At 59.4% G+C, this 55,262-nt stretch carries 56 protein-coding genes, 1 tRNA gene and 1 pseudogene (1 of these 58 running past the window's edge); 33 read left to right on the top strand and 25 right to left on the bottom strand.

All coding sequences use genetic code 11. The annotated features are described in order from the left end of the window. Both B9Z49_RS11050 and B9Z49_RS11045 read left to right on the top strand, forming a co-directional pair. Positions 1-434 carry the 3' portion of a ClpXP protease specificity-enhancing factor gene (locus tag B9Z49_RS11050; protein ID WP_108353502.1) on the top strand. The gene continues 10 nt to the left of window position 1, outside the view, so 434 of the gene's 444 nt are visible here — the last part of the coding sequence; the start codon falls outside the window, past its left edge; it ends in the stop codon at positions 432-434. Between the two features lie 53 nt (positions 435-487). Beyond that, positions 488-563: transfer RNA gene (locus B9Z49_RS11045), tRNA-Thr, on the top strand. Between the two features lie 72 nt (positions 564-635). On the opposite strand, the gene B9Z49_RS11040 is transcribed toward B9Z49_RS11045, so the two are convergent. After that, positions 636-938, bottom strand: a complete 303-nt coding sequence (locus B9Z49_RS11040) for a DciA family protein (protein ID WP_108353501.1) — start codon at positions 936-938, stop codon at positions 636-638. A gap of 240 nt (positions 939-1,178) precedes the next feature. Here B9Z49_RS11040 and secA point away from each other — a divergent pair, with 240 nt between their 5' ends. From secA to B9Z49_RS11020, 4 genes are all read left to right on the top strand, one after another. Continuing rightward, positions 1,179-3,947, top strand: a complete 2,769-nt coding sequence (gene secA, locus B9Z49_RS11035; RefSeq protein WP_108353500.1) for a preprotein translocase subunit SecA — start codon at positions 1,179-1,181, stop codon at positions 3,945-3,947. A gap of 89 nt (positions 3,948-4,036) precedes the next feature. Further along, positions 4,037-5,266 (top strand): bifunctional glutamate N-acetyltransferase/amino-acid acetyltransferase ArgJ, encoded by a 1,230-nt coding sequence (gene argJ / locus B9Z49_RS11030; RefSeq protein ID WP_108353499.1) that lies wholly within the window; start codon positions 4,037-4,039, stop codon positions 5,264-5,266. Further along, positions 5,263-6,153 (top strand): ATP-binding protein, encoded by an 891-nt coding sequence (locus B9Z49_RS11025; RefSeq protein ID WP_108353498.1) that lies wholly within the window; start codon positions 5,263-5,265, stop codon positions 6,151-6,153. The genes argJ and B9Z49_RS11025 overlap by 4 nt, the downstream gene beginning before the upstream one ends. After that, entirely contained in the window at positions 6,150-6,644 is a 495-nt protein-coding gene (locus B9Z49_RS11020) for an NUDIX domain-containing protein (RefSeq protein WP_108353497.1), read from the top strand. The genes B9Z49_RS11025 and B9Z49_RS11020 overlap by 4 nt, the downstream gene beginning before the upstream one ends. 8 nt (positions 6,645-6,652) lie before the next feature. Here B9Z49_RS11020 and B9Z49_RS11015 read toward each other — a convergent pair whose 3' ends face one another. The 6 genes and pseudogenes from B9Z49_RS11015 to B9Z49_RS10990 all read right to left on the bottom strand — a co-directional run. Then, positions 6,653-6,868 carry a DNA gyrase inhibitor YacG gene (locus tag B9Z49_RS11015; protein ID WP_108353496.1) on the bottom strand — a complete coding sequence of 72 codons (216 nt, stop codon included), beginning with the start codon at positions 6,866-6,868 and terminating at the stop codon, positions 6,653-6,655. Beyond that, positions 6,865-7,620, bottom strand: a complete 756-nt coding sequence (gene zapD / locus B9Z49_RS11010; protein WP_108353626.1) for a cell division protein ZapD — start codon at positions 7,618-7,620, stop codon at positions 6,865-6,867. The genes B9Z49_RS11015 and zapD overlap by 4 nt, the downstream gene beginning before the upstream one ends. Before the next feature lie 22 nt (positions 7,621-7,642). Continuing rightward, positions 7,643-8,257 carry a dephospho-CoA kinase gene (coaE, locus tag B9Z49_RS11005; RefSeq protein WP_108353495.1) on the bottom strand — a complete coding sequence of 205 codons (615 nt, stop codon included), beginning with the start codon at positions 8,255-8,257 and terminating at the stop codon, positions 7,643-7,645. 6 nt (positions 8,258-8,263) lie between these two features. After that, the gene (locus B9Z49_RS11000) at positions 8,264-9,082 is read right to left on the bottom strand and encodes an A24 family peptidase (protein ID WP_108353494.1); all 819 of its coding nucleotides are present in this window, start codon (positions 9,080-9,082) and stop codon (positions 8,264-8,266) included. A 1-nt stretch (position 9,083) separates the two neighbouring features. Then, positions 9,084-10,298 (bottom strand): type II secretion system F family protein, encoded by a 1,215-nt coding sequence (locus B9Z49_RS10995; protein WP_108353493.1) that lies wholly within the window; start codon positions 10,296-10,298, stop codon positions 9,084-9,086. Beyond that, a pseudogene (locus B9Z49_RS10990) lies at positions 10,295-11,470 on the bottom strand (GspE/PulE family protein); the annotation flags it as partial. The pseudogene B9Z49_RS10990 and the gene B9Z49_RS10995, both read right to left, overlap by 4 nt. Before the next feature lie 185 nt (positions 11,471-11,655). Here B9Z49_RS10990 and B9Z49_RS10985 point away from each other — a divergent pair. Next, positions 11,656-12,606 (top strand): NAD(P)-dependent oxidoreductase, encoded by a 951-nt coding sequence (locus tag B9Z49_RS10985; RefSeq protein WP_255418894.1) that lies wholly within the window; start codon positions 11,656-11,658, stop codon positions 12,604-12,606. A 28-nt stretch (positions 12,607-12,634) separates the two neighbouring features. Here B9Z49_RS10985 and B9Z49_RS10980 read toward each other — a convergent pair whose 3' ends face one another. The 3 genes from B9Z49_RS10980 to B9Z49_RS10970 form a co-directional block, all read right to left on the bottom strand. Beyond that, a complete protein-coding gene (locus tag B9Z49_RS10980; RefSeq protein ID WP_108353490.1) occupies positions 12,635-13,630 on the bottom strand; it encodes a tripartite tricarboxylate transporter substrate binding protein in 996 nt (331 codons plus the stop codon). A 117-nt stretch (positions 13,631-13,747) separates the two neighbouring features. After that, the gene (locus B9Z49_RS10975) at positions 13,748-14,149 is read right to left on the bottom strand and encodes a surface-adhesin E family protein (protein WP_146188517.1); all 402 of its coding nucleotides are present in this window, start codon (positions 14,147-14,149) and stop codon (positions 13,748-13,750) included. A 24-nt stretch (positions 14,150-14,173) separates the two neighbouring features. Further along, positions 14,174-15,157 carry a polyprenyl synthetase family protein gene (locus tag B9Z49_RS10970; RefSeq protein WP_108353488.1) on the bottom strand — a complete coding sequence of 328 codons (984 nt, stop codon included), beginning with the start codon at positions 15,155-15,157 and terminating at the stop codon, positions 14,174-14,176. 211 nt (positions 15,158-15,368) lie between these two features. Here B9Z49_RS10970 and rplU point away from each other — a divergent pair, with 211 nt between their 5' ends. The 4 genes from rplU (at position 15,369) to proB (ending at position 18,377) form a co-directional block, all read left to right on the top strand. Beyond that, complete coding sequence (rplU, locus tag B9Z49_RS10965; protein WP_108353487.1) at positions 15,369-15,680, top strand: 50S ribosomal protein L21; 312 nt, start codon at positions 15,369-15,371, stop codon at positions 15,678-15,680. A gap of 12 nt (positions 15,681-15,692) precedes the next feature. Continuing rightward, positions 15,693-15,953: a 50S ribosomal protein L27 gene (gene rpmA, locus B9Z49_RS10960; RefSeq protein WP_019430604.1), complete on the top strand. Its 261-nt coding sequence runs from the start codon at positions 15,693-15,695 to the stop codon at positions 15,951-15,953. Between the two features lie 103 nt (positions 15,954-16,056). After that, on the top strand, positions 16,057-17,181 hold the full coding sequence (gene cgtA, locus B9Z49_RS10955; RefSeq protein WP_108353486.1) for an Obg family GTPase CgtA: 1,125 nt from the start codon (positions 16,057-16,059) through the stop codon (positions 17,179-17,181). Positions 17,182-17,240: 59 nt separating this feature from the next. Then, positions 17,241-18,377, top strand: a complete 1,137-nt coding sequence (proB, locus tag B9Z49_RS10950; RefSeq protein ID WP_108353485.1) for a glutamate 5-kinase — start codon at positions 17,241-17,243, stop codon at positions 18,375-18,377. 36 nt (positions 18,378-18,413) lie between these two features. Here proB and B9Z49_RS10945 read toward each other — a convergent pair whose 3' ends face one another. Beyond that, positions 18,414-19,028 carry an RNA pyrophosphohydrolase gene (locus tag B9Z49_RS10945; RefSeq protein WP_108353484.1) on the bottom strand — a complete coding sequence of 205 codons (615 nt, stop codon included), beginning with the start codon at positions 19,026-19,028 and terminating at the stop codon, positions 18,414-18,416. 101 nt (positions 19,029-19,129) lie between these two features. Between B9Z49_RS10945 and B9Z49_RS10940 the strand changes: the two genes are divergently transcribed. Further along, positions 19,130-20,875 carry a proline--tRNA ligase gene (locus B9Z49_RS10940; RefSeq protein ID WP_108353483.1) on the top strand — a complete coding sequence of 582 codons (1,746 nt, stop codon included), beginning with the start codon at positions 19,130-19,132 and terminating at the stop codon, positions 20,873-20,875. A gap of 17 nt (positions 20,876-20,892) precedes the next feature. Continuing rightward, positions 20,893-21,516 (top strand): lytic transglycosylase domain-containing protein, encoded by a 624-nt coding sequence (locus B9Z49_RS10935; RefSeq protein ID WP_108353482.1) that lies wholly within the window; start codon positions 20,893-20,895, stop codon positions 21,514-21,516. Positions 21,517-21,578: 62 nt separating this feature from the next. On the opposite strand, the gene grxD is transcribed toward B9Z49_RS10935, so the two are convergent. From grxD to hemA, 4 genes are all read right to left on the bottom strand, one after another. Continuing rightward, a complete protein-coding gene (grxD, locus tag B9Z49_RS10930; protein ID WP_108353481.1) occupies positions 21,579-21,902 on the bottom strand; it encodes a Grx4 family monothiol glutaredoxin in 324 nt (107 codons plus the stop codon). Positions 21,903-21,987: 85 nt separating this feature from the next. Continuing rightward, positions 21,988-22,827: a peptide chain release factor N(5)-glutamine methyltransferase gene (prmC, locus tag B9Z49_RS10925; RefSeq protein ID WP_108353480.1), complete on the bottom strand. Its 840-nt coding sequence runs from the start codon at positions 22,825-22,827 to the stop codon at positions 21,988-21,990. After that, positions 22,827-23,915, bottom strand: a complete 1,089-nt coding sequence (gene prfA / locus B9Z49_RS10920; RefSeq protein WP_108353479.1) for a peptide chain release factor 1 — start codon at positions 23,913-23,915, stop codon at positions 22,827-22,829. Before prfA ends, prmC begins: the two co-directional genes overlap by 1 nt. 195 nt (positions 23,916-24,110) lie before the next feature. After that, positions 24,111-25,382: a glutamyl-tRNA reductase gene (gene hemA, locus B9Z49_RS10915; protein ID WP_108353478.1), complete on the bottom strand. Its 1,272-nt coding sequence runs from the start codon at positions 25,380-25,382 to the stop codon at positions 24,111-24,113. 136 nt (positions 25,383-25,518) lie between these two features. On the opposite strand from hemA, the gene B9Z49_RS10910 reads away from it, so the two are divergent. Then, complete coding sequence (locus B9Z49_RS10910; protein WP_108353625.1) at positions 25,519-25,794, top strand: hypothetical protein; 276 nt, start codon at positions 25,519-25,521, stop codon at positions 25,792-25,794. Positions 25,795-25,842: 48 nt separating this feature from the next. Here the strand turns inward: B9Z49_RS10910 and ugpQ are convergent, their stop codons facing one another. The 5 genes from ugpQ to ugpB all read right to left on the bottom strand — a co-directional run bounded on the left by ugpQ (position 25,843) and on the right by ugpB (position 30,867). Beyond that, the gene (ugpQ, locus tag B9Z49_RS10905) at positions 25,843-26,598 is read right to left on the bottom strand and encodes a glycerophosphodiester phosphodiesterase (protein WP_108353477.1); all 756 of its coding nucleotides are present in this window, start codon (positions 26,596-26,598) and stop codon (positions 25,843-25,845) included. Next, positions 26,595-27,608: a sn-glycerol-3-phosphate ABC transporter ATP-binding protein UgpC gene (ugpC, locus tag B9Z49_RS10900; protein ID WP_108353476.1), complete on the bottom strand. Its 1,014-nt coding sequence runs from the start codon at positions 27,606-27,608 to the stop codon at positions 26,595-26,597. The genes ugpQ and ugpC overlap by 4 nt, the downstream gene beginning before the upstream one ends. 110 nt (positions 27,609-27,718) lie before the next feature. Beyond that, positions 27,719-28,573 carry a sn-glycerol-3-phosphate ABC transporter permease UgpE gene (gene ugpE / locus B9Z49_RS10895; RefSeq protein WP_108353475.1) on the bottom strand — a complete coding sequence of 285 codons (855 nt, stop codon included), beginning with the start codon at positions 28,571-28,573 and terminating at the stop codon, positions 27,719-27,721. Positions 28,574-28,582: 9 nt separating this feature from the next. Continuing rightward, entirely contained in the window at positions 28,583-29,464 is an 882-nt protein-coding gene (gene ugpA / locus B9Z49_RS10890) for a sn-glycerol-3-phosphate ABC transporter permease UgpA (protein ID WP_108353474.1), read from the bottom strand. Positions 29,465-29,562: 98 nt separating this feature from the next. Beyond that, positions 29,563-30,867: a sn-glycerol-3-phosphate ABC transporter substrate-binding protein UgpB gene (gene ugpB / locus B9Z49_RS10885; RefSeq protein WP_108353473.1), complete on the bottom strand. Its 1,305-nt coding sequence runs from the start codon at positions 30,865-30,867 to the stop codon at positions 29,563-29,565. A 279-nt stretch (positions 30,868-31,146) separates the two neighbouring features. Between ugpB and B9Z49_RS10880 the strand changes: the two genes are divergently transcribed. The 10 genes from B9Z49_RS10880 to aspS all read left to right on the top strand — a co-directional run bounded on the left by B9Z49_RS10880 (position 31,147) and on the right by aspS (position 43,965). Beyond that, entirely contained in the window at positions 31,147-35,025 is a 3,879-nt protein-coding gene (locus B9Z49_RS10880) for a DUF3683 domain-containing protein (protein ID WP_108353472.1), read from the top strand. A 41-nt stretch (positions 35,026-35,066) separates the two neighbouring features. Then, positions 35,067-35,486: a gamma-butyrobetaine hydroxylase-like domain-containing protein gene (locus B9Z49_RS10875; RefSeq protein ID WP_108353624.1), complete on the top strand. Its 420-nt coding sequence runs from the start codon at positions 35,067-35,069 to the stop codon at positions 35,484-35,486. 10 nt (positions 35,487-35,496) lie between these two features. Further along, complete coding sequence (gene ubiE, locus B9Z49_RS10870) at positions 35,497-36,228, top strand: bifunctional demethylmenaquinone methyltransferase/2-methoxy-6-polyprenyl-1,4-benzoquinol methylase UbiE (RefSeq protein ID WP_108353471.1); 732 nt, start codon at positions 35,497-35,499, stop codon at positions 36,226-36,228. A gap of 35 nt (positions 36,229-36,263) precedes the next feature. Beyond that, positions 36,264-37,271: a Tim44 domain-containing protein gene (locus tag B9Z49_RS10865; RefSeq protein ID WP_108353470.1), complete on the top strand. Its 1,008-nt coding sequence runs from the start codon at positions 36,264-36,266 to the stop codon at positions 37,269-37,271. A gap of 48 nt (positions 37,272-37,319) precedes the next feature. Further along, complete coding sequence (locus B9Z49_RS10860; RefSeq protein WP_108353469.1) at positions 37,320-37,880, top strand: hypothetical protein; 561 nt, start codon at positions 37,320-37,322, stop codon at positions 37,878-37,880. Next, the gene (ubiB, locus tag B9Z49_RS10855; protein ID WP_108353468.1) at positions 37,877-39,454 is read left to right on the top strand and encodes a ubiquinone biosynthesis regulatory protein kinase UbiB; all 1,578 of its coding nucleotides are present in this window, start codon (positions 37,877-37,879) and stop codon (positions 39,452-39,454) included. The genes B9Z49_RS10860 and ubiB overlap by 4 nt, the downstream gene beginning before the upstream one ends. Before the next feature lie 24 nt (positions 39,455-39,478). Continuing rightward, positions 39,479-40,954: a sodium:solute symporter family protein gene (locus B9Z49_RS10850; RefSeq protein ID WP_108353623.1), complete on the top strand. Its 1,476-nt coding sequence runs from the start codon at positions 39,479-39,481 to the stop codon at positions 40,952-40,954. Between the two features lie 113 nt (positions 40,955-41,067). Further along, complete coding sequence (locus tag B9Z49_RS10845) at positions 41,068-41,403, top strand: FmdB family zinc ribbon protein (protein ID WP_108353467.1); 336 nt, start codon at positions 41,068-41,070, stop codon at positions 41,401-41,403. A gap of 34 nt (positions 41,404-41,437) precedes the next feature. Further along, positions 41,438-42,103: a DUF502 domain-containing protein gene (locus B9Z49_RS10840; protein WP_108353466.1), complete on the top strand. Its 666-nt coding sequence runs from the start codon at positions 41,438-41,440 to the stop codon at positions 42,101-42,103. 47 nt (positions 42,104-42,150) lie between these two features. Beyond that, positions 42,151-43,965 (top strand): aspartate--tRNA ligase, encoded by a 1,815-nt coding sequence (gene aspS, locus B9Z49_RS10835; protein ID WP_108353465.1) that lies wholly within the window; start codon positions 42,151-42,153, stop codon positions 43,963-43,965. Between the two features lie 235 nt (positions 43,966-44,200). Here aspS and B9Z49_RS10830 read toward each other — a convergent pair whose 3' ends face one another. From B9Z49_RS10830 to B9Z49_RS10820, 3 genes are all read right to left on the bottom strand, one after another. Then, positions 44,201-44,653: an RNA-binding protein gene (locus B9Z49_RS10830; protein WP_108353464.1), complete on the bottom strand. Its 453-nt coding sequence runs from the start codon at positions 44,651-44,653 to the stop codon at positions 44,201-44,203. A 289-nt stretch (positions 44,654-44,942) separates the two neighbouring features. After that, complete coding sequence (locus tag B9Z49_RS10825) at positions 44,943-45,383, bottom strand: lytic transglycosylase domain-containing protein (protein ID WP_108353463.1); 441 nt, start codon at positions 45,381-45,383, stop codon at positions 44,943-44,945. Between the two features lie 161 nt (positions 45,384-45,544). Then, positions 45,545-46,156 carry an ATP-binding cassette domain-containing protein gene (locus tag B9Z49_RS10820; RefSeq protein WP_108353622.1) on the bottom strand — a complete coding sequence of 204 codons (612 nt, stop codon included), beginning with the start codon at positions 46,154-46,156 and terminating at the stop codon, positions 45,545-45,547. A gap of 263 nt (positions 46,157-46,419) precedes the next feature. Here B9Z49_RS10820 and B9Z49_RS10815 point away from each other — a divergent pair, with 263 nt between their 5' ends. The 9 genes from B9Z49_RS10815 (at position 46,420) to B9Z49_RS10775 (ending at position 54,350) form a co-directional block, all read left to right on the top strand. Then, positions 46,420-46,908, top strand: coding sequence for a molybdopterin-dependent oxidoreductase (locus B9Z49_RS10815; RefSeq protein WP_108353621.1), 489 nt, complete (start codon positions 46,420-46,422; stop codon positions 46,906-46,908). Continuing rightward, positions 46,908-48,797, top strand: a complete 1,890-nt coding sequence (locus B9Z49_RS10810; RefSeq protein WP_108353462.1) for a response regulator — start codon at positions 46,908-46,910, stop codon at positions 48,795-48,797. The genes B9Z49_RS10815 and B9Z49_RS10810 overlap by 1 nt, the downstream gene beginning before the upstream one ends. 90 nt (positions 48,798-48,887) lie before the next feature. Next, entirely contained in the window at positions 48,888-49,373 is a 486-nt protein-coding gene (gene nudB / locus B9Z49_RS10805) for a dihydroneopterin triphosphate diphosphatase (RefSeq protein WP_108353461.1), read from the top strand. Then, positions 49,370-50,125: an endonuclease/exonuclease/phosphatase family protein gene (locus B9Z49_RS10800; protein WP_108353460.1), complete on the top strand. Its 756-nt coding sequence runs from the start codon at positions 49,370-49,372 to the stop codon at positions 50,123-50,125. Before nudB ends, B9Z49_RS10800 begins: the two co-directional genes overlap by 4 nt. Before the next feature lie 2 nt (positions 50,126-50,127). Next, positions 50,128-51,354 carry a cardiolipin synthase ClsB gene (clsB, locus tag B9Z49_RS10795; protein WP_108353459.1) on the top strand — a complete coding sequence of 409 codons (1,227 nt, stop codon included), beginning with the start codon at positions 50,128-50,130 and terminating at the stop codon, positions 51,352-51,354. A 93-nt stretch (positions 51,355-51,447) separates the two neighbouring features. Beyond that, entirely contained in the window at positions 51,448-52,176 is a 729-nt protein-coding gene (gene folE / locus B9Z49_RS10790) for a GTP cyclohydrolase I (RefSeq protein WP_369913545.1), read from the top strand. 4 nt (positions 52,177-52,180) lie between these two features. Further along, the gene (locus B9Z49_RS10785) at positions 52,181-52,603 is read left to right on the top strand and encodes a BLUF domain-containing protein (protein WP_108353457.1); all 423 of its coding nucleotides are present in this window, start codon (positions 52,181-52,183) and stop codon (positions 52,601-52,603) included. Positions 52,604-52,645: 42 nt separating this feature from the next. Beyond that, complete coding sequence (locus tag B9Z49_RS10780; RefSeq protein WP_108353456.1) at positions 52,646-53,524, top strand: DMT family transporter; 879 nt, start codon at positions 52,646-52,648, stop codon at positions 53,522-53,524. 1 nt (position 53,525) lies between these two features. Continuing rightward, a complete protein-coding gene (locus B9Z49_RS10775; protein ID WP_199225039.1) occupies positions 53,526-54,350 on the top strand; it encodes a DUF429 domain-containing protein in 825 nt (274 codons plus the stop codon). Between the two features lie 81 nt (positions 54,351-54,431). Here B9Z49_RS10775 and B9Z49_RS10770 read toward each other — a convergent pair whose 3' ends face one another. Beyond that, complete coding sequence (locus tag B9Z49_RS10770; RefSeq protein ID WP_108353455.1) at positions 54,432-54,746, bottom strand: BrnA antitoxin family protein; 315 nt, start codon at positions 54,744-54,746, stop codon at positions 54,432-54,434. Continuing rightward, complete coding sequence (locus B9Z49_RS10765; RefSeq protein ID WP_108353454.1) at positions 54,733-55,029, bottom strand: BrnT family toxin; 297 nt, start codon at positions 55,027-55,029, stop codon at positions 54,733-54,735. Before B9Z49_RS10765 ends, B9Z49_RS10770 begins: the two co-directional genes overlap by 14 nt. Positions 55,030-55,262 lie beyond the last annotated feature (233 nt).

The following is a 55,262-nucleotide window of genomic DNA, read 5'->3' as shown; positions in this document are numbered from 1 at the left end:
ATACCGAACTGCCATCAACCAGGCCATACCTGATTCGCGCCTTGTACGACTGGTGTTCCGAAAACGGCTTCACACCCTATGTTGCGGTGAAGGTAGACAACTCGGTTCAAGTGCCGCGTGAGTATGTGCAAGGGGGCGAGATTGTGCTGAACGTCAGCATGGACGCCACCAGTTCATTGAAGCTGGGCAACGACTTCATCGAGTTCAAAGCCCGCTTTGGTGGCAAGCCGCGTGAAATCATGGTGCCTATCCACCGGGTCATGGCCATCTACGCCCGTGAAAATGGGCAGGGCATGGCTTTTCCTGTGAGTGATGAACAAGCGCCTCCTGCCGCTTTGTCCTCGATCGATAGCCCTTTGCTTGCAAGTGCCGACAGTGAAGACAAGCCCGCAGCACCCAGCCCCGGTAGACCCGCACTCAAGCGTATCAAATAAAAATTAAGGTCGTGTGCAAAGTCAGCCCTAGAGCACGTTAAAATTCAGCCCGTGCCGCTTTAGCTCAGTTGGTAGAGCACCCGCCTTGTAAGCGGTAGGTCGTCAGTTCGAATCCGACAAGCGGCACCAAAACTTCAGCCCTGACCCTTCAAAAGTCAGGGCTTTTTTGTGTTCCGAATTTGAAGCTAATACGGTGGGGCCTCAGCGGTTTTGCACCTTGATGCGGATCGAAGACACACCAAGACCTTGGACGTTGAGATGCTCTTGCAAGGCGGGCAGCAATTGACGCAGCTTGGCGGCCACGGCGTTCGAGCTCACCAGCAGACACCAGGCGCCATCTTCAATGGGGCCGGCTTGGATGCCGGCACGCAAAGGCGCAGGCAGCAAACTGCCAATGGCCTGCAGGCGATCGGACGAATCGCGCACCCGTCCCATCAGCAGCGAAAAGGTGGGGGACTCTTGGGCAGCTTGTTGCAGGGGAATGGCTTGGTGGCGTCTTTGCATGGCTTGTCTTTGGCCTCGATTATCTGGCAAGGCGTGAAGCCTCGGCACAGTGCCATGAAAAGGCTTTCGAGGAGGGCTGGTCAAGCGGCTAAAATCATCTGGTTATGCAGGTTGCCCTTGGGTGGCTTGTCGGGTTGATGGGGACTTTTGCCCTGCAAGCCCGGATTTCATGAAACTTTTAACCAGACAGGATAGACGGTCTGTTTTTCAGCCTCTGTGCTGAATGTGGATCTAATTGACATGGCCATCCCATTCCTCACCAAGATTTTCGGCAGTCGCAATGACCGCCTGCTCAAAACTTACCGCAAAACCGTCGAGCGTATCAACGCCATGGAGGCTGGACTCGAAAGCCTGAGCGACGATGAGCTGAGGGCCAAAACGCAAAGCTTCCGCGATCGTGCAGCCGCTGGTGAGAGCCTGGATGCCTTGTTGCCCGAGGCTTTTGCCGTGGTGCGTGAGGGCTCCAAGCGGGTCATGAAGATGCGCCACTTCGATGTGCAGCTTGCCGGTGGCATCGCCTTGCACAACGGCAAGATTGCCGAGATGGGTACGGGCGAGGGCAAAACCCTGACCTCGACGCTGCCGGCCTACCTCAACGCCATCGCAGGTAAGGGTGTGCATGTGGTCACGGTGAACGACTACTTGGCCAGCCGTGACGCCACATGGATGGGCAAGCTCTACAACTTCCTGGGGCTCAAGGTTGGCATTAATTTGCCTCAACTGCCGCGAGAAGACAAGCAAGCCGCTTACAACGCTGACATCACCTACGGCACGAACAACGAATACGGTTTCGATTACTTGCGCGACAACATGGTCTACGAAGCCCATGACCGTGTGCAGCGTCCGCTCAACTATGCCATCGTGGACGAGGTGGACTCGATCCTGATCGACGAGGCCCGTACGCCCTTGATCATCAGTGGGCAGGCGGAAGACCACACAGCCACTTACTTGGCTATGAACCAGGTCGTGCCGCTGCTCACCCGCCAGGAAGGCGAGGCCGACCCACGCACTGGCGAGGGCATCATCACACCCGGCGACTTCACGGTCGATGAAAAATCGCACCAAGTCTTCTTGACCGAAGATGGCCATGAAAAAGCCGAAGCTGTGCTCGCGCAAATGGGATTGATCCCAGCAGGCACGAGCCTGTACGACCCGGCCAACATCACGCTGATGCACCACTTGAGCGCTGCTTTGCGTTCTCGACACCTTTACCACCGCGATCAGCACTATGTGGTGCAGGACGGCGAGATCATCATCGTCGACGAATTCACCGGCCGTTTGATGACGGGCCGCCGCTGGAGTGATGGCTTGCATCAGGCGGTGGAAGCCAAAGAGGGCGTGCAAATCCAGGCCGAAAACCAGACGCTGGCCTCCATCACCTTCCAGAACTATTTCCGCTTGTACAACAAGATCGGTGGCATGACGGGCACGGCCGATACAGAGGCTTATGAGTTCCAGGAAATCTATGGCCTAGAGACCATGGTAATTCCGCCGCACCGCAAGAGCCAGCGCGAAGACCAGCTGGACCGGGTATACAAAACCTCGCAAGAGCGTTACACCGCGGCCATTGCGGACATCCGAGAATGCTTCGAGCGAGGCCAGCCGGTGCTGGTGGGCACCACTTCGATTGAAAACTCGGAGCTGATTGCGCAACTGCTAACACAGCAAAAGCTGCCTCACCAGGTGCTCAACGCCAAACAGCACGCACGCGAGGCGGACATCGTGGCCCAGGCCGGACGACCCGGCATGATCACGATTGCCACCAACATGGCCGGTCGTGGCACGGACATCGTGCTCGGCGGAAACATTGAAAAAGACGTTCAGGCCATTGAAGAAGATGCGAGCCTGCCAGAGGCGGCCCGCCATGAAAAAGTGGCCCAGCTGCGTGAGCAGTGGAAAGCCGTGCATGAGCAGGTCAAGTCCTTGGGCGGATTGCGCATCATCGCGACTGAGCGGCATGAGTCGCGCCGCATCGACAACCAGCTGCGCGGCCGTTCGGGCCGCCAAGGCGACCCAGGTTCTTCACGTTTTTACCTGAGCTTGGACGACCCTTTGATGCGCATTTTTGCGGGTGACCGTGTGCGCTCCATCATGGACCGGTTGAAGATGCCCGAGGGCGAGGCAATCGAAGCGGGAATCGTCACACGCAGCATCGAAAGTGCCCAGCGCAAAGTGGAGGCGCGCAACTTTGACGTCCGTAAACAGCTGCTCGAATACGACGACGTGTCCAATGACCAACGCAAGGTGATTTACCAGCAGCGCAACGACATTCTGGATGCGCAAGACATGCACGCCCAGATCACGGCCTTGCGCGAAGGTTGCTTTACCGATCTGGTGCGCCAGTTTGTTCCGGCCGAGTCGGTAGAAGAGCAATGGGATCTGCCGGGTCTGGAAAAAGTGTTGGCTGAAGAGTGGAGCATGACGCTTGATTTGCAAGGCAAAGTCCAAGCTTCCAGCGCAATTTCGGACGAAGACCTGCTGGAGACGGTCGTGACTGCTGCCCATGCACAGTTTCAGTCCAAGCTCGACCAAGTGGGGGCCGAGAGTTTCGTGTCCTTTGAACGCATGATCTTGTTGCAGAGCATCGATACCCATTGGCGCGAACACTTGAGCGCTTTGGATTACCTGCGTCAGGGCATTCACCTGCGGGGCTATGCGCAAAAGCAACCCAAACAGGAATACAAACGTGAAGCGTTTGAGTTGTTTGGCCAATTGCTCGACGCTGTGAAAAACGAAGTCACCAAGACTTTGATGATGGTGCGCATCGATTCGGGCGACCAAATGCAGCAAGCAGCCCAAGCCATTGAGGAGCGGGCTGAGCAGATCAGCAATGTGACTTATACCGCCCCGGATGAAACAGGACAACCACAAGTGCAGGCTGCCGGAGCTGCTGCGGCTGCAGGTGGGCTTGCTGATTTGGCCAGCACTTGGGGCCAGGTTGGGCGCAATGAACCTTGCCCTTGTGGCAGTGGCAAAAAATTCAAACAATGCCACGGCAAACTGGCTTGAAAAGGCTGAGCTTATGAAGCGGGCTTCGGCCCGTTTTCTTTGAGCTACCCCGCTTGTGCTGAGAACTCCTGCTTTTGTGAAGGACCGACATGCCCGTGAACCTGCCCCCCCTTGATTCGACACAACTCAAACCTATCGCTGGCGTGCGCATCGGCATCGCGCAAGCAGGTGTGCGCAAAGCCAACCGAAAAGACCTCACTGTATTTTTGCTGGATGAGGGTGCAAGCGTGGCGGGCGTGTTCACTCGCAACCGTTTTTGCGCCGCCCCTGTGCAGGTCTGCCGTGAGCACCTGGCCGCGGGCAGTGCCGTGCGCGCCTTGGTCATCAATACCGGCAACGCCAATGCGGGCACGGGTGCGCCGGGCTTGGCCCATGCCCGCCAGACTTGTGAGGCCTTGGCCAAATTGCTTCACTGCACGCCCGCACAAGTGTTGCCGTTTTCGACAGGTGTGATCATGGAACCGCTGCCGGTGGACCGCATCGTAGCGAGCCTGCCTGCTGCGCTGGTCGATGCGCAAGCCGCCCACTGGGCCGAGGCGGCAGAAGGCATCATGACCACCGACACCGTGCCCAAGGCTTCGAGTGTGGAGGTGCAAGTTGGAGGGCAGACCATCAGCATTACGGGCATTAGCAAAGGCGCGGGGATGATCCGACCCAACATGGCCACCATGCTGGGTTTTGTGGCCACCGATGCCTGTATCGCCCCGTCCCTGTTGCCTGAGCTGGCCAAGCAACTGGCCGATGGTTCGTTCAACCGCATCACCATCGATGGCGACACTTCCACCAACGATTCCCTCATGCTGATCGCCACGCACAAGGCGGCGCATACCCCTATCACCTCGCTGGACAGTGCCGAAGGCCAAGCCTTGTTGCAGGGCTTGATGCAAGTGGCCCGTCAGTTGGCTCATGCCATCGTGCGCGATGGTGAGGGCGCCACCAAGTTCATCACGGTGCAGGTCGAAGGCGGCCGCACGGCCGAGGAATGCCGCCAAGTGGCCTATGCGATCGCGCATTCGCCGCTTGTAAAAACCGCCTTCTTCGCCAGTGACCCGAACCTGGGCCGCATCCTGGCCGCGGTGGGTTATGCGGGCATCGAAGACCTGGACCAAGGTTTGATCGAGCTGCACCTGGACGACGTGCATGTGGTCTCGCAAGGCGGTCGTCGCGCCGAGTACCGCGAACAAGACGGTCAGCGTGTCATGAAGGGCAGTGAAATCACCGTGCGCGTGGGCTTGGGCCGTGGCACGGCCAGCGACACCGTCTGGACCTGCGACCTGAGCCACGATTACGTCACCATCAACGCGGACTACCGTTCATGAACTCTCCTTCTTCTTCAGCCCTGGACCAACTGCTGGCCAAAGTTAGCCAATTGGTGGACCGCATCGAGTCGGTCTTGCCCCAACCCCTGTCGGCCCCCGACTGGACGCAGGCCATTGCCTGGCGCTACCGCAAGCGTTCTTCAGGCCATGGTGTGATGGAGCCGGTGCGCCATGTGGCGGCCATGACGCTCGATGATCTCAAGGAAATCGACGACCAAAAAGAAAAGCTGCAACGCAACACCGAGCAGTTTGTGCATGGCCATCCGGCCAACAATGTGCTGCTCACGGGCGCACGCGGCACCGGCAAATCCTCGCTCATCAAGGCCTGTCTGAACACCTATGCACCGCAAGGCTTGCGCCTGATCGAGGTGGACAAGGAAGACCTGACCGATTTGCCCGACATCATCGAGGTGGTGGCCGGGCGGGATGAAAAGTTCATTGTGTACTGCGACGACTTGAGCTTTGAAGACGGTGAGCCGGGCTACAAGGCGCTCAAGTCCATTTTGGACGGGACCGTGGCCGCCTCGACTCCCAATGTGCTGGTGTACGCGACCAGCAACCGCCGCCACCTCTTGCCCGAGTACATGAGCGAGAACCTCACCTATAAGCACACTGACGACGGCGAAGTGCACCCGGGTGAAGGCGTGGAAGAGAAAATTTCCCTGTCAGAGCGCTTTGGCCTGTGGATCAGTTTCTACCCTTTCTCGCAAGACGAGTACCTGACCATCGCAGGCCAATGGCTCAGTGCTTTGGGTGCCACGCCCGCGCAAATCGATGCGGCGCGTCCCGATGCTTTGCTCTGGGCTTTGGAACGCGGCTCACGCAGCGGCCGTGTGGCCTACCAGTTTGCCCGAGACATGATGGGCCGCCAATCGGACCGCGCATGAGCGCAGGCCTGCTGGTCGCAGACGGCGAGCGAGTGCGGCAAGACCTGACTGCAGGCCAAGCCGAGCGCGCCGTGGTCGATGTGGCGGTGGGCGTGTTGCTGCAAGCCGATGGCCAGTTTTTGCTGACCTCGCGCCCCGAAGGCAAAGTTTATGCAGGCTATTGGGAATTCCCTGGCGGAAAACTCGAAGCGGGCGAGTCGGTTGAGCAAGCGCTTCGCCGTGAACTGCAAGAAGAGCTGGGCATCACCATCGGGCAAGCGCAGGTTTGGAAAAACCAGATGGTCGATTACCCCCACGCCTTGGTGCGGCTGCACTTTTGCAAGGTGTGGGACTGGCAGGGTGAATTGCAAATGCGGGAAGCGCAATCACACGCTTGGCAGTCCCTGCCCGTAGCGGTTGTGCCGGTATTGCCGGGCACCGTCCCCGTGTTGGCTTGGTTGGCCGAAGAGCGGCAATTCAAAGGACACACACACGAGGGCGCACACGCCTAGGCATCTCGTCACTGCAGACGTGGATCGCCAAAAGTCTCGTCGGGTGGGGTCTCGTCGGGCAGTTTGAATTCTTCGCTGGCCCAGGCCCCCAAGTCCACGCCTTTGCAGCGTGCGCTGCAAAACGGACGGTAAGGATTGCTGGGGCTGTAAAAGCTGGTACCAGCGCAGGCCGGGCAACGCACTTGGCGTGGTTTGAAAGATTCAGGCGGGTTCACGACGCTCATGCGCACAAAGTCATCTCGAAGGGCACGTCATCGGTCGTGGCCACCAATTTGCCGTCGCTTTGCTGGCGCATCATGCGAATCACCACCAGCAAGCGATTGCAACTGATCTCGGGCGTCAAGCCCAAAGAGGGGTCGATCTTCAGGCGCAGCAGCTGAAAGCTTCGCCCTTGGGGCAGGTTTTGTTGCAACTGACCTGAAGTGGCCATGACTTTTTGGCTGGAGCCTGATTCGCGCAGCATTTGCAACAACTGCTCAATGGCTTGAGCCCAAGGTGCAAAAGGCAAAATCCATTGTTGCAAATCACGGGTACGGCTGCTTGCATCATGGTGCTGCCAAGCGTGGTAGGCGGGCAAGTCAAATTCGCAAGTGCCCCCCGGGATGGCCACACGGCTTCTGAGGGCCATCAGGAAATCATGATCCGTTAAGCTTTGTCCCATTTTTCCGGCCACATGATTGAGGGCTTCAAAGAGGTGATCGAGTTGGGCAATCAGCCCGTCTAGCGCCTTTTCAGAAATAGCGGGATTCCCCCTGTAAGCGCTATAAACTTGCTTTTGTCGTTCGAGGTCTTTGAGCACCTCGGACTTGAGTTCCGATCGGCCCCCCACCTCCATGATTTCAAAGAGAGTGATCAAGGCGAAATGGTGGTCCAGAGCCTGATCGCGACCGACAAGTTCACCCAAACGGGAAAACAGCTGCTGCAGTCGCAAATAGGTGCGAATGCGTTCATTAAATGGGTATTCGTACAGTATCACGCGGCATTTTCCAATGCCGCCATCATAGCCCGAAGTCGGCGGCAAGCTGAGCCACTTGGGCATCTAGATCATCAAAACTGAGACCTTGATTAACAAGAATGGCATCGGCGCAGGCCAAGCGTTGTGACCGCGAGGCTTGTTGAGCCATGATGCGTGCTACTTCTGCGCTGACCAGGCCACTGCGGGCCATGACCCTTTGCGTTTGGGTCTCGGTATCGCAGTCCACCACGATCACGCGGTCCACCTGTTTGCGCCAACGCTCACCCGATTCCACCAGCAAGGGCACATCAAACACCAAGACACGGTGGCCATTTTGCATAGCCGCTTGAGCTTGCTCGGCCGTGATCTGGCTGACCAGAGGGTGGACGATCTGTTCGAGTTGGCGCTTGGCTTGTGAGTCACGGAAGATGCGCTCGCGCATGGCCTGTCGGTCCATGGCGCCATCCGGGCTGAGCAAGGCTTTACCGAAGGTGTGTGCGATGTCTGCCATGGCCCTGCCGCCCGGTGCCGTGAGGCTGCGAGAAATGGCATCGGCGTCGATGATGGCCGCGCCGCGCCGCGCCAAAAAGCCCGCCACGGTGCTTTTGCCGCTGCCAATGCCGCCGGTCAGGCCAATGCGCCAGGTGCGTTGTGTCATGGACGTTCAGATCAAAAACCAGGGCAGAGGACCAAAGGCCATGACCCACAAACCTGCCAACACCAAAAAAGGCCCGAAAGCCAGTTGGCCATTGTCGTCCAATTGACCTCGCAACTTGAGCCAGAGGCCACCGATCGCCCCGGAAAAAGAGGCGATCAAGATCAAGGACAACAGTGCGGGCCAACCCAGCCAGGCCCCCAAAGCGGCGAGCAGCTTGAAGTCGCCCTGACCCATGCCCTCTTTGCCAGTCACGGCTTTGAACAACCAGAACACCGTCCATAAAAACAAGTAGCCTGCAGCAGCTCCCCAGAGGGCTTCGTTCAGCCCAATGCCCGTCAGCCCCAGACTGGCAGCGAGCATACCCGCCCATACCAGGGGTTGGGTGATGGCGTCGGGCAGCAAGCGCGTGTCGGCATCAATGGCGGCCAATGCCACCAAAGCGGCTGCAAAGCCGGCCCAGGCGAGCGCCTGAAAACCCAAGCCGTGTTCAGCCGCTGACCACATGAACAGACCGCTAGTGATCAGTTCGATGGCCGGATATCGCCAACCAATGGGGGCCTGGCAGTGGGCGCATCGGCCGCGCAGTCGAAGGAAACTCAGCAGCGGAATGTTCTCGTGCCATGCCAAGGCGTGCTGGCAGTGGGGGCAGTGCGAGCGGGGCACTGCCAGATTGAAGTGGGGCGCATCTGGCGGGGTATCGCCCAGCGGGGCATCCCACTGCGCTTGCAGCATGAGGGGTAGGCGGTAGATCACCACGTTCAGGAAACTGCCGATCATCAAACCCAGCAAAGTCGCCAGGCCGAGTGCCAAAACGCTGTCGTTCATGTCAAAAAACCTGCCCCAAACTGAATATTGGTAAGTACATGGCCACCAAGATGGCCCCAATGAAGCCGCCGAGCACCACGATGATCAGCGGCTCCAGCAAACTGCTCAGGCCATTGACCTGGTCGTCGAGCTCGCTTTCCATCAGGGCACCCGCCCTGCCCAGTAAGCTGTCCAAGGCCCCGGTTTCTTCACCTGTGGCGCACAACTGCACGATCATCGCCGGAAAACGCCCGCTTTGGGCCATGCTCTCGCTCAAACTGTGGCCTTGCACTACTTGGCGCTGGATTTGCAATGTGATGTGCGCAAAAACTGCATGATCGCATGCCTGGGCTGTGGGCCCTAAGGCTTCGGTCAAGGGTACACCCGCAGCCAGCAAGGCCGACAGGGTCTGCGCCCAACGCGCCACCACCGACGTGGTCAACAGCGGCCCGAGCACTGGCCAGTGCAGCCACCAACGCGCCAACCACTGACGCATGCGGCTGGCTGCCGGGCTTTTGTGTTGTGCTGCCCAAAGGAGCATCAAGACCAAGGGCACACCCGCAGGCCAGGCCCGAACCAGCGCGTTGCTCATGCCGACCACCAGTTGCGTGGCCAAGGGCAATTCGGCCCCAAAGGACTGGAACACATCCTGGAAAACCGGCACCACCAGCACCAGTATCAGCACCAAAATACCCAAGGCCACGGCCATCACGGCGATGGGGTACATCAAGGCCGAACGAATTTTGGAGCGCATCGCTTCGTTTTTTTCCAGCGTCAAAGACAGCCGCTCCATCATCGTGTCCAGAATCCCGGCGGCTTCGCCGGCTTGCACCATGTGCACATAAAGGCCGCTGAAATGTTTCGGGTGTTTGGCCAGGGCGTCGTGCAGGGCCACGCCGGCTTCCACTTCGCTGCGCACTTTGTTCATCACGATCACCAGGCCTTTGGCGCTCATGCTGCGGCACAGCATGCCCAGGGCCTGTACAACGGGCACGCCTGCCCGCAGCATGGCCGCCCATTGGCGGGTCATGACGGCCAGGTCTTTGGCTTTGACGGTATCCGGCGGCGACCACCACAGGCGCTGAACCTGTACTTGTTGTAGCCCCTGCCTGCGCAGCTGTACACGGGCCAAGTCGGCGTTCAGGGCCTGAATTTGGCCGCTTTGGGCATGGCCTTGACGGTCGCTGCCGGTCCATCGAAAGACCGTTGTGGCGCGAGCAGAAGGTGGGGCGCTCATGTGCTTTCTCGCGTAGCGGCCAGTACCTCGTCCAGCGAGGTGATGCCTTGCAGCACTTTGCGTAAGCCGGCCATGCGCAAACTGCTCATCCCTTCGCTTCGAGCTTGACGCGTCATCTCTTGTATCCCAGCTTCTTGTAAGACCAGTTTCTGCATTTCGGCGCTCACGAGCATGACCTGGAAAATCCCGGTTCGCCCGGCAAAGCCTTTGTGGCATAGCGGGCAGCCCACGGGCTCGAACACGGGCACGGGGTCTGCTAGGTGCAGACGGGGTGGCCACCCTGCTTTGTGCCAAATCACGGCGGGTACGCTGGACGCGCGCTTGCAGTGCGGGCACAGGCAGCGCACCAAGCGTTGCGCCGTGATCAGGCTCACACTGGCAGCGATGTTGTAGGGGGCTGTGCCCATGTTGCGCAAGCGCACCAAGGTGGCAGGGGCGTCGTTGGTGTGCAAGGTCGAGAGCACGAGGTGCCCGGTTTGCGCTGCCTGGATGGCGATGTTGGCGGTCTCCAGATCACGCACTTCGCCCACCATCAAAATGTCCGGGTCTTGCCGCAAAAAAGCACGCAAGGCCACGGCAAAGCTCAGGCCGGGTTTGTCCTGCACATTGACCTGGTTGACGCCCTCGAGCTGGATCTCGCAGGGGTCTTCCACCGTGGCGATGTTCACCTCGGGTGTGTTCAGCAGGTTCAGACAGGCATACAAGGATTGCGTCTTGCCCGAGCCGGTGGGGCCTGTCACCAGCACCAAGCCGTGTGGTGCGCGGATAGCGGCCAGCAAGCGCTCGAGGTCTTCTGCTTCGTAGCCCAGAAGGCTCAAGTCCAGTTGAGACTGAGCGGAGTCCAGCACCCGAATCACCAGTTTTTCACCAAACAAGGTGGGCAAGGTGCTGACACGCAAGTCCAGCTCCCGCCCTTGGTCCAATTGCAGTTTCATGCGGCCGTCTTGCGGCAGGCGTTTCTCGGCAATGTCCAGACGTGACATCACTTTGATGCGCGATGCCAAACGGTCCTTCAGGGCCATGTGCGGTGAGGCCACCTCGCGCAGTTCTCCATCAATGCGCATGCGTACCCGGTACTGGTGTTCATAAGGCTCAAAGTGCAGGTCAGAGGCTTTCAGCGCCACCGCATCTTCCAATAGTTTTTGAACATAGCTGACCACTGGGGCGTCATCGTGCCCGGTCAGGGGCGGTCGTGTTTTAACAGAATCCATGAGATGCAGCCTATTTATTGAATACTAAAAAACTCAAATCATGGCGCTTGGTGCGTGATTTGTAAATCCCTCGTCATGGATTTGCCGGTTCTTGCTTGGCCGAAGAGAGCACTCAAAAAAGCGACCCGTCAAGGACCTCTGTTGCAGTGAGTCTTTCGCACTTCCCTCAAAATAATGGCCATTCAATGGGACAACAGGAGACAAACATGCACGTGGGTATTGCAGGCATCGGCAAGATGGGCGCAGCGATTGGGTCGCGGTTGTTGTCACTGGGTATGCCCGTGACGGTTTGGAACCGCACCGCTGAGCGTGCCCAGCCCTTGTTGGATACAGGAGCTCGTTGGGCTGAATCACCCAAAGCCTTGGCTGAGTCGGTCGATGTGGTCATCACTGTGCTGACCAATGAGGCGGCGCTCGACGACGTTTATGGTTCGGCGTCGGGTTTGCTCGCGGGCCAAGTTCATGACAAGGTGTTCATCGACATGAGCACCGTTCGCCCTGCCAAGCCGCAAGAAATGGCCCGGCGTGCGCAAGCGGTCCAAGCCCGTTTTCTGGAGTGTCCGGTGGGCGGTAGTGTGGGGCCCGCCAAAGAGGGCAAATTGTTGGGCTTTGTCGGTGGCGACGCGCAGGACTTGCAAAAGGTCCAGGCCTTGCTCGACGTGATGTGCCGCCGTGTGGAGCATGTGGGGCCGCACGGGGCGGGCGCCACCATGAAACTGGCTGTCAATTTGCCTTTGATGGTGTATTGGCAAACCTTGGGCGAGGCACTGTCTTTGGTTGAGCCCTTGGGACTCGATCCCCAGCGCGTGATCGACATTCTGTCGGAGTCATCGGGCGGGCCCAACATGCTCAAGGTGCGTGGCGGCATGATTGCCAAGACCCTGAGTCAGCAAAAAAGTGATCAGGTCACGGTCAATGTGGCGACGATGCGCAAAGACATGCAAGCCATGCTGGACTTGGGATCGGCGACGCGCAAAAACCTGCCCCTGACGGCTTTGGCCCTGCAAAAGTTCGAAGCTGCCGCACAGAGCGGACTGGATGCGAAGGATTGTTCAGAGCTGCTGGTGTGGTGGTTGTCACAAGGTGGCCGCGCCTGATTCGTGCGCAGCCCCCTGGATGCAGGCCTCACTCGAGGCGCATTTCCCGGATGATGGCGCGGAACTGGTCCATCTGCCGGCGCAGCATGGCGTCTTGTTCGGCCGGTGTTGAGCCCACGCCCTCGGCACCCAGGTCGTTCAGGCGCTTGACCACATCGGGGTGGCGCACAGCGGCGATCACTTCCTTGTTCAGCCGTTCAATGATGTCCTTGGGTGTTTTGGCTGGGGCAAAGACACCGTTCCAACCTTCCAGTTCCAGGTTGGGAAAGCCCAACTCCCTGACGGTGGGCACATCGGGCAGGCCCGGGATGCGTTTGGATGCCGTTGTGGCGATGGCCTTTAACGTACCGGCCTTGATCTCGCCCAAGGAGGAAGACAACTGATCGCCACCGACCTGGAGTCGACCCGCCAGCAATTCCTGCTTGAGAGGGGCCGCGCCCTTGAAAGGAATGTGGGTGATATTAACTTTGCCTTCTTTTTTGAAGGCCTCACCCAACACGTGCATGGTGGAGCCCGGGCCCGTCGAACCATAGTTGTATTGCAGCGCAGGGTTGGTGCGCAGCAAGTTGGCCAGTTCTTTCAGGTCTTTGGCGGGTACGCTGGGGCTGGCCGTCCAGACAAAAGGCACATACACGGCGATCGAGACCCCAGCAAAGTCGGTGTCCACATTGAAGGGGGAACGGTTGGCCAGGGCTTGCGCCACCGAGGCCAGCGGAAACGACAGGTTGTGCATCAAGATGGTGTAACCATCGGGGGCCGCTTTGGCCATCAAGTCAGCACCAATGGCACCGCCAGCTCCGCCCCGGTTGTCCACCGTGACGGGTTGCCCCATGGATTCGCTCATTTTTTGCGCCACGATGCGGGCAACAATGTCGGTGGTGCCCCCTGCAGGGAAAGGCACGATCATCTTGATGGGTTTGCTGGGGTAGGACTGCGCCAGGCTCACAGGGTGAAGCGCAAGCGTCACCAGGCCCAACAAGCCAGAGGCGCAGATTTGGCGCCATTTTTGAGGTATCGAACGCATGAAGTCTCCTTGTGGTTGTGACCTCCTGACTGTGCAGAGCAGGAAGAAAAATCACTATCACACAAGTCAATTGACCCGACGCATCACCAAAGTGACAAGCTCATGGCCGCAAGTGCTTCAGCAGACGCGCCGAGCGATTCTTTGAATGGCCGATGTGGGATCGATGTCCATCCAATCGTGCAACATGCCCTGGCGACTGACCACCTTGCCCGTCAACATGGCACCACTGTAATGGGTCAAATGCATCACGCGTGCCATCTTGGCTTCGCAGTTGACCATCAACTGAGTCTGGGCCGACAGGTAAGGCTGGCCTTGAGCGGTCGTTTGAGTTTTTTTGTAATCGATCGCACTCCACAAGACCTTGCGGCCAGCTTCTTGCGTGACGGAGTTGGCATCGATGTAGAACATGCCTTGATCGTTCAAAACGATGACTTCCCATTTGGGCGCAGCCATGGCAGGAGCTGCCAAAGCGCTGGACAAGGCGATGAGCACGATGGTAAATATTTTGAAATATGTCATGTTCATTCTTGCCGGACTCTTCGCTCAGGTGCGCCGAGCAAGCAACTGCGATGCCAGCAGCACCATGGCCTGACGGTGTGCGTTGTCGGGCAGCTGGAGGGCAGCATCGATGGCCCTTTGGGCCTCGGCGGCGGCGGCATCCCGGGTGGCTTCCAGGGCTCCGGTTTCGCGCACGATGGTCACGATGTCGGCCAGGCGTTCAACGCTACCGGTTTCAATGGCCTCGCGCACGGTTTGACTTTGTGAGGTGTTGCCGCGCTGAATGGCCAGAATCAAAGGCAAGGTGGCCTTGCCCTCGCGCAGGTCATCGCCCAGGTTTTTGCCCATCTCCGTGGTGTTGCCATCGTAGTCAAGCACATCGTCGATCACCTGAAAGGCAGTTCCCAAGGCCTGACCGTAATCAGCGCACGCGGCTTCAATGGCTGCGGGGCTTCCTGCCAAGATCGCACCCAGTCGGGCGCTGGCTTCAAACAGTTTGGCGGTTTTGGATCGGATCACGCGCAGATAGCCTTCTTCGTCCAGCGAGGCATCGTGCATGTTCATCAGTTGCAGCACTTCGCCTTCGGCGATCACGTTGGTGGCATCGGCCAGGGTTTGCATCACCCTCATGCTGTCTGCATCCACCATCATCTGAAAGGCGCGCGAATACAAAAAATCACCCACCAGCACGCTGGCCGGGTTACCAAAGCGTTCATTCGCCGTGGGCCTGCCGCGCCTGAGGGTGGACTCGTCCACCACATCGTCGTGCAACAAGGTGGCGGTGTGGATGAATTCGACCACGGCCGCCAGGTTGTGGCGCTGGCCACCGGTGTAGCCCAAGGCCCCGCAAGTGAGCAGCAGCAGGACCGGTCGAAGGCGCTTACCTCCAGCTGAAATGATGTAACGGGCCACTTCTCCCACCAAGGGCACACCGGAATCGAGGCGCTGGGCAATGACATGGTCGACCATGGCCATGTCTGGGGCCACCAGTTCTAGAACGGCTGCGGTGCTGTTTTCTGAGGCAGACAAATGGAAGATCCGGCAGGGGAGCTCGGTGGAGCCTAGGCGGGTGGAATAAAACACACCCAATTCATGTGTATATTATAGAGACCGTCCCGCTTGGCCCCCTGAATCAGGTGCATTCGGGAGGCGACAGATTTGCCAGTCATGGGTTGCCGTGCTAGAATTTCAGGTTCCTTGGGGATTAGCCCTCGGAAACTTCCATTCAAAGAGGTCATTTATGTACGCGGTCATAAAAACCGGTGGCAAACAGTATCGTGTTGTCGCTGGCGAAAAAATTAAAGTAGAACAGATTGCTGCGGACGTTGGCCAGGAAATCGTGATTGATCAAGTTCTCGCAGTCGGCAACGGCGCAGATCTGAAGATCGGCACGCCCCTGGTGTCCGGCGCAACAGTCACAGTCACAGTGTTGGCTCATGGCAAGCATGACAAAGTGCACATCTTCAAGATGCGCCGTCGCAAGCACTATCAGAAACGTCAGGGTCACCGCCAGCAGTTCACCGAACTGCAAATCGGCGTGATCGCTGCCTGAGGAGAATAGGTCATGGCACAGAAAAAAGGCGGCGGCTCTACGCGCAACGGTCGTGATTCCAAGCCAAAAATGCTCGGCGTCAAGGCTTTTGGTGGTGAACTGATCAGCGCTGGCTCGATCATCGTTCGTCAACGTGGCACCAAGTTCCATGCAGGCAACAATGTCGGCATCGGCAAAGACCACACTTTGTTTGCCCTGGTGGACGGCCATGTGTCGTTTTCTACCAAAGGCGAACTGAGCAAGCACATGGTCAACGTGACGCCGGCTGTTTAAGCCCGTTGCGCCCATGGCGAAGAGGAGCCCCGCATGCCGGGGCTTTTCGCATTCTGGCCCGCTGACCTTTTGATCTCGGGCCCACCGCTACACTGGATACCCCATGAAGTTCGTTGACGAAGCCTATATTGACATCTCCGCAGGTGACGGCGGGAACGGCTGCGTCTCGTTCCGCCATGAAAAGTACAAAGAATTCGGTGGTCCTAACGGGGGTGATGGTGGGCGGGGCGGTCATGTGTTCGCCTTTGCCGACATCAACCTGAACACCTTGGTCGATTACCGTTACTCGCGCAGGCACGATGCCAAACGTGGGCAGCACGGCATGGGCTCCGACATGTTCGGCGCTGCCGGCGACGACGTGACCCTCAAAATGCCCGTGGGCACCATCATCACCGACGCCGAAACCGGCGAAGTGCTGTATGAACTGCTGGTGCCGGGTGAAACCATCATGATCGCCAAGGGCGGTGACGGTGGTTTTGGCAACATGCGCTTCAAAAGCGCGATCAACCGCGCCCCGCGCCAAAAGACACCGGGTTGGCTCGGTGAAAAGAAAGAGCTCAAGCTCGAATTGAAAGTGCTGGCCGACGTGGGCCTGCTGGGCATGCCCAACGCGGGCAAGTCCACCTTCATCGCGGCCGTCTCCAACGCCCGTCCCAAAATCGCCGATTACCCCTTCACCACCTTGCATCCCAACTTGGGTGTGGTGCGCGTCGGCCCCGAGCAAAGCTTTGTAGTGGCCGATGTGCCGGGCCTGATCGAAGGCGCTTCGGAAGGCGCTGGCTTGGGCCATTTGTTCCTGCGCCATTTGCAGCGTACCCGTTTGCTCTTGCATGTGGTCGATTTTGCGCCGTTTGACGAGAACGTCGATCCTGTACAGCAAGCCAAGGCCATCGTGGCGGAGCTTAAAAAATACGATCCCGGTTTGTACAACAAGCCCCGCTGGCTGGTGTTGAACAAGCTGGACATGGTGCCCGCCGAAGAGCGCGAAGCGCGGGTGAAGGATTTCATCAAGCGCATGCGTTACAAAGGCCCCGTCTTTCAGATTTCTGCCTTGACCCGTGAAGGTTGCGAGCCGCTGATCAAGGAAATCTACAAACACATCCGTGCCCAGCAAATCATCGAGCAGGGCATTGTGGAGATTGATCCCCGCTTCACCGAGCAGGACAAGCCACAAGAGCCGGATGCCGATGACCCGCGTTTCAAGCCGCTGCCGTCTGATGCTGATTGATCCGGCGGCGTGCGCCTCTATTTAGTTCCTCTTTCCTTCAAGCCCTGTAATCCCCCAGCATGACTTCTGCCGCCGTTTTCACCCTGTTGCGCGATGCCCGTCGCATCGTCGTCAAAGTCGGCTCCAGCCTGGTGACCAACGAAGGCCGGGGGCTGGACGAGGCCGCCATTGGCGAGTGGTGCCGTCAAATGGCCTTGCTCAGTGCCCAAGGCAAGGAAGTGGTCATGGTCTCCAGCGGTGCGATTGCAGAAGGCATGAAGCGACTGGGTTGGACCACCCGCCCAAGCGAAGTCCCTGCCTTGCAAGCCGCTGCCGCTGTGGGGCAGATGGGCTTGGCGCAAATGTACGAAACCAAGCTGCGCGAAAACGGCATGCGCAGCGCACAGGTCTTGCTCACGCATGCCGATCTGGCCGACCGCGAGCGCTACCTCAACGCCCGCTCGACTTTGCTCACCTTGCTCCAGCACCGCGTGCTGCCTGTGATCAATGAAAACGACACGGTGGTCAACGACGAGATCAAATTTGGCGACAACGACACTTTGGGGGCCTTGGTGGCCAACCTGATCGAAGCCGACTTGCTGATCATCCTGACCGACCAAAAAGGCTTGTACACCGCCGACCCGCGCAAAGACCCCTTGGCTACCTTCGTGCACGAGGCCCATGCGGGTGATTTGGCCTTGGAAGCCATGGCGGGCGGTGCGGGCTCCAGCATTGGTCGGGGCGGCATGATCACCAAAATCCTGGCTGCCAAACGGGCTGCTGGTTCGGGCGCGTCCACCGTGATCGCCTGGGGGCGCGAGCCCGATGCCTTGTTGCGTCTGTGCCAGGGCGACAACATAGGCACCCTGCTGGTTGCCCAGACGGCCAAACAACAAGCCCGCAAACAATGGATGGCCGACCACCTGCAAATGCGGGGCTCGGTCACGGTGGATGCGGGTGCAGCGCACAAAGTGCTGACCGAAGGCAAGAGTCTGCTGCCGATTGGCATGACGGGCGTCGCGGGTGATTTTTCACGCGGCGATGTGATCGCCATCCGGGACGATCAGGGTATTGAAATTGCCCGGGGCCTGGCCAATTACGCCAGCGCCGAAGCCCGCTTGTTGTGCCGCAAGCCCTCACACGAATACGAGGCCTTGCTGGGCTACACCGCAGAACCCGAGATGGTGCACCGGGACAACTTGATCCTGAGCCGCTGAAGTCACGGGAGGCAGAGCCAGCCTTCGCCAGATGGGTCAGCCTTGCGGGTTTGGGTCGAAGCTGGCGCCCGGGGGCAACTCCATGTGCAAGGGAGGCTGCATCTCGCCCTGATCGTGGTCTACGCCGTGATCACGTGGCGAGCGACTGCCGCCACGCAAATAACGGTTTTGCCGCTCCTGCCGGGGCAAGTAGCGGGCCAACTCAGTCAGCGCCATTTCGTACACGCCACGCTTGAACTCCACCACCACGTCCAGCGGCACCCAGTAGTCGTTCCAACGCCAAGCGTCAAATTCGGGGTGTTCGGTGGCGCGCAAGTTCAGGTGGTGGTCGTGCGTCACCATCTGCAACAGGAACCAGATCTGTTTCTGGCCCTTGTAAAAGCCGCGTGCATCCCGTCGGATGAAGCGGTCCGGCACCTCATAGCGCAACCAGTCACGGGTTCGGGCCACGATGCGCACATGCTCCGGGTGGAGCCCCACTTCTTCGTGCAATTCGCGGAACATGGCTTGTTCAGGGCTTTCACCCCGGTCAATGCCACCCTGCGGAAACTGCCAGCTGTGGGTGCGTATGCGCTTGCCCCAGAAAACCTGGTTTTTCTGGTTGAGCAGAATGATGCCGACGTTCGGCCTAAAGCCTTCACGGTCAAGCATAATCAACCTCAAATTTTTAAATTGTGTCCATTATGCACGGCGCATCGCCGCTGGATGTTGGATGTTTCCCTGATCCCCCTAGTCTGAGTTAGCCCGTCGCGATGAAAGCCTCCCAGTTCCTCATTTCCACCCTCAAGGAAGCCCCAGCCGATGCCGAGGTGGTCAGCCACAAACTGATGACCCGCGCCGGCATGATCAAAAAGCTGGGTGCGGGCATCTACAACTACATGCCCATGGGCCTGCGTGTGATCCGCAAAGTCGAGGCCATTGTTCGAGAAGAAATGAACCGTGCCGGTGCCATCGAGATGACCATGCCCGTGGTGCAACCCGCTGAGCTGTGGCATGAAACGGGTCGTTTTGACAAGATGGGCCCCGAGTTGCTGCGCATCAAGGACCGCCACGGTCGCGATTTCGTGATCCAGCCCACCAGCGAAGAAGTGGTGACCGACGTTGTGCGCCAAGAAGTGCGCAGCTACAAACAGCTCCCCAAAAACTTCTACCAAATCCAGACCAAGTTCCGCGACGAGCGCCGCCCCCGCTTTGGCCTGATGCGTGGGCGCGAATTCACCATGAAAGACGCCTACAGCTTTGACCGTGACGTGGCCAGCGCCAAGGCCAGCTACCAGGTGATGGCGGGGGCTTACCGCAAGATTTTCGACCGCTTTGGCCTGACTTACCGCGCTGTGGCCGCTGACAGTGGGGCCATCGGGGGCGATTTGAGCGAAGAGTTTCAGGTGATCGCTGCCACCGGCGAAGACGCCATCGTGTATTGCCCCAGCAGCAGCTACGCCGCCAACATCGAAAAAGCAGAAGCCCTGGCTCCCAGTCAACCACGTGGCGCAGCATCGCAAGCGCTGACCAAGACCCCCACACCGGGCAAGAGCACCTGCGAAGACGTGGCTGCTATGCTGACTGTGCCCCTGTCCACCACCGTTAAATCGCTGGTATTGGCCACAGACACCCTGAGCGAACAGGGCGAGATCGTCCAATCGCAAGTCTGGCTGCTGCTGCTGCGCGGCGACCACGACATGAACGAAGTCAAGGTCGGCAAACTGCCCGGCATGGAAGGTGGCTTCCGCTTTGCCACGCTGATCGAGATCGAAGAGCACTTTGGCTGCAAGCCCGGCTACCTTGGCCCGCTGAACCTGAAAAAGCCCGTGCACCTGGTGGCCGACCGTGATGTGGCCGTGATGGCCGACTGGATCTGCGGGGCCAACGAAGAAGACTTTCACATCACCGGCGTCAACTGGGGCCGCGACTTGCCCGAGCCTGCGCTGGTGGCCGACATCCGCAACGTGGTGGCCGGTGACAAGTCGCCCGACGGCCATGGAGAGTTGGCCATCGAGCGCGGCATTGAAGTGGGCCATGTGTTCTACCTGGGCACCAAATACTCCAAGGCCATGAACGCCACCTTCCTGGACGAAACCGGCAAGCCGCAGTTTCTGGAAATGGGCTGCTACGGCATCGGCATCACCCGCCTGCCCGCCGCCGCCATCGAGCAAAACCACGACGAACGCGGCATCATCTGGCCCGACGCGATTGCCCCCTTCACCGTGGTGGTCTGCCCCATCGGCATGGACCGCAGCGAAGCCGTCAAGCTAGAAGCCGAGCGCATCTACGCCGCCTTGTTGGCCGATGGCGTGGACGTGATCCTAGATGACCGTGGCGAGCGCCCGGGTGCCATGTTCGCCGACTGGGAGCTGATCGGCGTGCCGCACCGCATCACGATTGGCGACAAGGGGTTGAAAGACGGTCTGGTTGAATACCAGCACCGACGCGATGCCGAACCCAGCAAAGTGGCTGTGGCCGATATTCTGGGTCACCTCAAGGGGCGTTTGGCCCCCTGAACCGCACGTCCCGGCCCATGAAACGCCCGGTCTTGCCCAGCCGCCGGGCTTGTTTGCTCAGTCTGTGTGGGACTTTGTTGCCCGCTGGGCTGACGCATGCCGGACGGCAAATCGAAGAGCCCCTGTCGCACTCTGTGCGTACGGCCCTGAGCGCAGCGGTGGCGGCAGCACCCCCTGAGCCCTGGCTGTCCACCGCCGCTGATCAGCAGGCTTATGCGCAGTGGCAAGCGGCCAGTAGTCAGCGTCTGGCGCGCCACAAAAAAAACCCCACAGAGCGGCAAGAATTCTTGCAAACCCTTTGGTACGAAGCCCGCCGCGCAGGCCTGCCGCTGTCGCTGGTGCTGGGCGTGGTGCAGGTCGAAAGCGCGTTTCGCAAATATGCCATTTCCAGCGCCGGGGCACGCGGTTACATGCAAGTCATGCCCTTTTGGGCGCGCCTGATTGGCGACGGCGACGACAGCCGCCTGTTCCACATGCAGACCAACCTGCGTTTTGGTTGCGTCATCCTGCGCCACTACCTGGACCGGGAACGGGGTGACATTTTCATGGGGCTGGGTCGTTACAACGGCAGCCGGGGGCAAGCGGTCTACCCGCAAGCGGTGCTGGCGGCGCAGCGCGGGTGGGTGCATCCAGCCGATTGAGGCGAAAAAAAGCCACCCGAAGGTGGCTTTGGTGCGGTTGAGCCCTTGGGTGAGTCGACCGATCAGGCTTGGCCGTTGATCACTTGCTGCAGTTCACCCGATTCGTACATTTCCATCATGATGTCCGAGCCGCCGATGAATTCGCCTTTGACGTAGAGCTGGGGGATGGTGGGCCAGTTGCTGTATTCCTTGATGCCTTGGCGGATTTCAGCATCGTCCAGCACGTTCACGGTTTTGACCGTCTTGGGGTCAACGCCGCAAGCTTTTAACAGTTGGATGGCGCGGCCCGAAAAACCACACATGGGAAAGTTGGCGTTGCCTTTCATGAACAGGGTGATCTCGTTGCCTTTGACGATTTCGTCGATGCGTTGTTGGGTGTCGCTCATGTTGTTGCTCCAAGTGGGGTCGGTGTCAGATGAGATGAATTATGTCTCTGATTGAAAGTCTGCCATTTTTGCAGGGATGTTGCTGTCAATCAGGCATCACCGCGCCTGTGCAGCGCTCGATCCCGCCCAAATCGCGCCGCGACTGCACCTGCACAAAACCGGCTTCGCGCAGCAGGGCCTGCACCAAGGCAGCCTGGTCCCAGCCATGTTCCAGCAGCAGCCAGCCGCCCGGGGTTAGGCAGCTGGGGGCTTGGGCAATGATTTGACGGATGTCATCGAGGCCATCGGCACCACTCAAGAGCGCGCTCATGGGCTCATGGGTCAGGGCGGTCAGGTGCGGGTCACCTTCGGCCACATAAGGTGGGTTGGACACGATCAGCTCAAACGGGCCCGGCACGGCGTCCATCCAGTGGCTCAGCACGCACTGGACCGGCAAGCCTAGGCGCTGGGCGTAGGCACGGGCCACGGCCAGGGCGTCGGCACTGGCGTCCACCGCAGTGACCTGCGCAGTAGGACGCTGGTGCTGCAGGGCCAGCGCCACGGCCCCACTGCCCGTGCCCAGGTCCAACACGCGAGCTGGTTTATCCGAAAGCAGTAATTCCAGCGCCCATTCGACCAGGATTTCCGTGTCGGGGCGCGGGTCCAGCACCCGGGCGTCCACCTTCAGCGTTAGGCCAAAAAAGTCTTTGCACCCGGTGATGTAGGCCACAGGCTCGCCCTGCAGGCGGCGAAGCAGGGCTTGGCCCCAGCTGTGTTGTTGCACCTCGTTCAGCACCTCGGTATCGTGGGCCAGTAGCCAGGCGCGGTCATGCAGCGGGCGCCCCAAGGCATGCAGCAGCAGTATCTGTGCGTCCACGCGGGCCAGCCCTTGTCTGTGGGCTTGTTGCAGGCAATCGGCCACGCTGGGGCTTGCGTGCGAGGCCATCACGCAGTCGCTCCGATTTCCAGTACAGCCAGTTGTTCTGCGGCTTCGTAGGCTTGCAGCGCATAGATCACGTCTTTCAAATCGCCCTCCATGATGGTGAGCAGCTTGTACAAAGTCAGGTTGATGCGGTGGTCGGTCAGGCGCCCTTGCGGGAAGTTGTAGGTGCGGATACGGTCGGAGCGGTCGCCGCTGCCGATCAGGCTTTTGCGCTCGGCGGCGTCTTTGGCGGCGCGTTCGGACCGGTCTTTTTCCTGAATGCGGGCGGTCAGCACTTTCAGGGCTTGCGCCTTGTTGCTGTGCTGGCTGCGGCCGTCTTGGCATTCGGCTATGATGCCTGTGGGCAAGTGGGTGATGCGCACCGCTGAATCGGTTTTGTTGATGTGCTGTCCACCCGCTCCGCTGGCGCGGTAGGTGTCAATGCGCAAGTCGGCTGGGTTGATTTTGATGGCTTCGGCTTCGTCCGGCTCGGCCAATACCGCCACCGTGCAGGCGCTGGTGTGGATACGGCCCTGGGTTTCGGTGGCGGGCACACGCTGTACCCGGTGACCTCCTGACTCGAACTTAAGTGCGCCGTAAACCTGGTCGCCTTCGATGCGTACGACGACTTCTTTGTAGCCGCCCAGCTCGCTCACCGATTCAGACACGATCTCGCAACGCCAAGCTTGGCTTTCGGCAAAGCGTGTGTACATGCGCAACAAGTCGCCCGCAAACAGGGCCGATTCGTCGCCCCCGGTGCCTGCGCGGATTTCCACAAAAGCCGGACGTGCATCGTCTGGGTCTTTGGGCAGCAGCATGCGCTGCAGTTCGGCCTCCAGGCTTTGCAGCTCGGCGCTGGCGCTGGCCGCTTCTTCTTCGGCCATCTCGCGCATTTCTTCTTCGTCCATCATGGCCTGGGCTGTGATCAGGTCAGCGCTGCGCTGCTGAAAGCGGGCAAAGCGCGAGGCCACGGCGCTGACCTCGGCATGTTCCCGCGAGAGCTTCAGGAACTGCGACATGTCCGCCATGATGTCTTCGCGGGACAGCAAAAAGTCCAGCTCGGTCAAGCGCAGGGCGTAGCGTTTCAGTTGCTGGATGAGAAAGGGTTTCATGCGGTGCAGAGGGTGAATGGAAGGCGCAACTTGCAAGCGGTGGGCAGGATGGGTGTCATCGCGAGCGAAGCGTGGCGATCCAATGTCTTTGGTCTTAGCAGCTTGAAGGGTTTGACTACCGCGTTGCTGTCGCAGTGACGGTGAGAGAGGGTATCGCCGTGATCCAATGATCCGGCGCAGGAGAGGGCAGTGGCGCTAACGCTCTTTGCGCAAGAAGACGCGATGCACAGTTTGAATGGTGTGCTCTCGGTTTTCGGAGTCGGTCCCGCGCAATTCAGCCAGGGCGCCGTGCAGCATTTTCTGGGTCAGGCCTTTGGACAGGGCCTCCATCACGGCGATCGGGTCATCTCCCCGGGCCAACAGCTTGCGGGCACGGGCCATTTCAGTTTCGCGCCAAGCGTCGGCTTGGTTTTGCAGCTGCTGGATCAGGGGCACGGTGCCGCGCTGACCCATCCAGTGCATGAAACTTTGCACACCCGCGTCGATGATCACTTCGGCTTCGGCCACAGCCGCTTGCCGGTGCGCCTGACCTGCCTGCACCACGCTGGCCAAGTCGTCCACGGTGTACAGGTAAACGTCTTGCAGGGCCTTGACTTCGGGCTCGATGTCACGCGGCACCGCCAGATCGACCATGAACATGGGACGGTATTTGCGTTTTTTCAGGGCACGTTCGACCGCACCCAAACCGATCAGGGGCAGGGTGCTGGCGGTGCAGCTGATGACCGCGTCAAATTCGTGCAGGCGCGTGGGCAGGTCGGCCAAGGGCATGACCCCCGCCCCAAATCGGTGGGCCAGCAACTCGGCGCGGTCCAGGCTGCGGTTGGAAATCACCATGCTTTTGGGCTGCTTGGCTGCAAAGTGGGTGGCCACCAACTCGTTCATTTCCCCCGCACCGACAAACAGGATGCGGATGTCTTTGATGTCTTCGAATAACTGGCTGGCCAGGCGCACTGAGGCAGCGGCCATGCTGATGGAATGGGCACCTATTTCGGTGGAGCTGCGCACTTCTTTGGCCACCGCAAAGCTGCGTTGAAACAACTGGTTGAGGGTGCTGCCCAGAGCGCCGGCTTGCTCGGCTGCACGCACGGCGTCCTTGAGTTGGCCAAGAATCTGGGCTTCGCCCAACACCATGGAGTCGAGGCCACTGGCCACGCGAAAAGCATGGCGGGCCGCCTCATTGCCTTCGAGCAAGTAAGTGTGGGCGTGCAGTTCGGACGCGCTCACACCACCGGCCTGGGCCAACCAACGCAGGGTGTCGCCGGTGGCAGCCTGGTCGGCGGCACAATAAATTTCGGTGCGGTTGCAGGTCGAAAGAATAGCCGCTTCGGGCGCTTGTGCCGTGTAGCTGGCCAAGTCCTGGCGCAAACCGTGCAGCGTGGGCACCAGTTTGTCCACGGCGAACGCGAACCGCCCGCGCAAATCCAGCGGTGCAGTGGTGTGGTTCAAACCCAAGGTCCATACAGCCATACAACTCATTATAGGCATGGACTGTCAACCTCTATTGACACAACACAAGCGATGTCGGTGAACGTGGTTTTGCATGCACAATTTCAGGGTGTGGCACACCTTGCGGGCGTGCTCGGAACAACCGGAGCGAGACTTCATGACGTTTTGGCAATTGGGATTGCACCTTTTCAATTTTCTACTGCCCGCTTTGGCCTTGGCGATCTTCTTGCCTTTGGCTGGGGGCTGGGTTATGGGGCCGGGTCGGACCAGCTTGGGTCGCCGCATGGGGGTGCATGTCCTGAGCGGGCTGGCCGTGCTGGTCACCGGGCTATGGCTGCACGGCCAGGATGGCAAGATGAGTACCTACATCGCCCTGCTACTGGTGGCCGCCACAGTCGAGTGGCTGCTGCAGAGGGGCTGGGCCAGCAAGTAACTGAGTCAGCACGAGACGCTTTCGGTCAGGGGCGGGTTGTCCACATTTTCAAATCGGACTGAACAAATCCACCCGGTCGGTGATGATGCCGTCGGTGCCCAGGGCCAGCAGGTGCTGGGCAGCCCAGTCGTCGTTGACGGTGTAGCTGAGGCACCGCATGCCTGCGCCATGGACCTGGGCCACGGTGGCAGCGTCCCACAAGGCGTAGTTGGCCACCACGGCCACACACTGAAGCGCAATGGCTTTTTCAAGCCAACCCTCCCACAGCGTGTCGACCAGCAAGCCGCGTGGCAATTCGGGGGCGGTTTGCTGCGCGGCGGCCAAGGCGTCGGGCTTGAACGAGGTCAGGAGCGGTGGCACGTCAGCACCCGCCCACAGGCGAGCGGCCACACGGGCCACAGCTTCGCCCGTGGCTGCTTCGGTGCCCGGCGTGGGTTTGATTTCGATGTTCAGCAGGTGGCCATTGATGAGGCAAAACCGTGCCAGGGCTTCGAGCGCGGGCAGAGCCTCGCCGGCAAAAGCGCGTGAATGCCAGCTGCCCGCGTCTAGTTGCGACAGGGCATGCCAGGGCAGCTCACCGCCAATGCCTTGTCCGTTGGTGGTGCGCGCCAGTGTAGCGTCGTGCATCAAGAACACCACGCCGTCGGCGCTGAGCTTGGCGTCGCATTCAAACATACGGTAGCCGTGCGCCGCGCCCAGCCGGAAGGCGACCAGGGTATTTTCCGGAGCGAGCTTGCCCGCACCCCGGTGCGCGATCCAAAGCGGGTAGGGCCAAGCGGGGAGGGTGGCGATGTCGGGTTTCATGCGGTGGCGATGCGTTGACCGGTTTTGGCGTCAAACCAGTGCAGTTTGTCCGCGCGGGGGGTGATGCAAAAGGACTCGCCAGCCGTGGGAGCTGGTAGGGAGGCGTCCAAGCGCAGCGTCAGGCTTTCCGAACCCAAACGGGCGTGCACCAGCCGTTCAGCCCCGAGCAGCTCCACGGTTTCCACCTGCAAAGGCCAACCCGTTTGGGTGATGTCCATGTGCTCGGGGCGAATGCCAAGGATGCGGCCTGCCGGTGTGCCCGGTGCGTGCTGTATCAGGTTCATGGGCGGTGAACCGATGAAGCTGGCCACAAAGGTGCTGGCGGGGCGGTTGTAGACCTCTTCGGGCGTGCCGAACTGTTCCATACGGCCGCCGTTCATCACGATCATGCGCTGGGCCAGCGTCATGGCTTCGACCTGGTCGTGCGTCACGAACAGGCTGGTGATGCCCAATTCGCGGTGCAATTTTTGAATCTCGAGCCGTGTCTGGGCACGCAGTTTGGCGTCCAGGTTGGACAGGGGTTCGTCGAACAAGAACACCTGTGGCTGGCGCACGATGGCGCGGCCCATGGCCACGCGCTGGCGCTGGCCACCGGACAGCTCACGCGGCTTTCGCTGCAGCAGCTGAGACAACTCCAAAATCGCTGCGGCCTTATCCACTCGGGTTTTGATCTCGGCCAACGGCACTTTGGCGATTTTCAGGCCGTAGGCCATGTTGTCGAACACGCTCATGTGCGGGTACAGCGCATAGTTCTGAAATACCATGGCGATGTCGCGCTCGGCCGGTTCCAGGTCGTTGACGACCCGTTCACCAATTGAGATGGTGCCGCCCGAGATGTCTTCAAGGCCCGCCACCATGCGCAGCAGTGTGGATTTGCCGCAGCCCGAGGGGCCGACGATGACGACAAATTCACCGTGCGCGATTTGAGCGCTCAGGTCGTGGATGACGGTGTTGGCCTTGGCCCCTTGGCCATAGGTTTTGAGGATGTGAGAGAGGGTGATGGCAGCCATATTTTTTTTGATCAGACGAGGACAGATTAACGCTTCGCGTGGGTCTGTCCCCGGCTTGTTAATTCGACGAGGACAGAGCAACGCTTCGCATTGGTCTGTCCCCGGGGTTATTATTTTTCCGTATCAACCAGGCCCTTGACGAACCATTTTTGCATCAGGATGACTACCAGCGCAGGGGGCAGCATGGCCAAGATGGCGGTGGCCATGACCACGTTCCATTCGGTATAGGCCTCTCCTGCGATCAGGCGCTTGATGCCCATCACCACTGGGTACATGTCTTCGTTTGTGGTCACCAAGAGTGGCCACAGGTATTGGTTCCAGCCATAAATGAACTGGATCACGAACAGGGCGGCGATTGATGTGCGTGTCAATGGCAGCAGTATGTCGATGAAAAAGCGCATCGGCCCCGCGCCGTCCATGCGGGCGGCTTCTACCAATTCGTCTGGAACCGTCAGGAAAAACTGCCGAAACAAAAACGTGGCTGTGGCCGAGGCGATCAGCGGCACCGTCAGGCCCGCGTAGCTGTTGAGCATGCCCAGGTTGGAGACCACCTCGTAAGTGGGGCCGATGCGGACTTCGACCGGCAGCATCAGGGTGACAAAAATCATCCAGAACACCAGATTGCGCAGCGGAAAGCGGAAATACACGATGGCAAAGGCCGACAACAAAGAAATGGCGATCTTGCCAATGGCAATCACCAGCGCGCTGACCAGGCTGACCCACATCATGGGCGCTGCCGCCGGGATGCGGCTGCCGGCGCTGGTTTCGCCGCCAAACAAGGCGGTTTTGTAGGTCTCCAGCGCGTGGCTGCCGGGCCACATGGACATGGGCACCGACTGGGCGATCTCAGTGGCGCTTTGGGTCGAGGCCACAAAAGTCAGGTACAGCGGGAAGGCCACGATCACCACCCCCAGAATCAGCACCAAGTGGGACAGGACCGTGAGGCCGGGGCGTTTTTCAATCATGGTGCGGGCTCAGTACTGGACTTTTTTCTCGACAAAACGGAACTGCACCACCGTCAGCGCTACCACGATCAACATCAGGATCACCGACTGCGCGGCCGAGCCGCCCATGTCCAGCGCCTTGAAGCCATCGTAATAGACCTTGTAGACCAGGATGGCGGTATCTTTGCCGGGGCCGCCTTGGGTGGTGGCGTCGATGATGCCGAAGGTGTCAAAAAAGGCGTAGACCACGTTGATGACCAAGAGAAAAAACGTGGTGGGCGACAAGAGCGGAAACACGATGGTCCAAAAGCGGTGCCAGGGACTGGCCCCGTCGATGGCCGCCGCCTCCAGCAGCGATTTGGGGATGGACTGCAGACCGGCCAAAAAGAACAGGAAGTTGTAGGAAATTTGCTTCCACACGGCAGCCACCACGATCAAGGTCATGGCGTGGCCCGAATCGAGCAGGTGGTTCCATTCGATACCCACCGAGCGCAGGTAAAAGGCGATCACGCCCATGGGTGAAGCGAACATGAACAGCCACAGTACGCCCGCCACCACCGGAGCCACGGCGTAAGGCCAAATGAGCAAGGTTTTGTAAATGGCGGCGCCTTTGAGCACGCGGTCGGCCATGACGGCCAGCAAGAGCGAAATGACCAGGCCAGAAACGGCCACCAGCAAAGAAAAAACAGCTGTGGTTTTGAAGGATTCGAGGTAGGTGCTGTCAGCAAACAGCCGCTCAAAATTCTCCATGCCGACAAATTCGGTGCTGATGCCAAAAGCGTCCTGCGACAACACGCTTTGGTAAAGCGCCTGGCCGGCGGGCCAGAAAAAAAACACCAGCACGATGGCCATTTGGGGTGCCAACAGCAACCAGGGTAACCAGCGGGACTGAAAGCGAACGCGTTTTTCCATAAGGGCAGAGTTTAGGCGAGCCACAAAAGAACAAAAAGCAGGGGCGCGTGACCCCTGCTTTCAAGACAAGACCCGAGCAGATGGCCCGGGACGTCGGCTCACTTGTTGGCTTTTTGGAAGCGCTCGAGTTGCTCGTTGCCACGTTTGACGGCGGCATCCAGGGCTTCTTTGGGCGCCTTCTTGCCCGCCCAGACTTGTTCAAGTTCCTCGTCGTTGATGGTGCGGATCTGCACGAAGTTACCCAAGCGGATGCCGCGTGACTTTTCGGTGGTCTTGCGGATCATCTGTTCCACGGACACGTCGGTGCCAGGGTTTTGCTTGTAAAAGCCCGATTTCTCGGTCATCTCATACGAAGCCTTGGTCAGAGGCAGGTAGCCTGTGCGCTGGTGGCTCTTGGCCGCTTCTTCGGCTTTGGACAGGTGGGCGAAGAACTGGGCCACGCCCTTGTATTCGTTGTCCTTCTTGCCCGACATGACCCACAGGCTGGCGCCGCCAATGACGGTGTTCTGGGGCGCGCCCGTCACATCAGGGTAGTAAGGCAGGGCGGAGATGCCCGAAGCGAATTTGGAGTTGCGCTTGATGTTGCCGTACAGCGCAGACGAACCGGTGGTCATGGCGCACTCGCCTGACACAAACACCGCATCGGCCGCGTTGCCCCGGCCCTTGTAGACGAACAAGCCGGTTTTGGCCATGTTGGCCAGGTTCTCGATGTGGCGCACATGCAAGGGGCTGTTGAAGTTCAGGCGGGCGTCGATGCCGCGCATGCCGTTGCCCTTGGTGGCGAATTCGGTGTTGTGCCAGGCCGAGAAGCTTTCGAGTTGCGTCCAGCTGACCCAGCTGGTGGTGAAGGGGCATTTATGTCCCGAAGCCTTGAGCTTGCCAGCAGCCAGCGCCACTTCGGGCCAGGTTTTGGGTGGATTTTCGGGGTCCAGGCCAGCGGCTTTGAAGGCGTCCTTGTTGTAATGGAAAACGGTGGTCGAGCTGTTGAACGGAAAGCTCAACATCTGTCCATTGGGCGCGGTGTAATAGCCAGCCACAGCAGGCACGTAGGCATTGGCGTCAAAGGTGACCCCAGCTTTTTTCATGACCTCGCCCACGGGCACGATGGCCCCCTTGCTGGCCATCATGGTGGCGGTGCCCACTTCGAACACCTGCAGGATGTGCGGCGCATTGCCGGCACGGAAGGCGGCGATGGCGGCGGTCATGGACTCGTCGTAGCTGCCCTTGAAGGTGGGCACGATCTTGTAATCTTTTTGGCTGTTGTTGAAGTCTTTGGCCAGGTCGTTGACCCACTCACCGAGGGCGCCGCCCATGGAGTGCCACCATTGGACTTCGGTTTGGGCCTGGGCGGACAAGCTGGCCAGACCCAGAGCCAGGGCGGACAGTGTGAGTTTGAGTTTCATGGTGGGTCCTGTAAAAGTGGCAATGAACGTGAAAACTGAGTTGTCAAAAGATCATAGACTCATACGTACTGTGCCTTTTGAAGATGACGTAAGTATTAAAGTGGCATGAAAAAATTATGACAATACGGGCTTTCCATGAGTCCGGACCCCTCTGTGACAGGTGCCCCCACCCCCGGCGCGTGTTTGTATCACTGCGGTAACATTCAACCTCAGCCGCTTTGATACCTTTCGGGTCTGGCTGACAGCGTCAACAGCGACGCCTTTGACTGCGCCACACCCATGAATGCACCCACCACGCTCCAACATTTGATGCAAGCCGACGCCGATGCGCCGCGCTTGCGCGAGATTCCTTACAACTACACCAGCTTTTCAGACCGTGAAATTGTGCTGCGCTTGCTGGGCGAGTCGGCTTGGGACCTGTTGAACCAGTTGCGCCGGGAGCGCGGGACGGGCCGCTCTGCCCGCATGCTGTATGAAGTGCTGGGGGACATTTGGGTGGTGGAGCGCAACCCCTATTTGCAAGACGACCTGCTGGACAACCCGGCCCGCCGCAAACTGTTGGTGGAAGCTTTGCAGCACCGCTTGGGCGAGGTGCAAAAGCGCCGCACCCCGAGCGTGGACGCCACCCGCGACGCCTTGGTCGGCCAATTGCTGGCCATGGCCGCCCAGTCCGTGACGCAGTTCAATGAGCGCTTTGGCCGCATGGCCAAGCTGCGCAGCCAGGTGCAAAAGACGTTGGGCCGCTTGACGGCCAAAGACAACATCAAGTTCGATGGCCTCTCCCGCGTTAGCCACGTGACCGATGCCACCGACTGGCGCGTGGAATACCCCTTTGTGGTGCTGACCCCTGACTCAGAAGAAGAAATGGCGGGTCTGGTCAAGGGCTGTATCGACCTGGGCCTGACCATCGTGCCCCGGGGCGGCGGCACGGGCTACACCGGTGGTGCGATCCCGTTGACCTGGAAGAGCGCGGTGATGAACACCGAAAAACTCGAAGCCATGACCGAGGTCGAGATGTTCGACCTGCCCGGCGTGGCCCACCCGATTCCCACCATCTGGACCGAAGCCGGTGTGGTCACCCAGCGCGTGGCCGATGCGGCCGAGCGCGGTGGTTTTGTGTTCGCGGTCGACCCAACTTCTGCCGAAGCCAGCTGCATTGGCGGCAACATCGCCATGAACGCGGGCGGCAAAAAGGCGGTGCTCTGGGGGACAGCCCTCGACAACCTGGCCAGCTGGCGCATGGTCACCCCCGACGCCGAATGGCTGGATGTGGTTCGCATGGACCACAACATGGGCAAGATCCACGACGCCGAAGTCGCCACGTTTGAGTTGCGCTACTTCAAAGCCGATGGCAAAACCCCGATCCGCACCGAAACCTTGGTCATCCCCGGCAAAACCTTCCGCAAGGAAGGCCTGGGCAAGGACGTGACCGACAAGTTCCTCTCGGGCCTGCCGGGGGTGCAAAAAGAAGGCTGCGACGGCTTGATCACCAGCGCCCGCTGGGTCATGCACCGCATGCCCACGCACACCCGCACGGTGTGCATGGAGTTCTTTGGCCACGCCCGAGAGGCAGTGCCCAGCATCGTCGAGATCAAAGATTTCATGTTTGCCGAGCAAAAGCGCACCGGCACCGTGATGGCAGGCTTGGAGCATTTGGACGACCGCTATTTGCGGGCGGTGGGTTATTCCACCAAGAGCAAGCGTGGTGGTTTCCCCAAAATGGTGTTGATCGGTGACATCGCCGGTGACAACGCCGACGACGTGGCCAAGGCGACATCCGAGATCGTCCGCATTGCCAACTCGCGCAGCGGCGAAGGCTTCATTGCCATCAGCCCCGAGGCGCGCAAAAAGTTCTGGTTGGACCGTAAGAAGACCGCCGCCATTTCGCGCCACACCAACGCCTTCAAGGTCAACGAAGACGTGGTGATTCCGCTGCCGCGCATGGCCGAGTACACCGATGGCATCGAGCGCATCAACATCGAGTTGAGTCTGCGCAACAAGCTCAAGCTGTGCCGCGAAATCGAAGCCTTTTTGGAGCGGGGCAACCTGCCTTTGGGCAAGCAAGACGACGCCAACGACATCCCGTCGGCCGAGTTGCTGGAAGACCGCGTGGCGCAAGCCTTGACGGTGGTGCGCGAGGTGCGTGATCAATGGCAAGGTTGGTTGACTGATGTCGACACGCTGTTCCCTCAGCTGCAAGAGCACAGCCTGCGCGCCAGCTGGAAGACGCAAATCCGTCCGGCGTTCCAGAACATCTTTTCGGGCTCGGCCTTTTTGCCGATCCTGAATGAGGTCATTGCCATTCACCAGCGCGTTCTCAAGGGTCGTGTGTGGGTGGCACTGCACATGCACGCCGGTGACGGCAATGTGCACACCAACATTCCGGTCAACTCCGACAACTACGAGATGCTGCAAACCGCGCACGAAGCGGTGGCCCGCATCATGGTGCTGGCGCGCAGCTTGGACGGCGTGATCTCGGGCGAGCACGGCATTGGTATCACAAAGCTGGAGTTTTTGACCGACGCCGAGTTGGCCAACTTCACGGCTTACAAAGCCAAAGTGGACCCCGAAGGACGCTTCAACAAAGGCAAGTTGCTGCGCGGGGCTGCCCTGACTGGCTTGGGTGACGATGTGCACGCGGCCGACCTGACGCACGCCTACACCCCCAGCTTTGGCCTGATGGGCCACGAGTCGTTGATCATGCAGCAGTCGGACATTGGCGCGATTGCGGCCAGTGTGAAAGATTGCCTGCGCTGCGGCAAGTGCAAACCCGTGTGTGCCACCCATGTGCCGCGCGCCAATTTGCTGTACAGCCCGCGCAACAAAATTTTGGCCACCTCTTTGTTGGTCGAGGCTTTCCTTTACGAAGAGCAAACCCGCCGTGGCATCTCTATCAAGCACTGGCAGGAATTTGAAGACGTGGCAGACCACTGCACCGTATGCCACAAGTGTCTGTCGCCTTGCCCGGTCAACATCGACTTTGGCGAGGTGTCGATGAACATGCGCAACCTGTTGCGCAAGATGGGGCAAAAGACCTTTCGTCCCGGTAATGCGGCGGCCATGTTCATGCTGAACGCCACCAACCCCGAAACCATCAAGCTCGCGCGCTTGGCCATGGTCGATGTGGGGATGCGGGCGCAGCGCTTCGTAGCCGGCTTGCTCAAAGGCGTGGCCCGTAAGCAAACCAGCGCACCGCCCGCCTCGGTGGGCACGGCGCCCATCAAAGAGCAGGTGATTCACTTCATCAACAAGAAGATGCCCGGCAACTTGCCCAAAAAGACAGCGCGTGCCTTGTTGGACATCGAAGACAACGATTACGTGCCCATCATTCGCAACCCCCAGACCACCACGTCGGAGACGGAAGCGGTGTTCTATTTCCCTGGGTGCGGTTCGGAGCGTTTGTTCAGCCAAGTGGGCTTGGCCACCCAAGCCATGCTCTGGCATGTGGGCGTGCAGACGGTGCTTCCGCCAGGCTATTTGTGTTGCGGTTACCCGCAAAAAGGTTCGGGCCAATTCGACAAGGCCGAAAAAATCATCACCGACAACAGGGTGCTGTTCCACCGCGTGGCCAACACACTCAATTACCTCGACATCAAAACAGTGGTGGTGAGCTGCGGCACCTGTTATGACCAGTTACAAGGCTATGAGTTCGACAAAATTTTCCCCGGCTGCCGCATCATTGACATCCATGAGTTCTTGCTGGAAAAAGGCATGAAGCTGGACGCGGGCGGGGCCTATCTTTACCATGATCCTTGCCACACGCCCATGAAGCTGCAAGAGCCCATGAAGACTGTCAAGGCCTTGATGGGCGACAACGTGCTGGAGAGTAAACGCTGTTGCGGCGAGTCGGGCACTTTGGGCGTGTCGCGCCCGGACATTTCGACCCAGGTGCGCTTTCGCAAGGAAGAAGAGCTGCTCAAAGGCGAAGCCGCATTGCGCAACAGCGGCGCGCTGGCGCCACAGGCGAATGTGAAGATTTTGACCAGCTGCCCCAGCTGCCTGCAAGGCTTGTCTCGCTTTGGCGATGACATGAAAAATGGCCTGCTCGAAGCGGACTACATCGTGGTCGAAATGGCCAAGCACATCCTGGGTGAAGAGTGGATGCCCGAGTACGTGAGCGCTGCCAACGCAGGCGGCATAGAGCGTGTGCTGGTGTAAACCCAGCGCAAAAAACGACAGCAAAATTTCGAAAGCAAATGATGGCCGGATTGAAAAAAGACATGCCCCACCCCGAGTCGCTGACCCTGCACGGTCAGACCCGGGTGCTGGAAATCGGTTTTTCCGATGGAGCGCAGTTCCGCATCCCCTTCGAGCTGATGCGCGTGTACTCTCCCTCGGCCGAAGTGCAAGGCCACGGCCCCGGCCAGGAAGTGCTGCAAACTGGCAAGCGTGAGATCGGCATTGCCGAAATCGAGCCTGTGGGCAATTACGCCGTGAAACCCACCTTCACGGATGGGCACGAATCGGGCCTATTCACTTGGGAATACCTGTACTTTTTGGGCGACCAAGAAACCGCTCTTTGGAAGCAGTACGAAGACCGCCTGCAGGCCGCGGGCATGAGTCGCGACGCGCCCATGATCGAAGCTTCAGCGGGCGGCAGCTGCGGTCACAAACATTGAGGGCACAGGCATGAGCAGCACTCACTTCGGTTTCAAAACCGTCGACGAGACCGAAAAAGCCAAGCACGTGCGTGGCGTGTTCAACTCGGTCGCGTCCAAATACGATGTGATGAACGACCTGATGTCCATGGGCCTGCACCGCGTGTGGAAGGCTTACACCGTGCAGGTGGCCAACCTCAAAGAGGGCGATCAGGTACTGGATATTGCGGGTGGCACGGGCGACTTGGCCATGGCGTTTGCCAAAAAGGTGGGCGCCACCGGCCGCGTGGTGCACACCGACATCAACGAAGCCATGCTCTCCACCGGGCGTGATCGCCTGGTCGACCAAGGCTTGGCCTTGCCCACGCTGGTGTGCGATGCCGAAAAGCTGCCCTTTCCAGATGCCCACTTCAACGTGGTCAGCGTGGCCTTTGGCCTGCGCAACATGACGCACAAGGATGTCGCGCTCAAGGAAATGTGTCGCGTGCTCAAGCCCGGCGGCAAATTGCTGGTACTGGAGTTCTCCAAGGTGGCCAAGCCGCTGGAAAAAGCCTACGACTGGTACAGCTTCAATATCCTGCCCAATTTGGGCAAGTTGGTGGCGGGCGACGCTGACAGTTACCGCTACCTCGCCGAATCGATTCGGATGCACCCAGGACAGGAAGATCTGAAAACCCTTATTAAAAATGCCGGATTTGGGCATGTGGATTTTCACAACTTGTCGGCGGGGGTGGTAGCCTTGCATATGGGCATCAAATGTTGAAGCCTGAAAACCGAATTTACTGAGATGGAGACACCATGAACAGCAAACTTGTAACCCTGATGCTCGCTGGCGTGATGGCCTTGGGCAGTCTGAATGCCGAGGCTGCACGCCGCATGGGTGGCGGCAAGTCTGTCGGACAGCAATCCAACCAAGTGACCAAGCGCGATGCCGCACCCCAAACACCGGCTGCACCCGCGCAAAACGCGGCACCTGCCAACGCTGCCAAACCCGGTGCTGCGCCTGCCGCGGCTGCGCCCAAGCGCCCATGGGGCGCCATGTTGGGTGGCTTGGCTGCTGGTCTGGGTTTGGCTTGGTTGGCCAGCTCACTCGGTATGGGTGAAGCCTTTGGCAACATCTTGATGGCTTTGTTGATTGGCGTAGCCGTCATCGCCGTGATTGGCATGATCATGCGGGCCCGCCGAGGGGGTGCTGCTCAGACGGCTGGTAACGGAGGTCTGGCTTACCAAGGTGCAGGTGCCTCGGCTGAAAACCCTGCCACCTACAAACAATACAGCCCTCAAAACGTCGGCAACGATGCTTCAGCCCGCCCATGGGAAGGTCAAAGCACCCGTTTTGACAGCTCTGCTGCCGCATCATCGACCGGCTCCATGATCGGTTCGGGCATTGGCTCTGGCCTGGGTGGATCGGAGACCTGGGGCATTCCCGCTGGTTTTGATGTCGACAACTTCTTGACGGCCGCAAAGCGTAACTTCGTGACCTTGCAAGACGCCTGGGACCGCTCGGACATCAGCGCTCTGCGCTCCATGATGACCGATACCATGGTGTTGGAAATTCGCAACCAGTTGTCTGAGCGCGAAGCACAGTTTCCCGGACAGCCCAACAAGACTGAAGTGGTCATGCTCGAGGCTCAACTTTTAGGGATTGAAGAGCAGGCCGATGCCTACCTGGCCAGCGTCGAGTTCAACGGAATGATCCGCGAAGATGCAGCTTCCGGCCCCAGCCCATTCCGTGAAGTCTGGAACATGACCAAATCCAAGCAAGGTGGTGGCTGGTTGGTGGCTGGCGTGCAAGCGCTGCAATAAAGCCCGCCCCCTAGGGGTGGCCTGTACTTTCGGGAATAATCGGGGACTATGGCAACACAGTCCCCTTTTTCATGGGCCGCTCAGGCTCTCCCCGATGTGGTCAACCGCCTTGCGGCCAACTTCCAGCCTCCGGCTTGGGTGGTGGACGAGAGCGTCAACCGCCTTGTTTTGTTCCTTAACCATGTGCTGATGAGCGAGCCTGAGGCCATGGCCCGATTGGCCCGCCAAAAAGGGCAACGCATCGAGCTGGTCTGGGACCGCATGCAACTGCAACTGACGCCAACACCTGCAGGATTGCTGGAGCGAGGCCGCTTTGAAGGCTTTGACCTGCGCCTCACGGTGACCGAAGAATCGCCTGTCTCACTCGCCTCGGCATTGGCCCGGGGTGACAAACCCAAAGTCCGCATCGAAGGCGATGTGCAACTGGCTGCCGAGGTCAACTGGTTGATCGACCATGTGCGCTGGGATGCCGAAGAGGATCTGGCCCGCATGATCGGCGACGCCCCAGCCCACACCATGGCGCAAGCCGCGCGACAGGCCATGGCAGCTTTGCGCAGTTTTGTCGCCCAGCGGCCAGGCACCGGGCTGCGCACGGGCAGCGCAGCATGAAGCGCTGGGGCCGTTTCGGTCGAGGCGCTTTCATCGTTTTCATCGTCTTGCGCTACGGCCTTGACGAGTTGGTGCTGTCAAGCTTTCAAAAACCCTGGATCCGCCTGTTGGCCCGCGTGCTCTCGTTAGGCCGTGATTTGCGCTCGCCCCGAGGGGTGCGTCTGCGCGAAGCGCTCGAACGCTTGGGCCCGATTTTTGTGAAATTCGGCCAAGTGTTGTCCACGCGTCGTGACTTGCTGGCGCCCGATATCGCAGAGGAGTTGGCCAAGCTGCAAGACCGGGTCCCGCCTTTCAGCTCGGCCATCGCGGTGGCGTCGATCGAGCGGGCTTTCAACCGCAAGGTGGATGACATTTTCGAGACTTTTGAGCGCGAGCCTGTGGCCAGTGCTTCGATCGCGCAAGTGCACTTTGCCACTTTGCGTGGCAAAGGGGGCGTGTTGCGCGAGGTGGCGATCAAGGTCTTGCGACCGGGCATGCTGCCTGTCATTGACAAAGACCTGAGCCTCATGCGCATGATGGCCGGCTGGGTGGAGAGTCTGAGCGCTGATGGCAAACGCCTCAAGCCTCGCGAAGTGGTGGCTGAATTTGACAAATACCTGCACGACGAGCTGGACTTGGTGCGTGAAGCGGCCAACGCCGCGCAGTTGCGCCGCAACATGCAAGGGCTTGATCTGGTGCTGATCCCCGAGATGATCTGGGACTTTTGCCACCCCGAGGTCATCGTCATGGAGCGCATGCATGGCGTGCCCATCAGCCAGGTGGACCGTTTGCGTGCAGCGGGCGTGGACATCCCCAAACTGGCCCGCGATGGTGTGACCCTGTTTTTCACGCAAGTCTTTCGCGATGGATTTTTCCACGCCGACATGCACCCCGGCAACATCCAGGTCAGCTTGGCGCCCGAGACCTTCGGCCGCTACATCTCGCTGGACTTTGGCATCGTGGGCACGCTCACCGAGTACGACAAAGAATATCTGGCGCAAAACTTCACTGCGTTTTTCCGCCGCGACTACAAGCGCGTGGCCGAGCTGCACATCGAGTCCGGCTGGGTTCCGCCCGAGACGCGGGTGGACGAGCTGGAGTCGGCCATCCGCGCCGTCTGCGAGCCTTACTTTGACCGCCCACTCAAGGAAATTTCGCTGGGCATGGTGCTGATGCGCCTGTTCCAGACCTCGCGCCGCTTTCAGGTCGAGATCCAGCCGCAGCTGGTGCTGCTGCAAAAGACCCTGCTCAACATTGAGGGCCTCGGTCGCGATCTGGACCCTGAGCTGGACCTGTGGAGCACGGCCAAGCCTTTCCTCGAAAAATGGATGCTGGCGCAAATCGGTCCCAAAAAGCTGTGGGAAGAACTCAAGTCGCAGGCGCCGCTCTACGCCAAACTGCTGCCGCAGTTGCCTCGATTGCTGCACGGCTATTTGCAGCAGCCGCAGAAAAACGATACGCGGCAGATCGAGCAGTTGTTGACCGAGCAACGCCGAACCAACAAATTGCTGCAAACCCTGATTTACGCAGGTATGGGCTTTGTGTTCTCCTTGCTGGTTATGCAGGTGGGCATGCACCTGCATCTTTTCTCATAAGTCCCGATCTTGGAGGGTACGAAGGTGCTGCTGACTTTTGTGATCGCTTATTTGGCCGTGACCATCGGCATCGGCTTGTTGGCTGCGCGCCGGGTTCACGGGGCCAAGGATTACCTGGTGGCAGGGCGCAGTTTGCCCCTTTACATGAATGTGGCCACCGTGTTCGCCACCTGGTTCGGGGCTGAGACCGTCTTGTCGGTGTCGGCCACCTTTGCCAAAGACGGCCTGAACGGTATTCCCGGTGACCCGTTTGGTGCCACCGTCTGCCTGGTGCTGGCGGCTTTGTTGTTCGCCAAGTTGTTTTACCGCCTGAACCTGCTGACCATCGGCGACTTCTACAAGGTGCGCTACGGCAAGTCGGTCGAAGTACTGACGAGCGTGGCGATTGTTCTGTCTTATCTGGGTTGGACCTCGGCGCAGTTGACGGCGTTGGGCTTGGTTATCCATGTGCTCTCGTCCGGGGCCATTGAACTGAACCACGCCATCATGCTGGGCGCGGCCGTGGTGCTGGTCTACACCGTGTTTGGCGGCATGTGGTCGGTGGCTTTCACCGATTTGTTTCAGACCGTGGTGATCGTGGTGGGCCTGATTTCGGTGGCTTTGCTGGTGGGCGGTAATGCGGGCGGATTTGACAAAGTCATTGCCCAAGCCGCAGCCGATGGCAAGTTCGACATGTTCCCAGCCGACATGGACGCTGCCGCTTGGTGGGCCATGGCGGGTGCGTTCTTTGCGTTTGCCTTTGGTTCCATCCCCCAGCAGGATGTGTTTCAGCGCATGACCAGTGCCAAGGACGAAAAAACCGCCGTGCGCGGCACGCTCATCGGGGGCTTGATGTACTTCGTGATCGCTTTCATCCCCCTGTACATCGCTTATGCGGCGCTGATCGCCCACCCCGAGCTCAAGGCCTTGTTCGAGTCGGAAGACGCCCGCACCATCCAGCGCATCCTGCCCGATCTGGTGCTGGGTCAGATGCCCATGTGGGCGCAGATCCTGTTCTTTGGCGCTTTGCTCTCAGCCATTTTGTCGACTGCCAGCGGGGCTTTGCTAGCCCCCACGGCCACCTTCACCGAGAAGGTGCTCAAGCCTTTTGTGCCCCACATGAGCGACCGCCAGTTCTTGCTGCTCTTACGCGTCATTTTGGTCGCCTTCACGGCTTGCGCCTTGTTGTTCGCCATGAACAGCACAAGCACCATGTATGAGATGGTGCAAAACGCCTACAACGTCACCCTGACCGGGGCCTTTGTGCCTCTGATGGCGGGTGCTTTTTGGCGGCGCGCCAACACCCAAGGTGCTTTGTGCTCGGTGGTGCTGGGTGTGGGCACTTGGCTGGCATTCAACTTTCTGGCACCCGAGACTCTGGTGCCTGCCAACTTGCTGGGTTTGGCGGCTTCCTTTGTCGGCATGCTGCTGGGTTCTCTCGCCCCAGCGCTGATTGCGAATCGGGGACAGTCCTTGGCCAGCGCCTTGGGTCACGCCGATAAAGACTCATCTGTCAATTGATTAGACACAGCCGCTGCACACGAAGCGTTGGCAGCGAGAATCGGTCAGGCCTTGAAGGGCCATGCCAAGCCTATAATTGAAGGTTTTCTTGCATCACCTTCAAAGGCTCTCACATGCCCATTTACGCCTACAAATGCGACGCCTGCGGCCATGCCAAGGATGTTCTGCAAAAAATGAGCGACTCGCCGTTGACCGATTGCCCTGTTTGCGGTGCGCCGAAATTCAACAAACAGCTGACAGCGCCAGGCTTTCAACTCAAAGGCACGGGTTGGTACGCCACTGATTTCAAAGGTGGCGGCACTGCAGCCCCTGCGGTGCCTGCTGCAGCCGACGCTGTGGCATCACCCTCAGCACCTGCACCTGCCGTATCTACGGGCGGTGACGCGGCGTCTCCCTCGACCACCTCCAGCAGTGCCGGGGCCTGTGCGGCCTCTTGCGCCTGCCATTGATTTTTTGAGCCCTGAACTCAACGATTGCCTCTCCATGAAAAAACGCAGCTTCAAACAGTACTTCATCACCGGCTTGCTGGTGTGGCTGCCTATGGGTATCACGGTGTGGGTGCTCATGTGGTTGGTGGGCATGCTCGACGCCATTTTCCTGGTCGTGCTGCATGCTGCCGATACGCTGATTCCCGGCGTGCACGCCAGTGCCGAATACCTGCGCAGCGTGCCCGGTTTGGGCGTGGCCATCGTGGCATTGGTGATCTTCGCCACCGGCGTATTTGTGGCCAACATGTTTGGCCAGTGGGCCCTGCGCAAATGGCACGGCCTGATGAACCGCATTCCCGTGGTGCGCAGCATCTACACCAGCGTCAAGCAGGTGGCCGACACCTTGTTTTCGGGCAGTGGCCATGCCTTCTCGAAGGCCTTGCTGGTGCAGTATCCGCGGCATGGTTCTTGGACCATCGCCTTCCTCACGGGAACACCCGAAGGTGAAGTGGCGAGCCACTTCGATCAGCCCTTGGTCAGCGTTTATGTGCCCACCACGCCCAACCCGACGTCTGGCTTCTTTTTGATGATGCCCAAAGCCGAAGTGATCGAATTGGATATGAGCGTTGACGATGCTTTGAAGTACATCATCTCGATGGGTGTGGTCGTGCCCGGCACCCCTGTCCCGAAGCCACCTGCATCTCAGCCCCAGTTGGGCTGACGCCTTTTCCCGAATCCTTTTCCTGCGAATCCTGAAAGTCCCACAACATGTCCATGCGTTCCCACTATTGCGGTCTGGTGACCGAAGCCCTAACCGGTCAAGCCGTGAGCCTGTGCGGCTGGGTCAACCGCCGCCGTGACCACGGCGGTGTGATCTTTATTGACCTGCGCGACCGCGAAGGTTATGTGCAGGTGGTGTGCGACCCGGACCGCCCAGACATGTTCAAGGTGGCCGAAGAAGTGCGCAACGAATACTGCGTGCAGATCAAAGGCATCGTGCGTGCCCGCCCCGATGGCACAACCAACGAAGGCCTCAAAAGCGGCAAGATCGAGGTGCTGTGCCATGAGCTGATCGTCCTGAACGAGTCGGTCACGCCTCCGTTTCAGATCGACGAAGATAACCTGTCCGAGACGACCCGCCTGACGCACCGCGTGCTGGACCTGCGCCGCCCGTACATGCAAAACAACCTGATGCTGCGCTACAAAGTGGCCATGGAAGTGCGCAAGTACCTGGATGAAAACGGCTTTGTCGACATCGAAACCCCCATGCTCACCAAGAGCACGCCCGAAGGTGCGCGTGATTATCTGGTGCCCAGCCGCGTGCACGATGGCCAGTTTTTTGCCTTGCCCCAGTCGCCCCAGTTGTTCAAGCAATTGCTCATGGTGGCGGGCTACGACCGCTATTACCAGATCACCAAGTGCTTTCGCGACGAAGACTTGCGTGCTGACCGCCAGCCCGAATTCACCCAGATCGATATCGAAACATCGTTCCTGACTGAAGAAGAAATTCGCGACATGTTCCAAAGCATGATCGAGCGCGTGTTCCAAAAAACCATCGGCGTTGACTTGGGCAAATTCCCGGTCATGACCTACCAAGACGCCATGCACATTTATGGCTCTGACAAGCCCGACCTGCGCGTGAAGTTGAAGTTCACAGAAGTCACCGATGTCATGGGCGATGTGGACTTCAAAGTGTTCTCGGGCGCGGCCAACATGAAGGGCGGCCGTGTGGTGGCCCTGCGCGTGCCGGGTGGTTCGGTCGAAGGCGGTGGCATCAGCCGCGGCGAGATCGACGCCTACACCGAGTTCGTCAAAATCTACGGCGCCAAGGGACTGGCCTACATCCGTGTCAACGACCTGTCCAAGGGTCGTGACGGTCTGCAATCGCCTATCGTCAAAAACATCCACGACACAGCGCTCAACGCCGTCTTGGAGCGTTCGGGTGCACAAAACGGCGACCTGATTTTCTTTGGTGCCGACAAGGAAAAAATCGTCAATGACGCCATCGGTGCGCTGCGCATCAAGATCGGCCACAGCGTGTTCGGCAAAGCCAACGGTTTGTTCGAAAACCGTTGGGCCCCGCTGTGGGTGGTCGACTTTCCGATGTTCGAATACGACGATGAAAACCAGCGCTACACCGCTGTGCACCACCCCTTCACCGCGCCCAAAGACGGTCACGAAGACTGGATGGTCACCGCCCCCGAGAAGTGCATCTCCAAGGGCTACGACATGGTGTTGAACGGATGGGAGATGGGCGGCGGCTCGGTGCGTATCCACCGCGCTGATGTGCAGCAAAAAGTATTTGACGCCCTTAAGATCACCCCCGAAGAAGCGCAGCTCAAGTTCGGCTTCTTGCTCGACGCCCTGCAATACGGTGCGCCTCCTCACGGCGGCTTGGCCTTCGGTCTGGACCGCATCGTCACGCTCATGACCGGTGCCGAGTCCATCCGCGACGTGATTGCTTTCCCCAAGACCCAACGCGCTCAGTGCTTGTTGACCCAAGCCCCCAGCCCGGTGGACGAAAAGCAGTTGCGTGAATTGCACATCCGCTTGCGCAATCTGGATGCGGTCAAAACAGCGTAATCTGCCCCAGACCCGCCAAAAGCCAACGCCACCTTCGGGTGGCGTTGGCTTTTTGGGTTCACGCTTGTGGGCAGTTCAGGCGGGGCCGCGGACGCATCGCCCGTGGGCCAGGTCGGATTGACATACAAAAAAGGCTCCAAAACCGAAGTCTTGAAGCCTTAGATGTCTTAACCAGCGCTAAGCTAGTTTAGAAATTTTGTAACGGCATTACTGCTGTTGACTGGGTTTGCAGGGCTTAGTAGCCGCCGCGACCGCCGCCGCCACCGCCGTAGCCGCCACCGCCGGAGCGATCGCCACCACCACCGCCGTAGCCGCCGCCGCCGGAGCGTCCGCCACCACCGCCGCCGCCGTAGCCGCCACCGCCGGAGCGGTCACCGCCACCGCCACCACCACCGTAACCGCCACCACCACCGAAACCACCGGTGCGAGGAGGACGTGCCTCCATCGGACGGGCTTCGTTCACAGTGATGCTGCGGCCACCCAAAGATTGACCGTTCATGCCAGCGATAGCGGCTTGGGCTTCGGCATCGCTGCCCATTTCCACAAAACCGAAACCTTTAGAGCGGCCTGTGTCGCGCTCCATCATGACTTTGGCGCTGGTGATGGCGCCGAATTCGCCGAAAGCCTGCTGCAGGTCTTCGTCGCGAACGGTGTACGGCAGGTTGCCGACGTAAAGTTTATTGCCCATGGGGACTCCTGAAAAACACATGAAAACAAAAGCGATGGGGTCCCGAAAGCACAACAAACCTGAAAAGTGCCGCCGTAGCGCGCGAAACTGACCGATCACCTCAAATGTGACGTTTTATTAACGTGCACTATCAGATTATGGGGCATAGCGTCAAAATAGCACCAAATTTTGTCAATGTTTCGTGATTAACCTTGTTTTTAAGAGCCCTCATGTGTCTTTTAACACCACGAGTGCGCTGCTAGAGAGGTCAAGCCCATTGGCCAGACCTCGTAGTCAGACCTGACCGACTTCAGCGCCAAACACCAGTGCGCACCAACTCTTGCCGCACCAAACCCTGATATCGCAGGTTGTGGACAGGCGTAACCGAGTGGTAGGCGGCCACGCCAAACCAGGTGTTGCCGTGGACAAGCATGACGCGTTTGAGATGCCAGGCTGCCACATGCGTGGCCACGCAGGGGTCCAGCAGCCGATCGGGCGTGATGCCCCATTGCGACAGTTCACGAAAGTGAATCGAGTTGATTTGGGCCATGCCCACATCGATGCTGCCATTGCGGTTGCGATTTACCACATGGGGGCGCATGCCCGACTCGACTTGCAAGATGGCCCTCAGGATGTGCGGGTTGACACCATGGCGTTGCGCGGCCGGCATGAGGCATTGGTCAGCAGCCGGCTTGGCTTCGGTCGGGGTTTGGGCATGGGCTGCGGCGTGCGCCCACGTCAGCACACACATGCAAAAGGCAGCAGGATGCTGAAAGTCAAATCGCAACAAGGTAGGGGGCACTCAAGGTTCGTGAAGATCGGGCAAATCAGCTCTTGTTTGTGCATCGGCACGGCGACAGTTCTCTTGAGCCCCAAGCCCGCCGGACGAGCAGGCGGCCTCATCACCAGACCTCAGAGCTGGTGCACCGATGCCAGCGGCAGAAAGGCAGGCTTTTCGTAGTCGGCGATCAGCCAAGCGCGCTCGGTGTTTTGACCCACTCGCGCCAAATACGCTTGAAGGCTACGGATGGAGGCCTGATCCAACGAGACGAAAGGCTGGTCCAGCAGAGTGACCGTGGCGCCGCTGGCCAGCGCTGTCACCAGGCCCACTTTGCGGCGACTACCGGTCGACAGCATGTTGAGCCTTTTGTCCAGGTGTGGGGCCAACTGCAAGGTCTCGACCAGTTCTTTTTGCGTGGCGTCAGACCAGGCGGGTAAAGACACGCGAAAGTGCGCCCAGCATTGCGCGGGTGTATCGCTGTCGTGCAGCGGCAAACGCAGGTCGGTCCAAAAAACCGCCGAATGCCGGGGCAGGACCAAAGGGGTGGCCTCGCACATCAGGCGCAGCTGCCCTGCAGTGGGTGCCAAATCACCGCTGAGCAAGCGCATCAAGCTGGTCTTGCCCGTGCCCTCGTCGCCCAGCAAGGCGGAAAGACCTGCAGGCAATTGCAGGTTGAAATCGCGGAAAAACGGCAGTTCGGCCGGTCCTCCGCTGAGGCCGGTGACGCTCAGTACAGTGTTCATGGCCTTTGGGACGTGGTCAGCAGACTGTTTCAGCATGACCTGCATGCTAGCAGCAGGCCCAACGGAGACCGCGCGTTTGGAATTTGGCAACAATTGAATCGTACTTTTGCACATTGAAACAAATTATTTTTAATGTTTTATATTAGTAAATACAATTCTTAATAGTTCAATTGTCGAATAACGGAAAAATAATCATGTGCACAAGCAATTTGTTGGAAGTCGGCGAAAAGACAAAAACAGTCTTGCCGAATTTGAGGAGCAAAATGGGCGTGCTCGGTGTCATATTGGCCATGTTCTCTGGCTCAGCCGTTTGGGCCCTGGATGCGCCCCAAGGGCCAGTGGTTCTGAAGGTATCGGGTCTGATCGAGGCACATAACCAGGGCAAAGTGGCGGTTTTAGACATGAAGGCTTTGCAGGCTTTGCCGCAAAAAAGCCTCACCACCCGGACACCTTGGGATCAAAAGCCCGTGACCTTCAGCGGCCCCTTGCTGCGCGATGTCTTGCAGCTGGTCAAGGCCAAAGGCCAGCACATCCGGGCGGTGGCGCTCAACGATTACCGTGTGAAGTTGCCCGTGTCCGATGCGCGTGATCACGATGTGGTGGTGGCTGTGCTCATGAATGGCCAAGCGATCCCGGTGCGCACCAAAGGGCCTTTGTTCATCGTCTACCCCTTCGACGCCAAAAAAGAACTCCAGCACAAGACCTACTACGAGCGCTCCATCTGGCAGCTCAAAGCCATTGAGGTGAAGTGATGCAAACGCGCGACACCACGCCTGAGACTCCAGGCCTGAAAGGCCTTGCACCGTCTCGTTTCTTTTGGGGCCTGGCCTTCGTGGCGGTCCTGGTGATTTCTGCATTGGTGGTGGCCACTACCGTGCAATGGCGTCAAGCACAGGCGCTGGAAGCTGCTGCGCGGCTGCAGGACGACTCTTTCACGGCCATCACCACCAATCTGGAGCGCGAGTTGTGGCGTTTTAATGCGGCCATGATGCGTGCAGACCTCGCTCGGCCGGGCATGACCCCGCCGGACTTTGCAGCGGAGCGGTCTTTGCGCTTTGATATTTTGGTCAGCCGTGTCGATTTGTTGCTCAACAGTCCCAGTCTTGAACGCGTGCACCACCGCGAGGAATACACCGCCTTGGCCCCCCGTTTGGTCAGCTGGGTGGCCAGATCCACCCCCTTGGCCGATGGGCAAGACTGGGCATCACCCGCGTGGTCTGAGCTCATGACAGAGCTTCAGCAAATGGCGCCTGAGGTTCAGGCCCTGAACTCAGCCTCGGACATTGTCATGGGCGAATGGGTACAAAAACAAGTGGCCACTGTGCGCGAACAAAGCCAATGGATCGCCTGGCTAACGTTGGCGCAGATCCTGGGTTTGGTGTTGGGCGCTGTGGGCTTGTATGCGCATGAGCGCAAGCAAACCCAAGCACAAAGGGCGCAGCAACTTTTGTATGCCCAGTTGTTGCAAGCCAAAGAACAAGCCGAAAGCGCCAATCAAGGAAAAAGTCGTTTTCTCGCCAACATGAGTCACGAGTTGCGCACACCTTTCAACGGCATATTGGGCATGCTGGGATTGCTCGAGAAAACCCAGACCGGATCCGAACAGGCCGATTTGATTCAGACCGCCATGGGCAGCGCATCCCACTTGTTGGCTGTGCTCAACGATGTGCTGGAGGTCTCGGCCCTGGAGTCCGGCAAAATTCAAGTGAACCCGGAACCCACGGACATGGAAGACTTTTTGCAGCAAGTGCAAAGTTTCATGCGGGTGCAAGCGATCAACAAAGGCTTGCAACTGCAACTGACGGGCGAACTGCACAAGCCGCGTGTCGTGATGCTCGACCCTTTGCGCTTGCGGCAAATTCTGTTCAATGTGCTCGGCAATGCCATCAAGTACACCGATCAGGGGCAGGTCGATATCCGTGTTCGCCGTGAATCGCTGAGCGATGGCGTGCAGTGGCAGATCGACATCGCCGACACCGGCATCGGCATGAGCGATGCCACCCAACAAGGTTTGTTTGAGCGCTTTCATTGGGGCGACGCCTCACTGACGCGCAAACAATCGGGATCGGGTTTGGGACTGGAGATATCCAGATCCTTGGCCCGCCTGATGGGCGGCGAGTTGAGTGCCCGCAGCCAGTTGGGCCAAGGCTCGGTGTTCACCCTGAGCTTGAGAACCCCTTGGGCAGATCAGTCGACCGCACCTGCCCCAGCAACCCCTGCAGGGGCCAGCCCGGTCCATGACGCCGCCCATCAAGTCTCAGCCACTGAGCCCTTGCGTGTTCTGGTGGCGGAAGACCATCCGGTCAACCGCAAAGTGGTGGGCTTGTTGCTGCAAAGCATGGGCCATCAGGTCAGTTTTGCCGAGGACGGCCAACAAGCGCTCACGCAGGCCAGTCAGTCCGATTTCGATCTGGTGTTGATGGACATTCACATGCCCGTCATGGATGGCCTGAGCAGTGCCCGCCAGATTCGTGCCCTGACTGGAGCGCGGGGGCAGGTGCCCATCGTGGCACTCACGGCCGATGTGATGAACGACGCGGCTGAACAGGCCACGGCTGCTGGCATGAACGCCTTTTTGTCCAAACCCCTGCAAAAAACACAGTTGTTGGCGGTCATGCCGCACAAACGTCGCCAAGCTTGATGCACGCCGTGCTGCGCAACGCAGTGTCAGTCAAGGGGCTGACTACAATGAATTGAACTTCTGGTCATTCATTTGGCGTCTGCCCCGTCCATGTTGCAACCGCTCCACCCATCGCCTGCTGCTTTCAAAATCCCGGAGTCGGTGCTGGTCGTCATTTACACACCTGAGCAAGACGTCTTGCTGATCCGACGCACCGACTGGGGCACCTGGCAATCGGTCACGGGCAGCAAAGACCACCCCGAAGAAAGCTGGCTCGACACAGCCATCCGCGAAGTGCAGGAAGAAACAGGCATCGACGCCTGCCACCCGAGTTGCCACCTGCAAGACTGGCAACTGGAAAACGTGTACGACATTTACCCCGCTTGGCGCTGGCGCTATGCGCCCGAAGTCAGCCGCAACACCGAGCGGGTGTTTGGCCTGTGTGTGCCGCAACGCATGCCTGTGTTGCTCAGCCCGCGCGAGCACACCGAAGCGCAATGGTTGCCCTGGCAAGCTGCGGCCGACCAGTGTTTTTCCCCCTCCAACGCTGAAGCCATCCTGATGCTGCCGCGTTTTCTACCGAAAATCCCGGCATGAAGCCAGAACGCCACGAACACCCGGTTTTGCGAGTGGCCACTTACAACATCCACAAAGGCGTACAAGGCCTGGGGCCGGCCCGGCGGCTGGAGATCCACAACTTGGGCCATGCGGTGGAGCAGCTCGACGCCGACATCGTGTGCCTGCAAGAGGTGCGCCGCGAGCACCGTCGCGAGGCGGCATATTTCAGGCACTGGCCCAGTCAGCCACAAGCCGAGTATTTGGCTCCCGAAGGTTACGAGGTTGTCTACCGCACCAACGCCATCACGCGCCATGGCGAGCACGGCAACGCTTTGCTCTCGCGCTGGCCTGTGCTTTCGCACCAGCACCGCGACATCTCGGACCACCGCTTTGAGCAACGCGGTTTTTTGCACATCCAGGTGGAGGTGGTGGACCGTGTGGTGCATGTGTTGGTGGTGCACTTGGGGCTGGTGCCCGCCAGCCGCGTGCGCCAAGTGGCCTTGCTGCTGGCCCACATTTCGAAAGACATCCCGGACCACGAGCCGGTGCTGGTGGCAGGCGACTTCAATGACTGGGGCACCGGTCTGGGGCGGCGCATGGCGCAGGCCGGGTTTCGGGAATGGCGCGAGCAGCCCACACCCACTTACCCCTCGCGCTTGCCTTTGAACCAGCTCGACCATGTGTACGCCCGGGGCCTCACGCCTGTGCACGCCATGGTGCCATCGGGGCGCATCTGGCAGCGCATGTCTGACCATTTGCCACTGGTGGCTGAATTTGCCTGGAACGACTGAGCATGCGGCACAACCCAGCGCTGCGCGACGGCCATCAGATCCGCCTTATTGAGGGGGGGCAAGATTACTTTGAGGCCTTGGTCACAGCACTCGACCAAGCCCGCTCGCATGTGCTGTTGGAAACTTATATTTTTGACCTCCACGGGGCTGCCGTGCAAGTGGCCGAGGCGCTGGAGCGGGCTGCCTTGCGCGGCGTGCGTGTGTGGCTGGTGGTCGACGGTGTGGGCACGCCCCAGCTGCCAGAGGTCTGGCGCGCGCGCTTTGCCCAATCGGGGGTGGATTGGCGCGTGTATGCCCCCTTGGGCACCATGGGCTTGCTCCTTCCCAGCCGCTGGCGTCGGCTGCACCGCAAACTGTGCGTGGTAGACGGGCGCACCGCTTTTTGTGGCGGCATCAACATCCTGGACGATTGGTACGACCCACACCACGGCAGCCTGGCCCGGCCCCGGCTGGACTTCGCGGTCAGTGCGCAGGGCGAACTGGTGGGTCTCATCCAAGACAGCATGACCCAACTGTGGTGGCGTTTGCAAGGCGCAAAAAACGCCCGCGAACGCAAGCTTCCACAGGCGCTGCACTCGTTCAGAACAGCGGGTCTGCCGCTGCCCTGGAAGCAGCCGCTGCCCTTGCCCGATGGCTCACCACCGCCCAGCCGGGCGGCTTTGCTGCTGCGCGACAACGTGCTGCACCGCACCCAGATCGAGCGCGCCTACCTCAAGGCCATTGGTCTGGCCCGGCACGAAGTGCTGATCGCCAACGCCTATTTTTTGCCGGGGCGCAGGTTGCGTCAGGCTTTGGTACACGCCGCCCGGCGTGGCGTGCGCGTGCGCTTGCTGCTGCAAGGGCGTTATGAATACTTCATGCAATACCACGCAGCCCGTCCGGTCTACGGCACCTTGTTGGCCGCAGGGGTTGAGATCTACGAATACGACGCGAGTTTTTTACACGCCAAAGTGGCCGTGGTGGACCCCGACAACGAGCGTCCTTGGGCCACGGTGGGCTCGTCCAACCTGGACCCCCTCAGCCTCCTGCTGGCGCGAGAGGCCAATGTGGTGGTGGCCGACCGCCTGTTTGCGCAACAACTGCACCGGCGCTTGATTCAGGTGATTGCGTCACAAAGCACGCCTGTTTCAGCCACATTTGGCCAAAGGCATTGGCGCCAGCGACTGCGCGATCGCCTGGCTTTTGGCCTCATGCGCATGGCACTTTTCCTCACAGGGCACCGGTATTGAAGGGCGGGTAGAAAGCAGACAAAGAAGAAAAGGGGCCAAACCCCCTGATCGCTGTGCGCCGATCAATCGCTGTTACGATCAACTCCCATGTTAATGAAATCTACAGACGCCATGACTGCTTCTGCTGCCACGCCCGAAGACGAGGGTGTTCCTGTATCGGTGAAGATCCGCGAGCGCATCCAGGCTGCCCGCAAACGTTTCCACGCCAACGACAACATTGCTGAATTCATTGAACCCGGCGAGCTGGAAAAGTTGCTCGACGAGGTCGCCGCCAAGATGGCGGGCGTGCTCGATAGCTTGGTGATTGACACCGTGAACGACCACAACACCGGCGACACCGCCCGCCGTGTGGCCAAGATGTATCTGAAAGAAGTGTTCAAGGGCCGCTATGTCGAAGGCCCTGAGATCACCGAATTCCCCAACGCCGAACACCTGAATGAGCTGATGATCGTCGGCCCCATCACCGTGCGCAGCGCTTGCAGTCACCACTTTTGCCCTGTCATTGGCAAGATATGGATCGGCGTGCTGCCCAACGAACACACCAACGTGATTGGCCTGTCCAAGTACGCCCGCCTGGCCGAATGGATCATGGGGCGCCCGCAAATTCAAGAAGAGGCCGTGGTTCAACTGGCTGACTTGATTCAGCGCAAAACCCAGCCCGATGGTTTGGCCATCGTCATGGAGGCCAGCCACTACTGCATGGGCTGGCGCGGCGTGAAGGACATGGACAGCAAGATGATCAACTCGGTCATGCGCGGTGCCTTCCTCAAAGACGTGAATCTGCGCCGCGAATTTTTGTCACTGATTCCCGGAAGGAGTTGACACCATGTTGGTCCGTTTGCTTTACGCCAGCCGCACGGTCGATCCCAGTGCCGAGACCATCGATGCCATCTTGGCCCAATCTCGCCAGTTCAACCCGAGCAGCGGGATCACCGGCATACTGTGTTACGGCGGCGGCATCTTTTTGCAGGCCATCGAAGGTGGGCGCAATGCGGTGAGCGAGCTCTATGGTCACATCCAGAAAGATGCGCGTCACAAGGATGTGGTGCTGTTGCATTACGAAGAAATTTCTGAGCGCCGCTTCGGCGGCTGGACTATGGGCTTGGTCGACGCCTCGCGGGTGAACACCAACATCTTGCTCAAATATTCCGAGCGGGCAGAGCTGGATCCGTACAACGTGTCTGGAAAAGTCTCACTGGCCTTGCTCGAAGAACTCATGGCCACCGCGTCCATCATCGGGCGCGCTTAAATCCCCTTCACCCCAAGCCCCGCAAGGGGCTTTTTCACGCCCATGCCCCTGAGTGCGCTTGCCCTGGTCGTTCTGGCGGGTTTCATCCATGCCTGTTGGAACATTGCGGCCAAAAAAGCCGGTGGCGACGTGCGCTTTATCGCCTTCACTTCGGTGGTGCTGATGGTGTTTTGGGCACCTGTGGGCCTGTGGGTGGGTTGGGCGCAGGTGACAGCCTGGGGTCTGCAGGAGTGGGGCTTGGTGCTGGCCAGCGCCTTGCTGCACATTGTTTATTTCATCGTGTTGTTGCGCGGCTACCGCAAGGCAGACCTGACGGTGGTTTACCCGCTGGCGCGGGGCTCGGGGCCGCTGCTGTCGTCCATGGTAGCGATTTTCTTCTTGGGTGAGCAAATTTCGGCGCTGGGCCTGATCGGCATTTTGGGCGTGGTGGGTGGCGTGTTTTTGATCGCGGGCGGCCCGGGGCTTTGGCAAGCCGCGCAAGACCCGCTCCAGCAAGTGCGTGTGCGCACCGGCATTTTTTATGGCGGCATCACGGGCTTGTTCATCGCCAGTTACACCGTGGTCGATGGCTATGCCATCAAGGTGGCGCTGATGTCGCCCATTTTGGTGGAGTATTTTGGCAACCTGTTGCGCCTGGTTTTTTTGACACCCACTTTGCTGCGCGACCGTCCGGCCGTGTGGGCGCTGTGGTTGCAGCAAAGGCGCTACGCCTTGATCGTCGGCATCTTCAGCCCCGTGTCTTACGTGCTGGTGCTGTACGCCCTGCAGGTGGCACCGCTGTCGCATGTGGCCCCAGCGCGAGAGGTGTCCATGCTGTTTGCCGCCTTGTTGGGGGGGCACTTGCTGGGCGAAAAAGACCGTGGCCCGCGCATCGCAGGTGCCGTGCTGATTGCAGCAGGTGTCATGGCCTTGGGGTGGTGAGATGAACGCCGTGTCATTGATCGGTTGCGATTTTTCCAGCAGCCCATCCAAACGCAAACCCATCGTGCTGGCGCTGGGGCAAGCCCGGCAGGGCAGGGTGCAACTGCAGGCGCTGCAAACCTGTGACACGCTGGTCGCGTTTGGCAACTGGTTGGTACAGCCTGCCGATTGGGTAGGCGGTTTTGACTTGCCTTTTGGCCTGCCGCGTGAACTGGTCGAAACCCTGGACTGGCCCACCGATTGGGCCGCCTGCATGGACCATTACTGCGCGCTGGAACGCGCCCAAATTCGCGAGCAGTTTGCGGCGTTTTGCAACGCCCGCCCCGTAGGCGGCAAGTTTGCCCACCGCGCCGCCGACCGGCCCGCTGGATCCAGCCCTTCCATGAAATGGGTCAACCCGCCCGTGGCCTACATGCTGCACGCGGGTGTGCCGCTTTTGCGCCATGCGGGCGTGCACTTGCCAGGGTTGCACGCGGGCGATGTACGCCGCGTGGCGCTGGAAGCCTACCCCGGCCTGCTCGCGCGTGAGGTGCTGGGCAACCAAAGCTACAAGAGTGACGACAAAGCCAAGCAAACTACCGAGCGACTGCTGGCGCGGCGCGAACTGATGAGCGCGCTGGAACGCGGCCAAACCCGCCTGGGCCTGCGCCTGGTGGCCAGCAATGCGCTGCTGGGGCGCCTGGCCGATGACGCCAGCGGAGATTCCCTCGACGCCACCCTGTGCCTGATGCAAGCGGCCTGGGCGCAGCAACAGCACGAAGCCGGGCACCCTCAATACGGGCTGCCGCCGTTTGACCCGCTGGAGGGGTGGATCGTTACCTGTTGACGCAGATCCAATACGGACCAACTGGGGGACAGTTTTCGGTTGGTGTCTAAAAGCTGAAAAATGTTTTTAAAAGTCTGTGTCTCAAACTGGCGATTGCGTCTTGAGCCAATCACGCAGCACAGCGTTCATGCGGGTTTGCCAGCCGGGACCTCCTGCGCGAAAGGCGGCTAGCACGTCACGATCAAAGCGTATGGTTGTGGATTCTTTGTCGCTGCCTGTGGGGCGTCCGCGTTGTCGGCGGTAGGTTTCGATGCCCGCCTGCATTTCTTCACGCGTCAGCGGTCGATCGTCTTCATCCTCACCGTCCCATACATAGGGTGTTGCGGCCTGGGCACGGGTTTTCTGCGTCTTGCTTTTGCCCATGACAGAGGCCTCACGCAATTCAGTGCTCGTCATTGAAGTCGTTTTCAAGCCAGTCATGGTAAGCGGTCCTTTCTATTTCACTCGCGGGTCTGAAGCTCATGATCCTCATCGAGTTTTCACGCGAGACATGCACCACAGTCAATACCGCCAGCACATCGAACACGTAGGCCAATGATTGGGTCCTTAGCTCCCGGTTTCGCACGCTCTGCACATCAAGGCGATACAGGCTTTCCAGCACTGCAACGGCGTCAATGAAGTCCAAACCGTGCTTGTCCAAATTAGTTTGCCGTTTTTCTGGGTCCCAAAGTACGTGCATGGCGGTGCATTTATTGTAGTAACGTTAATATTGAAGTCAAGCAGAGTAAATGAAATATGGGTTCAATTGGCTCGATGTTAAATTTTAAAAATGTATACTTTTAAATCAGTAGTGTCCGGTTAAAAAGTGAATAAATTCAACTGGTTAGCGTCGGACGGGTTGTCGATTGTGTTGCCATCGAGCTGCAAGGCGCTTGAAACCTCGGTTTTCTCGAATACCGAGACCGACAAGAT

Source organism: Limnohabitans sp. 2KL-51, from assembly GCF_003063645.1.
Taxonomy (GTDB): Bacteria; Pseudomonadota; Gammaproteobacteria; order Burkholderiales; family Burkholderiaceae_C; genus Limnohabitans_A.
This window is presented reverse-complemented; position numbering and strand designations above follow the sequence as displayed.

What these genes read in the sequence shown, in the direction of transcription:
- B9Z49_RS11040 (WP_108353501.1), bottom strand. Translation starts at nt 938, where the DNA reads ATGCAAAGACGCCACCAAGCCATTCCCCTGCAACAAGCTGCCCAAGAG.
- secA (WP_108353500.1), top strand. Translation starts at nt 1,179, where the DNA reads ATGGCCATCCCATTCCTCACCAAGATTTTCGGCAGTCGCAATGACCGC.
- argJ (WP_108353499.1), top strand. Translation starts at nt 4,037, where the DNA reads ATGCCCGTGAACCTGCCCCCCCTTGATTCGACACAACTCAAACCTATC.
- B9Z49_RS11025 (WP_108353498.1), top strand. Translation starts at nt 5,263, where the DNA reads ATGAACTCTCCTTCTTCTTCAGCCCTGGACCAACTGCTGGCCAAAGTT.
- B9Z49_RS11020 (WP_108353497.1), top strand. Translation starts at nt 6,150, where the DNA reads ATGAGCGCAGGCCTGCTGGTCGCAGACGGCGAGCGAGTGCGGCAAGAC.
- B9Z49_RS11015 (WP_108353496.1), bottom strand. Translation starts at nt 6,868, where the DNA reads ATGAGCGTCGTGAACCCGCCTGAATCTTTCAAACCACGCCAAGTGCGT.
- coaE (WP_108353495.1), bottom strand. Translation starts at nt 8,257, where the DNA reads ATGACACAACGCACCTGGCGCATTGGCCTGACCGGCGGCATTGGCAGC.
- B9Z49_RS11000 (WP_108353494.1), bottom strand. Translation starts at nt 9,082, where the DNA reads ATGAACGACAGCGTTTTGGCACTCGGCCTGGCGACTTTGCTGGGTTTG.
- B9Z49_RS10995 (WP_108353493.1), bottom strand. Translation starts at nt 10,298, where the DNA reads ATGAGCGCCCCACCTTCTGCTCGCGCCACAACGGTCTTTCGATGGACC.
- B9Z49_RS10980 (WP_108353490.1), bottom strand. Translation starts at nt 13,630, where the DNA reads ATGCGTTCGATACCTCAAAAATGGCGCCAAATCTGCGCCTCTGGCTTG.
- B9Z49_RS10975 (WP_146188517.1), bottom strand. Translation starts at nt 14,149, where the DNA reads ATGACATATTTCAAAATATTTACCATCGTGCTCATCGCCTTGTCCAGC.
- rplU (WP_108353487.1), top strand. Translation starts at nt 15,369, where the DNA reads ATGTACGCGGTCATAAAAACCGGTGGCAAACAGTATCGTGTTGTCGCT.
- rpmA (WP_019430604.1), top strand. Translation starts at nt 15,693, where the DNA reads ATGGCACAGAAAAAAGGCGGCGGCTCTACGCGCAACGGTCGTGATTCC.
- cgtA (WP_108353486.1), top strand. Translation starts at nt 16,057, where the DNA reads ATGAAGTTCGTTGACGAAGCCTATATTGACATCTCCGCAGGTGACGGC.
- proB (WP_108353485.1), top strand. Translation starts at nt 17,241, where the DNA reads ATGACTTCTGCCGCCGTTTTCACCCTGTTGCGCGATGCCCGTCGCATC.
- B9Z49_RS10945 (WP_108353484.1), bottom strand. Translation starts at nt 19,028, where the DNA reads ATGCTTGACCGTGAAGGCTTTAGGCCGAACGTCGGCATCATTCTGCTC.
- B9Z49_RS10940 (WP_108353483.1), top strand. Translation starts at nt 19,130, where the DNA reads ATGAAAGCCTCCCAGTTCCTCATTTCCACCCTCAAGGAAGCCCCAGCC.
- B9Z49_RS10935 (WP_108353482.1), top strand. Translation starts at nt 20,893, where the DNA reads ATGAAACGCCCGGTCTTGCCCAGCCGCCGGGCTTGTTTGCTCAGTCTG.
- grxD (WP_108353481.1), bottom strand. Translation starts at nt 21,902, where the DNA reads ATGAGCGACACCCAACAACGCATCGACGAAATCGTCAAAGGCAACGAG.
- prmC (WP_108353480.1), bottom strand. Translation starts at nt 22,827, where the DNA reads ATGGCCTCGCACGCAAGCCCCAGCGTGGCCGATTGCCTGCAACAAGCC.
- prfA (WP_108353479.1), bottom strand. Translation starts at nt 23,915, where the DNA reads ATGAAACCCTTTCTCATCCAGCAACTGAAACGCTACGCCCTGCGCTTG.
- hemA (WP_108353478.1), bottom strand. Translation starts at nt 25,382, where the DNA reads ATGGCTGTATGGACCTTGGGTTTGAACCACACCACTGCACCGCTGGAT.
- B9Z49_RS10910 (WP_108353625.1), top strand. Translation starts at nt 25,519, where the DNA reads ATGACGTTTTGGCAATTGGGATTGCACCTTTTCAATTTTCTACTGCCC.
- ugpQ (WP_108353477.1), bottom strand. Translation starts at nt 26,598, where the DNA reads ATGAAACCCGACATCGCCACCCTCCCCGCTTGGCCCTACCCGCTTTGG.
- ugpC (WP_108353476.1), bottom strand. Translation starts at nt 27,608, where the DNA reads ATGGCTGCCATCACCCTCTCTCACATCCTCAAAACCTATGGCCAAGGG.
- ugpE (WP_108353475.1), bottom strand. Translation starts at nt 28,573, where the DNA reads ATGATTGAAAAACGCCCCGGCCTCACGGTCCTGTCCCACTTGGTGCTG.
- ugpA (WP_108353474.1), bottom strand. Translation starts at nt 29,464, where the DNA reads ATGGAAAAACGCGTTCGCTTTCAGTCCCGCTGGTTACCCTGGTTGCTG.
- ugpB (WP_108353473.1), bottom strand. Translation starts at nt 30,867, where the DNA reads ATGAAACTCAAACTCACACTGTCCGCCCTGGCTCTGGGTCTGGCCAGC.
- B9Z49_RS10880 (WP_108353472.1), top strand. Translation starts at nt 31,147, where the DNA reads ATGAATGCACCCACCACGCTCCAACATTTGATGCAAGCCGACGCCGAT.
- B9Z49_RS10875 (WP_108353624.1), top strand. Translation starts at nt 35,067, where the DNA reads ATGGCCGGATTGAAAAAAGACATGCCCCACCCCGAGTCGCTGACCCTG.
- ubiE (WP_108353471.1), top strand. Translation starts at nt 35,497, where the DNA reads ATGAGCAGCACTCACTTCGGTTTCAAAACCGTCGACGAGACCGAAAAA.
- B9Z49_RS10865 (WP_108353470.1), top strand. Translation starts at nt 36,264, where the DNA reads ATGAACAGCAAACTTGTAACCCTGATGCTCGCTGGCGTGATGGCCTTG.
- B9Z49_RS10860 (WP_108353469.1), top strand. Translation starts at nt 37,320, where the DNA reads ATGGCAACACAGTCCCCTTTTTCATGGGCCGCTCAGGCTCTCCCCGAT.
- ubiB (WP_108353468.1), top strand. Translation starts at nt 37,877, where the DNA reads ATGAAGCGCTGGGGCCGTTTCGGTCGAGGCGCTTTCATCGTTTTCATC.
- B9Z49_RS10845 (WP_108353467.1), top strand. Translation starts at nt 41,068, where the DNA reads ATGCCCATTTACGCCTACAAATGCGACGCCTGCGGCCATGCCAAGGAT.
- B9Z49_RS10840 (WP_108353466.1), top strand. Translation starts at nt 41,438, where the DNA reads ATGAAAAAACGCAGCTTCAAACAGTACTTCATCACCGGCTTGCTGGTG.
- aspS (WP_108353465.1), top strand. Translation starts at nt 42,151, where the DNA reads ATGTCCATGCGTTCCCACTATTGCGGTCTGGTGACCGAAGCCCTAACC.
- B9Z49_RS10830 (WP_108353464.1), bottom strand. Translation starts at nt 44,653, where the DNA reads ATGGGCAATAAACTTTACGTCGGCAACCTGCCGTACACCGTTCGCGAC.
- B9Z49_RS10825 (WP_108353463.1), bottom strand. Translation starts at nt 45,383, where the DNA reads ATGTGTGTGCTGACGTGGGCGCACGCCGCAGCCCATGCCCAAACCCCG.
- B9Z49_RS10820 (WP_108353622.1), bottom strand. Translation starts at nt 46,156, where the DNA reads ATGAACACTGTACTGAGCGTCACCGGCCTCAGCGGAGGACCGGCCGAA.
- B9Z49_RS10815 (WP_108353621.1), top strand. Translation starts at nt 46,420, where the DNA reads ATGGGCGTGCTCGGTGTCATATTGGCCATGTTCTCTGGCTCAGCCGTT.
- B9Z49_RS10810 (WP_108353462.1), top strand. Translation starts at nt 46,908, where the DNA reads ATGCAAACGCGCGACACCACGCCTGAGACTCCAGGCCTGAAAGGCCTT.
- nudB (WP_108353461.1), top strand. Translation starts at nt 48,888, where the DNA reads ATGTTGCAACCGCTCCACCCATCGCCTGCTGCTTTCAAAATCCCGGAG.
- B9Z49_RS10800 (WP_108353460.1), top strand. Translation starts at nt 49,370, where the DNA reads ATGAAGCCAGAACGCCACGAACACCCGGTTTTGCGAGTGGCCACTTAC.
- clsB (WP_108353459.1), top strand. Translation starts at nt 50,128, where the DNA reads ATGCGGCACAACCCAGCGCTGCGCGACGGCCATCAGATCCGCCTTATT.
- folE (WP_369913545.1), top strand. Translation starts at nt 51,448, where the DNA reads ATGAAATCTACAGACGCCATGACTGCTTCTGCTGCCACGCCCGAAGAC.
- B9Z49_RS10785 (WP_108353457.1), top strand. Translation starts at nt 52,181, where the DNA reads ATGTTGGTCCGTTTGCTTTACGCCAGCCGCACGGTCGATCCCAGTGCC.
- B9Z49_RS10780 (WP_108353456.1), top strand. Translation starts at nt 52,646, where the DNA reads ATGCCCCTGAGTGCGCTTGCCCTGGTCGTTCTGGCGGGTTTCATCCAT.
- B9Z49_RS10775 (WP_199225039.1), top strand. Translation starts at nt 53,526, where the DNA reads ATGAACGCCGTGTCATTGATCGGTTGCGATTTTTCCAGCAGCCCATCC.
- B9Z49_RS10770 (WP_108353455.1), bottom strand. Translation starts at nt 54,746, where the DNA reads ATGACGAGCACTGAATTGCGTGAGGCCTCTGTCATGGGCAAAAGCAAG.
- B9Z49_RS10765 (WP_108353454.1), bottom strand. Translation starts at nt 55,029, where the DNA reads ATGCACGTACTTTGGGACCCAGAAAAACGGCAAACTAATTTGGACAAG.